This is a genomic window from Sorangium sp. So ce185 (assembly GCF_051526825.1).
Taxonomy (GTDB): Bacteria; Myxococcota_A; Polyangia; order Polyangiales; family Polyangiaceae; genus Sorangium; species Sorangium cellulosum_D.
Genome location: NZ_CP150316.1, coordinates 2819889 through 2875672, shown reverse-complemented (window position 1 = coordinate 2875672; position 55784 = coordinate 2819889). Strand labels below are relative to the sequence as shown.

50 protein-coding genes (2 of these 50 cut by a window edge) are annotated in these 55784 nt (G+C 73.4%); 16 read left to right on the top strand and 34 right to left on the bottom strand.

Annotated elements, in window-relative coordinates:
• Both WMF26_RS10700 and WMF26_RS10695 read left to right on the top strand, forming a co-directional pair.
• Positions 1 to 375, top strand: the 3' end of a protein-coding gene (locus WMF26_RS10700; RefSeq protein ID WP_438000232.1) for a Ppx/GppA phosphatase family protein. The gene continues 561 nt to the left of window position 1, outside the view; the window shows 375 of its 936 coding nt (coding positions 562–936); its start codon lies beyond the left edge, outside the window; the stop codon is at positions 373 to 375.
• Positions 376 to 995: 620 nt separating this feature from the next.
• Entirely contained in the window at positions 996 to 1502 is a 507-nt protein-coding gene (locus tag WMF26_RS10695) for a CarD family transcriptional regulator (RefSeq protein ID WP_012234339.1), read from the top strand.
• A gap of 140 nt (positions 1503 to 1642) precedes the next feature.
• On the opposite strand, the gene WMF26_RS10690 is transcribed toward WMF26_RS10695, so the two are convergent.
• The gene (locus tag WMF26_RS10690; RefSeq protein ID WP_438000231.1) at positions 1643 to 2158 is read right to left on the bottom strand and encodes a hypothetical protein; all 516 of its coding nucleotides are present in this window, start codon (positions 2156 to 2158) and stop codon (positions 1643 to 1645) included.
• A gap of 92 nt (positions 2159 to 2250) precedes the next feature.
• Complete coding sequence (locus WMF26_RS10685; protein WP_044987962.1) at positions 2251 to 2769, bottom strand: tRNA (cytidine(34)-2'-O)-methyltransferase; 519 nt, start codon at positions 2767 to 2769, stop codon at positions 2251 to 2253.
• Between the two features lie 297 nt (positions 2770 to 3066).
• On the opposite strand from WMF26_RS10685, the gene WMF26_RS10680 reads away from it, so the two are divergent.
• Complete coding sequence (locus WMF26_RS10680; protein WP_438000230.1) at positions 3067 to 4128, top strand: hypothetical protein; 1062 nt, start codon at positions 3067 to 3069, stop codon at positions 4126 to 4128.
• Positions 4129 to 4172: 44 nt separating this feature from the next.
• On the opposite strand, the gene WMF26_RS10675 is transcribed toward WMF26_RS10680, so the two are convergent.
• From WMF26_RS10675 to WMF26_RS10665, 3 genes are read right to left on the bottom strand one after another with little or no spacing between them, the layout of a single operon-like run.
• Positions 4173 to 4592 (bottom strand): hypothetical protein, encoded by a 420-nt coding sequence (locus tag WMF26_RS10675; RefSeq protein WP_438000229.1) that lies wholly within the window; start codon positions 4590 to 4592, stop codon positions 4173 to 4175.
• Entirely contained in the window at positions 4589 to 5413 is an 825-nt protein-coding gene (gene rnc / locus WMF26_RS10670; protein ID WP_044987960.1) for a ribonuclease III, read from the bottom strand. Before rnc ends, WMF26_RS10675 begins: the two co-directional genes overlap by 4 nt.
• Positions 5414 to 5439: 26 nt before the next feature.
• A complete protein-coding gene (locus WMF26_RS10665; protein WP_438000228.1) occupies positions 5440 to 5733 on the bottom strand; it encodes a 4a-hydroxytetrahydrobiopterin dehydratase in 294 nt (97 codons plus the stop codon).
• Between the two features lie 137 nt (positions 5734 to 5870).
• Between WMF26_RS10665 and WMF26_RS10660 the strand changes: the two genes are divergently transcribed.
• Both WMF26_RS10660 and WMF26_RS10655 read left to right on the top strand, forming a co-directional pair.
• Positions 5871 to 6500 carry a hypothetical protein gene (locus WMF26_RS10660; protein WP_437337035.1) on the top strand — a complete coding sequence of 210 codons (630 nt, stop codon included), beginning with the start codon at positions 5871 to 5873 and terminating at the stop codon, positions 6498 to 6500.
• Positions 6501 to 6813: 313 nt separating this feature from the next.
• A complete protein-coding gene (locus WMF26_RS10655; RefSeq protein ID WP_437945992.1) occupies positions 6814 to 7620 on the top strand; it encodes a hypothetical protein in 807 nt (268 codons plus the stop codon).
• Between the two features lie 68 nt (positions 7621 to 7688).
• Here WMF26_RS10655 and WMF26_RS10650 read toward each other — a convergent pair whose 3' ends face one another.
• The 4 genes from WMF26_RS10650 to WMF26_RS10635 all read right to left on the bottom strand — a co-directional run bounded on the left by WMF26_RS10650 (position 7689) and on the right by WMF26_RS10635 (position 12063).
• Positions 7689 to 8723: a peptidyl-prolyl cis-trans isomerase gene (locus tag WMF26_RS10650; protein ID WP_438000227.1), complete on the bottom strand. Its 1035-nt coding sequence runs from the start codon at positions 8721 to 8723 to the stop codon at positions 7689 to 7691.
• A gap of 33 nt (positions 8724 to 8756) precedes the next feature.
• Positions 8757 to 9287 carry a hypothetical protein gene (locus WMF26_RS10645; protein WP_438000226.1) on the bottom strand — a complete coding sequence of 177 codons (531 nt, stop codon included), beginning with the start codon at positions 9285 to 9287 and terminating at the stop codon, positions 8757 to 8759.
• A gap of 142 nt (positions 9288 to 9429) precedes the next feature.
• Positions 9430 to 10797 (bottom strand): metallopeptidase family protein, encoded by a 1368-nt coding sequence (locus WMF26_RS10640; RefSeq protein ID WP_437337031.1) that lies wholly within the window; start codon positions 10795 to 10797, stop codon positions 9430 to 9432.
• A 117-nt stretch (positions 10798 to 10914) separates the two neighbouring features.
• Positions 10915 to 12063, bottom strand: a complete 1149-nt coding sequence (locus WMF26_RS10635) for a hypothetical protein (RefSeq protein ID WP_438000225.1) — start codon at positions 12061 to 12063, stop codon at positions 10915 to 10917.
• Between the two features lie 294 nt (positions 12064 to 12357).
• Between WMF26_RS10635 and WMF26_RS10630 the strand changes: the two genes are divergently transcribed.
• From WMF26_RS10630 to WMF26_RS10615, 4 genes are all read left to right on the top strand, one after another.
• Positions 12358 to 13740 (top strand): sigma-54-dependent transcriptional regulator, encoded by a 1383-nt coding sequence (locus WMF26_RS10630; RefSeq protein ID WP_438000224.1) that lies wholly within the window; start codon positions 12358 to 12360, stop codon positions 13738 to 13740.
• 801 nt (positions 13741 to 14541) lie between these two features.
• On the top strand, positions 14542 to 15693 hold the full coding sequence (locus tag WMF26_RS10625) for a DUF262 domain-containing protein (RefSeq protein ID WP_438000223.1): 1152 nt from the start codon (positions 14542 to 14544) through the stop codon (positions 15691 to 15693).
• Entirely contained in the window at positions 15683 to 16981 is a 1299-nt protein-coding gene (locus tag WMF26_RS10620; RefSeq protein ID WP_438000222.1) for a DUF3696 domain-containing protein, read from the top strand. Before WMF26_RS10625 ends, WMF26_RS10620 begins: the two co-directional genes overlap by 11 nt.
• On the top strand, positions 16981 to 17949 hold the full coding sequence (locus tag WMF26_RS10615; RefSeq protein WP_438000221.1) for a hypothetical protein: 969 nt from the start codon (positions 16981 to 16983) through the stop codon (positions 17947 to 17949). The genes WMF26_RS10620 and WMF26_RS10615 overlap by 1 nt, the downstream gene beginning before the upstream one ends.
• Positions 17950 to 18348: 399 nt before the next feature.
• On the opposite strand, the gene WMF26_RS10610 is transcribed toward WMF26_RS10615, so the two are convergent.
• On the bottom strand, positions 18349 to 21162 hold the full coding sequence (locus WMF26_RS10610; protein WP_438000220.1) for a tetratricopeptide repeat protein: 2814 nt from the start codon (positions 21160 to 21162) through the stop codon (positions 18349 to 18351).
• 221 nt (positions 21163 to 21383) lie between these two features.
• Here WMF26_RS10610 and WMF26_RS10605 point away from each other — a divergent pair, with 221 nt between their 5' ends.
• Positions 21384 to 22199 carry an SDR family oxidoreductase gene (locus WMF26_RS10605; RefSeq protein WP_438000219.1) on the top strand — a complete coding sequence of 272 codons (816 nt, stop codon included), beginning with the start codon at positions 21384 to 21386 and terminating at the stop codon, positions 22197 to 22199.
• Positions 22200 to 22215: 16 nt separating this feature from the next.
• Here the strand turns inward: WMF26_RS10605 and hemH are convergent, their stop codons facing one another.
• Positions 22216 to 23118 (bottom strand): ferrochelatase, encoded by a 903-nt coding sequence (hemH, locus tag WMF26_RS10600; protein ID WP_438000218.1) that lies wholly within the window; start codon positions 23116 to 23118, stop codon positions 22216 to 22218.
• Positions 23119 to 23188: 70 nt separating this feature from the next.
• Positions 23189 to 23608 carry a hypothetical protein gene (locus WMF26_RS10595; RefSeq protein WP_437945981.1) on the bottom strand — a complete coding sequence of 140 codons (420 nt, stop codon included), beginning with the start codon at positions 23606 to 23608 and terminating at the stop codon, positions 23189 to 23191.
• 165 nt (positions 23609 to 23773) lie between these two features.
• On the opposite strand from WMF26_RS10595, the gene WMF26_RS10590 reads away from it, so the two are divergent.
• A complete protein-coding gene (locus tag WMF26_RS10590) occupies positions 23774 to 24946 on the top strand; it encodes a hypothetical protein (RefSeq protein WP_438000217.1) in 1173 nt (390 codons plus the stop codon).
• Positions 24947 to 24958: 12 nt separating this feature from the next.
• Here the strand turns inward: WMF26_RS10590 and recO are convergent, their stop codons facing one another.
• From recO to tsaB, 5 genes are all read right to left on the bottom strand, one after another.
• Complete coding sequence (gene recO / locus WMF26_RS10585; RefSeq protein ID WP_438000216.1) at positions 24959 to 25678, bottom strand: DNA repair protein RecO; 720 nt, start codon at positions 25676 to 25678, stop codon at positions 24959 to 24961.
• 69 nt (positions 25679 to 25747) lie between these two features.
• Positions 25748 to 26182, bottom strand: a complete 435-nt coding sequence (locus tag WMF26_RS10580) for a helix-turn-helix domain-containing protein (protein ID WP_061622925.1) — start codon at positions 26180 to 26182, stop codon at positions 25748 to 25750.
• 108 nt (positions 26183 to 26290) lie between these two features.
• The gene (locus WMF26_RS10575) at positions 26291 to 27133 is read right to left on the bottom strand and encodes a tetratricopeptide repeat protein (RefSeq protein WP_438000215.1); all 843 of its coding nucleotides are present in this window, start codon (positions 27131 to 27133) and stop codon (positions 26291 to 26293) included.
• A 234-nt stretch (positions 27134 to 27367) separates the two neighbouring features.
• Positions 27368 to 28210, bottom strand: coding sequence for a Crp/Fnr family transcriptional regulator (locus WMF26_RS10570; protein ID WP_437945976.1), 843 nt, complete (start codon positions 28208 to 28210; stop codon positions 27368 to 27370).
• Positions 28207 to 29028 carry a tRNA (adenosine(37)-N6)-threonylcarbamoyltransferase complex dimerization subunit type 1 TsaB gene (tsaB, locus tag WMF26_RS10565; RefSeq protein WP_438000214.1) on the bottom strand — a complete coding sequence of 274 codons (822 nt, stop codon included), beginning with the start codon at positions 29026 to 29028 and terminating at the stop codon, positions 28207 to 28209. The genes WMF26_RS10570 and tsaB overlap by 4 nt, the downstream gene beginning before the upstream one ends.
• A gap of 126 nt (positions 29029 to 29154) precedes the next feature.
• Between tsaB and WMF26_RS10560 the strand changes: the two genes are divergently transcribed.
• The 5 genes from WMF26_RS10560 to WMF26_RS10540 all read left to right on the top strand — a co-directional run bounded on the left by WMF26_RS10560 (position 29155) and on the right by WMF26_RS10540 (position 34064).
• Complete coding sequence (locus WMF26_RS10560; RefSeq protein WP_438000213.1) at positions 29155 to 30114, top strand: hypothetical protein; 960 nt, start codon at positions 29155 to 29157, stop codon at positions 30112 to 30114.
• Between the two features lie 120 nt (positions 30115 to 30234).
• Positions 30235 to 31665, top strand: a complete 1431-nt coding sequence (locus tag WMF26_RS10555; RefSeq protein ID WP_438000212.1) for a trypsin-like peptidase domain-containing protein — start codon at positions 30235 to 30237, stop codon at positions 31663 to 31665.
• Positions 31666 to 31761: 96 nt separating this feature from the next.
• Positions 31762 to 32001 carry a DNA gyrase inhibitor YacG gene (locus WMF26_RS10550; RefSeq protein WP_438000211.1) on the top strand — a complete coding sequence of 80 codons (240 nt, stop codon included), beginning with the start codon at positions 31762 to 31764 and terminating at the stop codon, positions 31999 to 32001.
• On the top strand, positions 31998 to 32858 hold the full coding sequence (locus WMF26_RS10545; RefSeq protein WP_061622223.1) for a hypothetical protein: 861 nt from the start codon (positions 31998 to 32000) through the stop codon (positions 32856 to 32858). The genes WMF26_RS10550 and WMF26_RS10545 overlap by 4 nt, the downstream gene beginning before the upstream one ends.
• A gap of 39 nt (positions 32859 to 32897) precedes the next feature.
• Positions 32898 to 34064, top strand: a complete 1167-nt coding sequence (locus tag WMF26_RS10540; protein ID WP_438000210.1) for a PrsW family intramembrane metalloprotease — start codon at positions 32898 to 32900, stop codon at positions 34062 to 34064.
• Between the two features lie 27 nt (positions 34065 to 34091).
• Here the strand turns inward: WMF26_RS10540 and dnaJ are convergent, their stop codons facing one another.
• The 17 genes from dnaJ to WMF26_RS10455 all read right to left on the bottom strand — a co-directional run.
• A complete protein-coding gene (gene dnaJ / locus WMF26_RS10535; protein WP_438000209.1) occupies positions 34092 to 35177 on the bottom strand; it encodes a molecular chaperone DnaJ in 1086 nt (361 codons plus the stop codon).
• A gap of 178 nt (positions 35178 to 35355) precedes the next feature.
• Complete coding sequence (ftsZ, locus tag WMF26_RS10530) at positions 35356 to 36618, bottom strand: cell division protein FtsZ (protein WP_437945969.1); 1263 nt, start codon at positions 36616 to 36618, stop codon at positions 35356 to 35358.
• Between the two features lie 245 nt (positions 36619 to 36863).
• Positions 36864 to 38186 carry a cell division protein FtsA gene (ftsA, locus tag WMF26_RS10525; RefSeq protein WP_061622219.1) on the bottom strand — a complete coding sequence of 441 codons (1323 nt, stop codon included), beginning with the start codon at positions 38184 to 38186 and terminating at the stop codon, positions 36864 to 36866.
• Between the two features lie 129 nt (positions 38187 to 38315).
• Positions 38316 to 39335 carry a cell division protein FtsQ/DivIB gene (locus WMF26_RS10520; RefSeq protein WP_438000208.1) on the bottom strand — a complete coding sequence of 340 codons (1020 nt, stop codon included), beginning with the start codon at positions 39333 to 39335 and terminating at the stop codon, positions 38316 to 38318.
• A complete protein-coding gene (gene murC, locus WMF26_RS10515; protein ID WP_437945966.1) occupies positions 39332 to 40738 on the bottom strand; it encodes a UDP-N-acetylmuramate--L-alanine ligase in 1407 nt (468 codons plus the stop codon). The genes WMF26_RS10520 and murC overlap by 4 nt, the downstream gene beginning before the upstream one ends.
• Positions 40738 to 41949, bottom strand: a complete 1212-nt coding sequence (gene murG / locus WMF26_RS10510) for an undecaprenyldiphospho-muramoylpentapeptide beta-N-acetylglucosaminyltransferase (protein WP_438000207.1) — start codon at positions 41947 to 41949, stop codon at positions 40738 to 40740. Before murG ends, murC begins: the two co-directional genes overlap by 1 nt.
• Positions 41943 to 43259: a putative lipid II flippase FtsW gene (ftsW, locus tag WMF26_RS10505; RefSeq protein WP_437945964.1), complete on the bottom strand. Its 1317-nt coding sequence runs from the start codon at positions 43257 to 43259 to the stop codon at positions 41943 to 41945. Before ftsW ends, murG begins: the two co-directional genes overlap by 7 nt.
• Positions 43259 to 44617, bottom strand: coding sequence for a UDP-N-acetylmuramoyl-L-alanine--D-glutamate ligase (gene murD / locus WMF26_RS10500; RefSeq protein ID WP_438000206.1), 1359 nt, complete (start codon positions 44615 to 44617; stop codon positions 43259 to 43261). The genes ftsW and murD overlap by 1 nt, the downstream gene beginning before the upstream one ends.
• Positions 44618 to 44621: 4 nt before the next feature.
• Positions 44622 to 45752 (bottom strand): phospho-N-acetylmuramoyl-pentapeptide-transferase, encoded by a 1131-nt coding sequence (mraY, locus tag WMF26_RS10495; protein ID WP_020734079.1) that lies wholly within the window; start codon positions 45750 to 45752, stop codon positions 44622 to 44624.
• Positions 45749 to 47347: a UDP-N-acetylmuramoyl-L-alanyl-D-glutamate--2,6-diaminopimelate ligase gene (locus WMF26_RS10490; RefSeq protein ID WP_438000205.1), complete on the bottom strand. Its 1599-nt coding sequence runs from the start codon at positions 47345 to 47347 to the stop codon at positions 45749 to 45751. Before WMF26_RS10490 ends, mraY begins: the two co-directional genes overlap by 4 nt.
• Entirely contained in the window at positions 47344 to 49431 is a 2088-nt protein-coding gene (locus WMF26_RS10485) for a penicillin-binding protein (protein ID WP_438000204.1), read from the bottom strand. Before WMF26_RS10485 ends, WMF26_RS10490 begins: the two co-directional genes overlap by 4 nt.
• Positions 49428 to 49781, bottom strand: a complete 354-nt coding sequence (locus tag WMF26_RS10480; protein ID WP_438000203.1) for a hypothetical protein — start codon at positions 49779 to 49781, stop codon at positions 49428 to 49430. Before WMF26_RS10480 ends, WMF26_RS10485 begins: the two co-directional genes overlap by 4 nt.
• Positions 49778 to 50701 carry a 16S rRNA (cytosine(1402)-N(4))-methyltransferase RsmH gene (gene rsmH, locus WMF26_RS10475; protein ID WP_438002395.1) on the bottom strand — a complete coding sequence of 308 codons (924 nt, stop codon included), beginning with the start codon at positions 50699 to 50701 and terminating at the stop codon, positions 49778 to 49780. The genes WMF26_RS10480 and rsmH overlap by 4 nt, the downstream gene beginning before the upstream one ends.
• Before the next feature lie 20 nt (positions 50702 to 50721).
• Positions 50722 to 51180: a division/cell wall cluster transcriptional repressor MraZ gene (gene mraZ, locus WMF26_RS10470; protein ID WP_020734074.1), complete on the bottom strand. Its 459-nt coding sequence runs from the start codon at positions 51178 to 51180 to the stop codon at positions 50722 to 50724.
• Between the two features lie 522 nt (positions 51181 to 51702).
• Positions 51703 to 52107, bottom strand: coding sequence for a cobalamin B12-binding domain-containing protein (locus tag WMF26_RS10465; RefSeq protein ID WP_044987939.1), 405 nt, complete (start codon positions 52105 to 52107; stop codon positions 51703 to 51705).
• Positions 52108 to 52186: 79 nt separating this feature from the next.
• Positions 52187 to 54373: a GYF domain-containing protein gene (locus tag WMF26_RS10460; protein ID WP_438000202.1), complete on the bottom strand. Its 2187-nt coding sequence runs from the start codon at positions 54371 to 54373 to the stop codon at positions 52187 to 52189.
• A 72-nt stretch (positions 54374 to 54445) separates the two neighbouring features.
• Positions 54446 to 55784 carry the 3' portion of a response regulator gene (locus WMF26_RS10455; protein ID WP_437337005.1) on the bottom strand. The gene runs 353 nt beyond the window's last position, so the window shows 1339 of its 1692 coding nt (coding positions 354–1692); its start codon lies beyond the right edge, outside the window; it ends in the stop codon at positions 54446 to 54448.

Sequence of the window (55784 nt, the reverse complement as noted above, 5' to 3'; positions counted from 1 at the left end):
CGGGCCGCCCTGGCGACGGTCCCGTCCGTGCGCTTCTCCTCGGCGCCCACCCTGGTCGGCGTCGCGGGGACGGTGACCACCCTCGCCGCGCTCGTCCGCGGCGTCGCGCCTTACGACGGCGCCCGCGTGCACGGCGCGCGGCTCTCCGGGGCGGAGATCGTGGCCACCACCTCCCGCCTCGCCGCCCTGACGCTCGCCGAGCGCAGGCAGCTGCCCGCCCTGGATCCGGCGCGCGCCGACGTCATCGTGGCGGGCAGCGTGCTCATCGAGGAGATCCTCGCGTGGGCCTCGCGGCTCGCCGGAGCGCCCGTGGATCTCGTCACCTCGGATCGCGGCGTCCGTTGGGGACTGGCCGAGCGGCTCTGCGCCGCCTGAGCCCCCCGGCGCGTTCGAGGTACGGACGGCCACAGCGGTAGGTACCGTTGTGGCTGCCAGATTTTTCGACCCATCCCACCCCGGTCAGGTCCGCCACCTCTCCCGCAGACGCCCGCTCTGCCCTAGACTAGGGGGCGTGAGCCAGCGTGCATCCACGCGGATGCCCCATCGGTGCACACTGTGACCCCGCCGGATCCCGAGAGAAAAACCAGAATGATCACGCCACGATGGGTCATCTTCGGGGATTTTCGTTGACGTATTTAGGCCGGCTCACTAGAGTGCGCGCGCCTGGCGCAAACTGGCCCTTGTTCGAGAGGGCCGTTCCCCCAACTTCAATCCCTTCCGCCCGGAACCGTCCGCTTCTACCGCCGCTCAAGATTCCACTGTGCACGCCGGAGCACCGACCTCTCGAAGGTCATGGCGGTGGTGCTCGCGCGTCTGCTTCTCGCACAGCGGTCTCGAGCGGCGGCTCACGGCTCTTTTCTAGGAATGCGCGACGGTGTCTGTCGGTTCTGCGGGTCCAGGTTCAACCGCATGTTCAACGGCCGCTTCCCGAAGAGGATTTCGGGAGGCAGACGAAAAAATAAAGAGACGGCGGGGTGGAAGGCAAAGGAGACGATATGCAGGCTCGTTCGGAGATCCAGTTCAAGGTGGGCGACAAAGCCGTCTACCCGGCCCAAGGCGTTGCCGAGGTTGTCAACATCGAGGAGAAGGACATCGCTGGGAATCGCCAGCGATTCTACGTTCTCCGCATCTTGGACACGGATCGCAAAATCATGGTCCCTGTCAGCAACGCGAGCGCGGTCGGCCTTCGCCAGGTCATCTCTGAACAGGAAATCCGGGAAATCTTCGACATCCTCCGCGAGCGCACGATCGCGTTCGACAATCAGACCTGGAACCGCCGCTACCGCGGTTTCATGGACAAGATCAAGACCGGGTCGATTTACGACGTCGCGGAGGTGCTCCGCGACCTCTACCGCCTGAAGACGGACAAGCAACTCTCGTTCGGTGAGCGCCGCATGCTCGACACCGCCCGGACGCTGATCGTCAAGGAGATCGCGATCGCCCGGGGTCAGACGGAAGAGCAGGTGAAGACCGAGATCGAGGCGATCTTTCTCGCCAACTGAGGCGAACCCTCATGGCTAGCGGCCATGTGGCCGCTGCCGATGGAGGCCGGCACTGCCGGCCTCCGGGCTTTTGTGGGCCGGAAATCTCGCGCTGGGGCAGCGCGCCGCGGCCGGCGCCGGCCCCGTCGGGTCGAGCGGGCTCAGAGATCGCTGCCCGGCCGCTTCTGGACGGGCGGGAGCGCGGGCAGCGCGAGATCGACGCGCCACCCTGCGTCCTCGTAGACGCAAGGGATCTGGGCGCGCTCGCCCGGGAGCAGGCCGGCGACGTCCACCAGGGCGTGGGCGCCGGCGATCTGGGCGACGTACCGCTGGGGCTCGAAGCGCAGGAGGAAGCGGGACGGCGTGATCATCGCCTCGGGCGCGATCGCCTTGCCGGTCGCCGCGCTGTAGCGCTGCGCGCGCGCGGCCAGGTTGTCCCGAGCGCGCCGGGACAGGAGCTCGAAGGCGGCCTTGGCGTCCGCCGGGTCGCCGTGGAGCTGCCGCAGGCGGACGACGAGCTCCCGGACGGCGCCGTCGGGCGTGCCGTTCGGGGGCCGCCTGCTGCACCCGGCCGAGGCGAGCGCCGCGACCGAGAGCGCGACGGCCACGCCGGCCCGAACGAGGCGCGCGGCCGCCCCTCCGCCGCCGTGCCGTGCGTGCTGCCGGTGCGCGATCATCGGCCCCGTCCCTTAGAACGATGCCCCGCCCGCGTCCACCGCGCGCGCCGCCGCGCGGGGGTGAAGCCGCGCGCTCGCTGCGCCCCGCGGCGTCACCCCGGCGCGGCGCCCGCGAGCGCGCCCACCTGGCGGAGCGCCTCGTAGAGGACGATGGACACCGCGTTGGCCAGGTTGAGCGAACGCACGGGGCCCAGCGTGGGAATGCCGAACACGTCGTCGGGCATGCGGGCGAGGAGATCGGGATCGAGGCCCACGCTCTCCTTGCCGAAGACGAGGGCGTCGCCCGGCCGGAAGTCCGCGTCGAGGTAGCTCCGCTGCGCCACGGCGCTGAACAGGCGCAGCCGCGCGTTCGGGTGCCGGTGGCGAAAGTGGGCGATGTCAAGGTGCTGCTCGAGCGTGACCAGGTGCCAGTAGTCGAGCCCCGCGCGGCGGACGCTCCGCTCGTCGATGCGGAACCCCAGCCTCCCGAGCAGGTGCAAGGGGCTCTGCGTCGCAGCCGCGAGCCGCGCGATGTTGCCTGTGTTCTGCGGGATCTCGGGCTCCACCAGCACGATCCGGAACGGCGGATCGAGCGGCGCCGCGCGGAGCCGGGGGCGACCGTCTTTGAGCACGCCCTCTCTTTCCGCGACGCGCCCGCGCGCCGCAAGCCCCGAGCGGAGGGATCGCGCGCGGCTAGGCTCACCCTCACCCTCACCGCCGCCGCCGCCGCCGCCTCGCCGGGTGCCGGCCCACGCGCCGCGCGCAAAACGCGATCGGAAGCGGCCGAGGCGCCTCTGTCCGCTTGACGGCTGTACGAGCGGACACGTAGCCTCCCGCCTCGGAGACACGGAATGCGCGCATCGTGCTGGATCGCATCGGCTATTGCCCTCGCGGGGGTGGCGTCGTCCTCGCTGGCGGCTGCAGACTCCATGGACCCGGCGCTCGCGCGGCTCGTGCGCGACCGGGCTTCGAGCGCCGGTGCCGCCGCGCCCTGCAGCGTCCGAGGGCCGGACGGCGGCGTCTATTACAACCCCGCGTCGGGCTACGAGCGCTGCCTGACCGACGACGCGGCGTTCGCGAAGCTCATCGCGCAGTACGGCTTCGCGGTGGCGCCCTCGGCGATGCACTCGGCGCGGACCACGGGCTACGGCGGGTTCGAGATCGGCATCGAGGCCGACTACACGAAGATTGACAGCGAGGCGGACTACTGGAAGCGCGGCACGCAGGGGCCGCCGGATCCGGCGAGCGGGCAGTCCTCGATCGAGAACCGGAGCCCGGACTCGTTCCTGCAGCACTACTCCCTCAAGGTGCGCAAGGGCTTTCCGTTCGGGTTCGAGCTGACCGGCGCCGTCGGGTTCCTCGCCAACACCAGCCTCGTGAGCGGCGGCGCCGACGTGCGCTGGGCGCTGTTCGAGGGGTTCCGCCGAGGGATCCCCGCGATCTTCCCGGAGTTCGCCGTCGGCGGCAGCGTCCGGACGGTCACCGGGACCGAGGAGTTCCAGCTGACGGTCGCCGGCTTCGACGCGCAGATCTCGAAGCCTCTGCCGATCGGCGGCACCGTGGTCGTCACCCCGTACGCCGGCTACCAGTGGATCCACATCTTCGGCGACTCGGGGCTGATCGATCTCACCCCGAACACCGACGCCGTGAGCTACTGCAACTTCCGCGGGCTGAACTCGCCCGCGAACCCCGTGACGGGCTCGAACGGCGAGACGCTCCCGCACGACGGCCAGCCGGTGTGCGACGGCGGCTCCCAGGCCGACTTCAACAACACCGTCGTGTTCGACGCCGTGCGCATGACGCGCCACCGGCTCCACTTCGGCGCGCAGCTGCGGTTCCAGATGGTCAAGTTCGGCGCGCACTTCGTCACCGACGTCGTCAGCCCCGAGGACGCGAACCAGGGCTCGAAGCACGAGATCAACGGCGAGAACAAGTTCGCCGGGCTCGGGTCGCAGTGGACCCTGGCGCTCGATCTCGGCGCCGTGTTCTGAAGCGCGCCGTGCCGCGCCGGGACGCCCGGCGCGGCCGCAGCCCCTCAGCGCTTCGAGCTCAGATCGGGCAGCGCGTAGCCGAGCTCGGCGAGAAGCGCCCGGAACGCGCGATCCTCGTTCCGCGCCACGGTCAGGTGCTCCATGAACTTCTTGAAGTTGCCCTGCGCGGCCGCGTCGGCGGCGCGCTCGCTGTTCTCGAGCACGAGCAGGAGGTGGGGGTGCGCCTTGGAGACGGAGGCAGGGCACTCCATCTTGCTCGCCACGCGGGCGCGCGCCTCGGCGAGCGCGTGCACCACCATGATGAGCTCCTTGTCATGGGTGCGCGGCAGCAGCATGTCGCCTTCCCTGCGCGCCTCCTCGAGGAGCAGGCTCGCCCGGTCCAGGTAGCTCCCGGCCCAGGCCGGCAGCGCGACGAAGAGCGAGCAGAGCGTGAAGGTGAAGGCAAGAAACAGGTGACGGATCATCGGCTGGGTCCTCGGTCGTTCACGGATTGCTCGGAGGAGCTCCCGCCGGCTGGCGGGGCCCCCGCGCCCTCGGGCGCGCCGCCCGCGGCCTCGGCGGGCGCTCGTTCATCGGATGCGGCCCTGGGCTCCGGCGCGGCGCACGCCACCAGCGCGGCGCGCGCGGCCGCCTGCTCCGCGAGCTTCTTCGACCGGCCCCGGCCGGTGCCGATGACCTGGCCATCGACCTCCACGGCGACGAGGAACGCGCGGTCGTGGTCCGGCCCCTCCGTGCCCATCAGCCGGTAGCGCGGCGACGCCGCGCCGCGCGCCTGCACGCGCTCCTGCAGCTCGCTCTTCGCGTCGCGCCCGAGCATGCTGCCGCTCGCGAGCTGGGCGAGCGGGCTCGCGACGATCTTCCGGCTCAGCGCGCGCGCGCTCTCGAAGCCGCGGTCGAGGTAGAGGGCCGCGACGAGCGCCTCGGCCGCGTCGGCGAGCACGTTCGTCTGGTCGCGCTCCCCGGCGACCTCCGCGCCGCGCCCGACCCGGAGCGCCGCGCCGAGCTCGATGCCCCGCGCCCACGCCGCGAGCGCGTCGGTGTTGACGAGCGCCGAGCGCATCATCGAGAGCTCCCCCTCGCGCGCCCCCGGGAACCGCTCCATCAGGAGCTCCGTCACGCAGAGCCCGAGCACGGCGTCCCCCAGGAACTCGAGGCGCTGGTTGTCCACGCGCCGGCCGCCCCGCTGCTCGTTCGAGAAGCTCGGGTGCGTCAGCGCCTCCTCGAGGTGCGGCAGCTCCCCCTCCAGCCCCAGATCCAGACGTCGCAGCAGCTCGCTCGGGAGCATCGCCAGCACCTTGCCCACGCGCGGGGTCAGCCCGTGCTCAGGCGGTCGGTCAGCTCGGCCAGCTCCAGGTCGAGCGCCGTCAGACCGCCAGCGTCATGCGTGGACCACGCGACCCGCACCTTGCCCCACGACAGCTCGATGTCGGGGTGATGGTCGCGCCGCTCGGCCAGGAGGGCGACCCGCATCACGAAGCCCACGCTGGCCCCGTAATCCGGGAACGAGTAGCTCCGCTCAAGCCGCTCGCCCGCCTGCACCCAGCCCGGGTGAGCCGCGACGAACCCGGCGATCTCCTCGCGCGAGAGCCGATCACGCTTGCCCATGGGGCGCAACTATGAGCTAAGCCCCGCCTCGGTGGAACCCCGAATGCGGACCTCGCCACCGCGCGCCGTCCGCCGCGCGGTGCGCCGTCCGCCGCTCGCCGCGCGCTCGGCCGCTGTGCGCTATACCTCCCGCCGCGATGACCGGGCTTTACGCCTGCCCCTTCTGCCGGGAGATGTTCGAGGCGAGCGAGGCGCCCACCTGCCCCGCCTGCGGCCTCCGGCTGGAGGCGCTCTCGAAGCTCCCCCCCTCGTACGAGGCGCTCCACGAGGACCCCGACGCGCCGCTCCCGCCGCACATGGAGCCGCTCCCGTGGACCTACGTCGGGCGCGGCAGGGGGGCCCTGCTCGCGCTCGCGGTCCTCGGCCTCGCGGCGTTCTTCGCGCCGTGGGTCCACGAGACCGCCCCGGAGCTCCGCGACCTCAGCGGCTTCGGGCTCGCGCGCAGGCTCGGGTGGATCTGGGCCCCCGCGGTCGCGTTCTTCGTGATGATCCCGCTCGTGCTGACGCGGCGCTCGATCCACAAGATGCGCGGCGCCCGCGTGGCCGTCGCGTTCCTCGCCGCGGTCGCCCTCACCACCGTCGCGATGCGCCTGCTGTTCACGCCGGCCAGCACGCTGCTCCGTCCAGTCCGCTTCGCGTGGGGGTACGGGCTCTACGCGACCGGGGCGATCGCGCTCCTCGCGCTGGCGACCGCAGCGTTCTTCGGGGGAAGGATCGACGACCTCCCCACGGGACAGCGGCGGCGGGGCGACGAGGTGCTGCACTGAGCCCGCCGCGCGTGGCGCGTGGCGCAGGACAGGAAACGATGGCCGATCTCCGGCATCGTGACGCTCTTCGCTCCGAGCGCAGCGCCGATCCCGCGCCGCGAGGGTGCCGGTGAGGCCGGTGAGCATCGCGCTGCGGGCGCGCATGCGGAGGCGCGCCCGGCACGCGGACGGGAAACGCGGACGGGAAGCGCGGGAGGGAAGCGCGGCGGAAGGACGACGACGAGCGCGCCCGGGGGCGTCTCGGGTCGACAGGCCAGCTCGTGCGACGTAACCTTGGTGGGAGTGGCCTCCGTCCGCTCCTCGAAGGTGCGCAATGGCCAAGAAATCTGCCAGCGTACGCCGTGAGCTCTCGCGGGACGACGAGGTGTTCGACGTCCCCGCGGCGGTGCTCTGCGCGTGCTGCGGCCAGCCCGATTGCGCCGGGTGCGCCGCGGCGACCGACGAGGGCTCCGGGGTCGTCGCGATCATCCCCTGGGAGCGCACGATCGACGGGGTCTGGTCGCGGCTCTGGGCCACCTCGAAGGCGACCACGCTGGGGGCCGAGACGTTCTTCGCGGCGATCCCCGACGGCGCGATCTCGGCGGCCATGCGGTTCGCCCTGCTGGCGGAGACGCTCGCGATCCTCTCGATGATCGTCGCGCTCCTGCCCGTCGCCGCGCTGGCGCTGCCGGGCCTGACGCTGGAGCTCGCCCGGAACCCGGCCGCGCGCGAGAGCGCCCTCCAGTGGCTCGCGCTCGGTGTCCCGGGGCTCACCGTGTGGATGGTCCTCGCGCACGCCTTGCACGGCGCCGCGCTCGACCTCGGCGCGCGCCGCCAGGGAGCGCGGCCCGAGCGACGGCGCGCGATCCGCTTCGGGCTCTACGCGTGCGGCTGGGACCTCATGGCCGGCCCGCTCGGCGCGCTCGTCATGCTCGTCACCGGCGGCGTCAAGGGCGCCGAGCAGCTCCTCTCGGCCTCGCTCCGGGTGCCGGGCAGGGCCGCCACGGCGCTGCTCCTCGGGGTCTACGCGCTCCACCCCGGCGCGGCCGAGCGCGCCCGACGCGCCGGCAGCCTCGCCGCGCTCGCGCTCACCATCGCCTCCGGCCTCGCCGCCATCGCGCTCGCCGTCGCCCTCAGCTGACGCTCGCCCCCGATCGATCGCGGCGGTCCGGAGGCGTAGGCGCCGCGCTCCTCGCCGGTCGCCGTGCGTCAGCGCATGTCGTTGCGCGGCACGGGCGATGGCGGGGGCGCGCCCGGGCGGCGGCTGCTCGCGAGGGTGCCCGGGCGCCTCAGCGGCTGCAGATCGCCCGTCGAGGTGACGTCGATGAGGTCGACGAGCTCGGGCGCATGGCCCGACACGTCCTGCGCCCGCAGGCGCTCGAGGAGCTGCTTCACCTGCGCCTCGGCCTTGCCGTGCGCGAGGATCTGGCGGATGGACGGCGCCTCCTGCTCCAGCGAGCGGCTCACGGGCCTCCGGCTCTGGCGCCGCCACAGCACGGCGAAGCGATCGCCCTCCGGCACCGGCTCGGGCACGAGCTCCGCGTCCTTCACCCGGGCGGCGGCCTGAAGGAGCCCCGGGGCGACCTTCAGCCCCGGCTCCGACGTGGCGCCGTCAGGCGCCACGAAGCCGAGATCGCCGCCGCGCATGCTGGTCGCCTTGTCGAGCGACCTCTCGCGCGCGATGTCCTTGAACCGCTGGGGCGACGGGTCCTTCTTGAGCTCCGCCAGGATCGCCTCGGCCTCCTCGCGCGTCGCGACCAGGATGCGCCAGAGCGCGACCATCGCCGGGGAGCTGAACTTGTCGCGGTGGGCCTCGTAGTAGGCGCGGACCTCCTCGTCCGTCACCGGGGAGCTCGCCGCCGCCTCCGCCTGGAGCCGCTGCAGCAGCGCGGCGCGCAGGACGCTGCGGACGCGATCCTGCACGTCGGCGCGCTCGGTGAGCTTCTGCGCGGCGGCCCCCTGGGCGAGCAGCTGCTCGCGCACGAGGACCTGGCTCACGAAGTTCTTCCGGATCTCCTCCGGCGTGCGCCCGAAGCTCTGGAGCTGGAACGGCGGGATCTGCGCGAGCCTGCGCTCGACCTCCGGCGCCGTGATCACCCGGTCGCCGACGCGCGCCACCACCGCGTCCGCCGCGCCGCCGGCCGGCGTCTGCGCCTCGGCGCGGAGCGACAGGCCGGTCGACGCCGCGCACACGGACGCCACGGCGGCCGCGGCGAGGGAGAGCTTCACCGTTCTCGCGCGCATCGGAGCGGGTTATCCCCGCGCGGGCGGGCAAGGTCAAGCCGCGCCGCGGCGCGCGGCCTCGGCGGACGCGCCTTGCTCTCCGCGCTCGCTGCCCCGCAGCACCCCCGCCTTCCGCAAGGCGTGCGCGTCGAGCCCGACGAACCGGTACACGTCCGCGGAGAAGCCGTAGGCGCGGTGGAGGTGCCGCAGGCCCTCGACGAGCTCGGCCGTCACCTCGACCGGGGGCGGCGGCGGGTACGCCTTGCGGATCGAGGCGAGCGGCTCGCCGAGCTCGAGGAGCTCCTCGACCCGCGACAGGACGTCGATCGGCTTGAGCGCGCGCTTGCCGCGCCGCGCGACGCCCTCGGCCAGCTCGGCGAGCAGGCGCCGACGCCGGCGCTCGGTGCGGCCGTCGCCGGCGCGGCCGCCGCCGCCCAGCAACAGCTCGTTGAACCGGCGCGCCGCCCGGCGCTTCTCGACCGCATCCGGGCTTCCCCGGCGGTTCTGCGCATCGCCGTTCCGCTTGGCAGGACGGGGCGCTTTGGTGGATCCGGCCCTGGCGGCCGGCGAGCTCTTCGTCTTCACGATCCTCGGCAGGAGCACAGCGGCGCTCGAGGAGCCGGTAGTCCCCGGCACATCTTGTTGCTGTCCCCGCAGTATAAACAGCTCATCCCCCGCTTCGAAGAAAGCGGCGAGCGCGGGGCGCGGCGCGCGCGGCATCGAAGCGTCAGCGTCCGCCCTCGCACCACGCGAGCGCCGTTCCGACCGCGGCGATCACCCAGGCCGGCCACGTCGCGCGCGCGAAGCCGGCGAGATCCGAGAGCGCGCCGCGCCGCGCCCGCCGCGCGGCCTCGGCGTGGCCGATCCGGCGCAGCTCCTCGCGCTCGATCTGCGCGTGCTCCTCGTCGTCGAGCGGATCGCTGCCGGCCAGGTGGTGCAGGTGGTGGGTCACCTCGTGGTCGATCGTCTCGGCGATCTCCGCGTCCACGTCGAACCCGGGGTCCGCGCGAGCTTCCGACCGAAACGTCCGGTAGAAGATCCGGATCTCCGGAGGGCGGGCGATCCCGAGCTCGTCCGCGGGCGTCCCGGGCGTGTAGCAGCCGAGCAGCGGCTCGCCGCCGTCGTCGCAGGCGGGCACCCCCGCGTCGATGAAGAGGTCGATGTTCCGCACGCCGCGGGCCGCGTAGATGCGCTCGGCCGCCGCGCGGACGCGCGCCTCGAAGGCGTCGAGATCCGGGAAGGCGCCCGGCCTCCCCGCCGGCGCGCCGGGCTCCTCGGGATCGTCCGCGCCCGCTTCGGGGGCGCGGAGCGGCGCGCGCGCGAGCTCGCGCTCGAGGGGCACGTCGAGATCGTTGCGGGCGCCGCAGCCCTGGCAGCGGTGGACCGCGACGAGCCGCGCGGGGTAGCGCGCCTCGTGGTAGAGGTCGACGATCGCCGCCCACGCCTCGTCCGGCGCCGCGGCGAGCGCGTCGGCGATCACCTTCGCGCGCCGCTCGCGGCCGAGCGCCGCGATCCCCATGGCCACGACCAGCGACGGCGTGATCCGGAGCGCGCCCTCGCCGGGCAGGCGGAGCAGCGGCATCGCCTCCTCCACGGTCCGCTCGGCGAACCGCACGCCGCGGCAGACGGCGCGCCCCACGCGCAGCGCCGGGATCGGGTGCAGCGCGCCGAAATCGAACGGGCGATCGAGCTCGGGATCGTCGAGCTCGCCGTCGGTGAACGGCCCGATCTCGAGCAGGCGCGACGGGGCGACCTCGAACGGGGCGCCGCAGTTCTCGCAGGTGTACGCGCCCGGCTCCTCGGGGACGACGCCGGCCGACGCGAGGAGCGCGCGCAGGACATGGGCGTCGGCGAGCGGGAGGCCGAGCGGATCCAGCGGCGCGCCGCGCGCGTCGGTCAGGACGGACGGGCCCGCGAGGACCTGGACGTCGCGCGCGCACCTGCCGACGGAGGAGCGCTCGTCGCCGCCGCGGCCCCCGGGGGCGCCGAAGAGGGTCGCGGCCTCGGCGCGCGCGGCGGCGTCCGACAGGCGCACCACGGTGCCGGAGGGGAGGTGGACCTGATCGGGCAGCGGGCGTTGCGCGGGGCTCGGCATCGCTCGGCGCCTATAAAGAAACGCGAGCGCGTCTTCCAGCGCGGCGCGGCCTCGTCGCGCGCCTTCCAGCGCGGCGTGACGTCGTCGGGCGTGGAGCGCCGCCGCGGCCCGTCGTCGTCAGGGGTCCTCGGTCGCCGGCGAGCCGCCGGGGCCGCCCTCGCCGGGCGGAGCCGAGGAGCCCCACCCCTCGCGGTCCCTGCCAGGGCCGGAGGGCTCGCGCGGCGGCCGGCCGCTGTCCATGCCGGCGGCGCTGGCGATCCCGGCGGCGCTGGCGAGCTCGGCTGCCACCGCGGCGGAGAGCGAGCCTCCGCTCAGCGGGGACGTCCCCGCGACGGTGGACACCGGCGACGGCTCCGAGGACATGCGATCGCGGCGGCGGCCTCGACCGAGCACCGGCGCGCGTTCGCCGTCGCCGGCCGGATCCGGCGCGGCGGCGCCGACGCGATGCACGGTGGGGCGGAGCTGCATGCGCCCGAGCGACAGGCTCGCCGCGCTGGCCGGAGGCACGCTCGACGAGGGCTCCGCGCCCACCGGGATGCCCTTCCCGAAATCGAGGTAACGGGTGATCGCCAGGGCGTAGATGAGCTTGCGCACCGTCGACTCCGGCGCGACCCCAGACCGGAGGAGCGCGGGGAGCGAGGGCGCGGAGCACTGGACCACGTCGAGCACGGCGAGCTCGCCCTCGCTGAAGCCGAAGCGACCGGGCTCGAGGGCGGGGTGCAGGCGGAGGGGCACCGACTCGATCCGCTCCAGGGTCCGGTGGAGCCGCGTCGAGCGCTCGCCGTGGTCGCGCAGCCCGGCCCAGAGGAGCCCGAGCGGATCGACCTTCGCGGGGTCGCCCCCCCAGTCGGCGAGCACGTCGAGGCCGTCGAAGTAGCGGTACTTCGTCTCCGGAGGCAGGTCGAAGAGGCGCACCATCCGCCGCACGAACTGGATCTGCGCGAGCCAGTCGATGGTCGGGGCGTCGAGGAGCCCCGTCAGCAGCAGCACGTCGCCGAGGAGGCCCCTGGTCGCGAGCGCGTCCGACAGGATGTCCGCGGAGATCACCCCCTCCTCGAGCAGGATCTCGCCGAGCCGGGCGTAGCCGTCGCTCGGGCGGATCTTGATCGGGGATCCGCGGACGATCCGCAGGGTGTGCTCGGCGCCGGTGGGCTCCACCAGGATGAGCGAGCCGGTCAGCCGGTGGTCGACGGCATAGACGAAGAGGTGAGCGAACGGCGTCCGCTCCAGATCTCCTTCCGCCGTCGCCGGACCGTCGGCAGACATCCTGCGCCAAGCTACCATAGCGCACGGGCGCCGGAGCCCCTTTCTCCATGTCGCGCGCGACGGAGTCGCGGCGGGGGTCGCGGCGTCACGGACCGCGGCGAAAGGGGCGCGGCGCTGCGCGCTTCCGGCGCGCGGGGGCGGCGCCTGCGGCGCAGCGGCGCCCGCGCGTCGGGCCGTTCGCCACGGGTTCTTGTCGCTGCCGACGCGCGCTCGACGCACGCTGCTGCGTGGCGGCGCGCGGCGGCGCGCGCCGTCGGGCGTCGGCCGCGGCGGTTCCGCGCTACGGTGGCAAGCATGCCGCGCGGACATGTGCTGGTGCTCGATGACGAGCGAGCGATCTTGACGACATTGCAGAAGGCCCTGTCGCTCGAGGGCTACACGGTCGACGTCGCTGGCGGCGTCGGCGTGGCCGAGGAGAAGCTGGCGAAGCGGAGCTATGACATCGCGCTCTTCGACGTCTCGCTGCCGGACGGCGACGGCGTCGAGCTGCTCCAGCGGATCCGCGCCGCGGGGTCGGAGATCCCGGTCGTGATGATGAGCGGCCACGCGACGGTCGACGCCGCCGTCCGCGCGACGCGGCTCGGCGCGATCGACTTCCTGGAGAAGCCGCTGTCGACCGATCGTCTGCTCTTGGTGCTCGAGAACACCCTGCGCCTGGTCCGCGCCGAGGCCGAGGCGAAGGCGCTCCGGACGCAGACCGGCCAGGTGGGCGAGCTCATCGGCGGGAGCCGGGCGATGCTGGAGCTGCGCGAGCAGATCGCGCGGGCGGCGAGGGCGACCGCGACGGTGTTCGTGACGGGCGAGCGCGGCACCGGCAAGGAGCTCGTCGCGCGCGCGATCCACGCGGCGTCGAAGCGGGCGCGCGGGCCTCTGGAGAAGATGAACTGCGCGGCGGTCCCGAGCGAGCTCATCGAGAGCGAGATGTTCGGGCACGAGGCGGGGGCGTTCACGGGCGCGACGAAGCAGCGGCGGGGGAAGTTCGAGCGCGCGAGCGGCGGGACGCTGTTCCTCGACGAGGTCGGGGACATGCCGCTCGCGATGCAGGCGAAGCTGCTCCGGGTGCTGCAGGAGCGGGAGATCGAGCGCGTGGGCGGGCACGAGACGATCAAGGTCGACGTGCGCGTGGTAGCGGCGACGAACCGCGACATCGAGGCCGCGTGCCGCGAGGGGCAGTTCCGGCCGGACCTTTACGATCGGCTGAACGTGCTACCGCTGTCGCTGCCGCCGCTCCGGGCGCGGCGCGAGGACGTGCCGCTCTTGGCGCGGCATTTCCTGGCGCTCGCGACGCAGGCGAACGATCGGCCCGGGATGGCGTTCACGGAGGGCGGGATGCGGATGCTCGTCGCCTACAGCTTCCCGGGGAACGTGCGGGAGCTGCGCAACATCATCGAGCGGCTGGTGATCCTGACGCCGGACGAGACGATCGACGAGGGTGACGTGAAGGTCTGCCTGGGCGGGCAGCAGGCCGCGATGAAGGGCGGGATCTTCCGGCCGGGGGTGCCGTTCCGGGTGCTCGCGGAGGAGGCGGAGCGGACCATCCTGGAGGAGGCGCTCGGCCACTACGGAGGGCAGATGGCGGCGACGGCGCGGGGGCTCGGGCTGGAGCGGAGCCACCTGTACAAGAAGTGCAAGGCGCTCGGGTTGCGCGGGGACAAGGGGGAGGCGGAGGACGAGTAGACGGCGACGGCGACGGAGAGGGGGCCCTGCCGGGAGGCCGCGCCGAGGGGAGGGTCTGCGCGGCGGCCGCGGGTGGGCGCTCGGCCATCCGCCAAGACGGGGACGGGGGAGCTTGCGCTGAGAACACCGCCCGGCATGTCTCCCTTCGGGCCTTGCCACCTGGGACGTTTCGTCGCGCGCCACACAAGGCGCGCCTGAGAGGCGGAGCCCGCTGAGACCTTATGGCACCTCGGTCGGTGCTCGCCGCGCCCACCCGCGGCCGCCGCGCAGACCCTCCCCTCGGCGCTACGGGTGTCCTTTCCAGACCGTTTCCGGTTCGCCGAAGGCTCCCAGCTGCCTCTTCGAGACCGTTTCCGGTTCCCCGGGGGCTCCCCAGCTGCCTCTTCGAGACCGTTTCCGGTTCCCCGGGGGCTCCCCAGCTGCGCCCTCCGGACCGTTTCCGGTTTCTCAAGGGCTCCCCAGCTACCTCCCCCGGACCGTTTCCGGTTCCTCAAGGGCTCCCCAGCTACCTCCCCCGGACCGTTTCCGGTTCCTCAAGGGCTCCCCAGCTACCTCCCCCGGACCGTTTCCGGTTCCCCGGGGGCTCCCCAGCTGCCTCCTTGGGACCGTTTCCGGTTCCTCGAGGGCTCCCCAGCTATCTCCCCTGACCGTTTCCGGTTCCCCGAGGGTTCCCAGCTGCCTCCCCCGGACCGCTGCCGGTCCGCCGAGGTCTCCCAGCTGTCCTCCTGCGCACGACACGCCACGACCGAGCGCCTCGGCCGGCGGCTTGCCTGCCTCCCGCATACAACGACAAGATGCGCCATGGCGACGGCGCGCGTGCTGGTCCGGGAGCTCGATGCTCCCTTCGCGGGTCAGGAGGACGATCTCCTCGAGAAGGAAGAGGAACCGTCGCCGGACGAGACGCAGCCTCGGCAATCAGCCAGCTGGCCCCTCCAAATTTCCAAGGCGGAGCGCTCCATCCTCGAGCTGCACCGGAGCTGGAAGAACGGGGTGCTCCGCCTCGATCCGGACTTCCAGCGGGAGTTCGTCTGGGATTACTGGCGCAAGGTCAAGCTCGTCGAGTCCGTGCTCATGCGACTCCCGTTGCCGGTGTTCTACCTCTCCGAGGAGAACGAGGAGGAGACCCTCGTCATCGACGGCCAGCAGCGTCTCACCACGCTATTCGAGTTTCTCGACGGAGGGTTCCGTCTGAGCGGGCTCAAGCTGCTCCCGGAGCTCAACAAGAAGCACTTCAAGGATCTCGACGGCAAGGTACAGCGCCGGTTCGAAACCACACCGCTCACCTGCTTCATCGTCCAGCCGGGCACGGACGAACAGGTGAAGTTCCAGATCTTCGAGCGCGTCAACGAAGGGGCCGTCGCGCTCAACGCCCAGGAGATCCGCAGCTGTCTCTACCGAGGGCCTGGCCTGGACTTCATCAAGCGCCTCGCCAACGACGCATCGCCCGGCTCGTTTCGTGACGTCGCGGGCCTGAACCGGGACTACAGACGCATGAGGGCGGAGGAGCTCGTGCTCCGTGCCATCGCCTTCCTCGATCTCGGGGTGGACCGCTACCCCGGCGAGCTGAAGAGCTTCCTGAACGACGAGCTCAAGCGGCTGAACGCCTCGACGGAAGAAGAACGCCACGCGCTGGAGCGCAGGCTGACGTACGCCCTCGCTCACACGAAGACCGTCTTCGAGGATCATGCTTTCTGCCGCTACAAGCCCTCGGACGGATCGTGGGCGCGGCAGCTCAACGGCCCCCTCGTCGAGGTCATCGTGGCCGGCTTCGATCGGTTCTTCCCCGCAGGGACGCCCTTGCCGCCCAGGAAAATCGAGGCCGTTCGGGATCGCTTCCAGGCGATCTCCGGCGACCAGGCGTTCCGCGATTCGATCACCTTCGCCACGCAGTCCGCGAACACCGTTCGAACGCGGTTCGACCTCTGGATGAAGGAGCTCGCCCATGTTGCGTAGCGTGACGCTCGAGGGCTTCCGCTCGTTCGAGCAAACGACGGGCGTGCGCTTCGCCCCGCTGACGATCCTCGCGGGGCCGAACAACGCAGGGAAGAGCTCCGTCATCCAGGCGTTGCTCGCGTTCGTTCAGTCGGAGCAGGCGTCGAGCGGCGACGCTCTGCTGCTGAGCGGCGCCTGGTGCGACCTCGGCCGGTTCGACGAGGTCGTCAACGCAAGCCGCCCCTTGGATCAACGCCGATTCGCGATCGGCATCAGCGGAGAAACATCGAGCGGACGTTCGACCGACACGCTGTGGGAGGCCGGACCGCCAGAGGATGCATCACTCGCGTCCGCGCTAATCCAGAAGGTTGAATACTGCCTCGACAAGGCGACCGGGCAACTCCTTCGGGAGTCGGATCGTTTCAGTTGGACGGAGGAGCTCCTCGACGTCGAGCAGCAACGCCACATCGAGCGTAGCGGGCGCGCATTCTTCACGCATCCCGGCCTCGTAGATTTGCTCGAGCAAGGCTCTCTGCGGACCCCTGATCAACCCTCGCTGCCGAGGTACCGCAGCAAAGCCACGATCCATTTCTCGCCGCTCGAGGCCTCGCGCACGCAGTATGTCGGGCCCTTCCGCTCGCCGCCGCAGCCGCTCTACACGCCACGCACGTCGCCGGCCGGCCCGCCGCTCGGCCGGTACGGAGAGCACACGGCGGAGCTCCTGTTCCGTCATCGCGCGCAGCGGACCGACATCACCGTCCCCGGACAGCCGCGCGAGGACGCGGGAGCGCCGATCATGTCGGCGGTCAACGCGTGGTGGTCTTACATCTTCGACGGCAGCTTCGCCCTCCAGATCGACGCGCCCGCCCGCCTCGGGTTCACGCTCTCGATCGACACGCCCTCGGCAGAGCGGCTCTGGCTCGGGCAGGTCGGGCTCGGGCTCTCCCAGGCGCTGCCGATCGTCACGGCGTGCCTCGTCTCCCGCCCCGGCGATCTGCTCGTCATCGAGACGCCCGAGGCGCACCTCCATCCCGGCGCGCAGCATCGCCTGACGAGCCTCTTCACCGAGCTCGCCCGCAAGGGACGCCAGGTCGTGATCGAGACCCACAGCGAGCACCTCGTCACGGCCGCGCAGATCGCCGTCAAGGAAGGGCTGCCGCCCGACGACGTCGCCATCAGCTTCTTCAGCCAGGAAGACGGCCGGACGGTGGTCCAGGAGATCGAGCTGAGCCCGCATGGACGCGCGCTGCGCTGGCCGCCCGGCTTCTTCGATCAGGCCGCCGTGGATCTCGCGGAGCTCCTCCGCTGATGCCGGTCGTGCTGCTGAACCACGACTTCGTCGAGGGGATGGCCTACCGCGCGGATCTCGGCCCGGTCGCCGTCGCCCTGCAGGACGTGCAGCGACGCCTCGGGGGCGATCCGATGCACGTGCACCCGGCGCTCGCGCATCAGGCCACCGGCGAGGGTCCGTTCATCGCGTGGGGCAACCAGCACCGCAACGACGTCGAAGCCGACCGCAACCGGTTCATCCCGCTGCTGCTCCGGCTGCTGAGCGGCCCGTTCGTGACCGATCTCCCGAGCGAGCGCGATGTCTCCCTTCTCTCGGACGACCCCGCGCTTCCTCCCGAGCCTCCGTGGCGGCGCGAGGCGATGCGGCACCTCGCCGCGCACGCGCTCTCAGCGCCCTCCACAGCGCCGTGGGTGCTGTCGTTCGATCCCCGCTCCGATCTCTCGCAGCCCAGGTACCGGTTCGCATGCGGCGACGCGATCGCCGAGGTCGACAACTTCAGGAGCAGCACCGCGGCGCTCCACCGGCTGAGCGAGCTGGCGACCCGCGGGCTCGTCGGCGCCCTCGCGACGCTCGAGGCCGCCGCGCAGCAGGAGAGCCGGCTCATCGTCCTCGATCGAGCTCGCGATGCCGCGCGAAGGTGGAACCTCGACTGCCCGGAAGCCACCCTGTTCCGCGCGCTGGTCGACCTCGCGATCTACGCCGCGGCGCTCGACGAAGGGCTATCCCGCGAGCTGGCCGCCGAGCGTTACCACAGGGCGAGCGGCATCCCGATGTCCCGGGAGAGCGGCGAGGTCGCCCGCAGCCCCACCTGCAAGAGGCAGCGTACGTTCGTGGTCCCCAGCCGGGGCGAACAGTACTTCGACATGCACGCGAAGCCCGGCGCCAGCACGCGCATCCACGTCTGGACGGACGTCGTGGAAGACCGGCACGTCGTGTACGTGGGTCATTGCGGCGAGCACCTGCTCTTGCCTGGCGGCAAGCGCTGATCGCGCGCAACAGCGAGCGCGCTCTGAGGCGACGATGCTCGCGTCGCGAGGATGGCGCCGTGCTCCCTAGGACCTACCGCGCGGCGGGCCCAACGTGAGCGCCGGAGGGGGTCTCCGCGCGGCAGGGCGCGGGTGGGCGCGGCGAGCACCGACCGAGGTGCCATAAGGTCCCCGCGGGCTCCGCCTCTCAGGCGCGCCTTGTGTGGCGCGCGACGAAACGTCCCAGGTGGCAAGGCCCGAAGGGAGACATGCCGGGCGGTGTTCTCAGCGCAAGCTCCCACGCCCCCGCCTCGGCGGATGGCCGAGCGCCCACCCGCGCCCTGCCGCGCGGAGACCCCCTCCGGCGCGTGCAGCCCGGATCTCCGCCCTCCCCTCCCCTCCGCCCCTCGGCATCTCCCCTCAATCCGGCATCGCCCGCGGCGCCGGCGGCGACGCCCTCCGCATCGCCTTCTGGTACTCCAGCGCCTGCTTCGCGTAGTCGTCCTGCTTCATCTTCGCGTACGCCTTGGCGAGCTCCCCGTAGATCTCCGCCGCGTCCCCGGCCCGCGCCCCGGCCAGGAGCGCGCTGTTCAGCTCGTAGATCGCCGACACGTGCCGCCCCGTGCGCGCCAGCGCCCGCGCGTACAGCCGGTGGATCTCCGGGTTCGCCACGTCGACGTAGATCGCGCTCTCGCCGACCTTGCGCGCCTCCTCCCACGCGCCGCGCTCCACGAGCAGCCGCAAGAGCCGCCGCCAGACCCGGCGATCGTGCTGGTCGAGCAGCGAGAGCCGCCGCAGCGCCGCGAGCTCGCCCGCCACGTCCTTCTGCCGGCGCGCGAGGTCGTAGAGCCCCTGCAGCGGCTCCGCTTGCGTGGGATCCAGCCGCGACGCCGCCTCGAGGTTCGCCTTCATCCTCGCCGCGTCCTTCTTCAGCTCGGCCAGATCCGCCAGCTTCATCCGCACGACATAGCCGTCGTGGCCGTCGGCCACCATCTTGCCCAAGAGCCTCGCCGCCTCGTCGAGCTTCTTCTCGCCGAACGCCGCGCGCACCTTGAGGTAGTTCGCGTCGGGCTGCTTCGGGTCCACCCGCAGCGCCTCGGCGAGCACCGCCTCGGACTCCTGGTGCTGCCCGTCCTTGTCCAGCGCGAGCGCGAGCTCGACAAGCCGCCGCGCGTCCTTCGGGGCGCGCGCCGCCGCCTTGCGCGCCTCGTCGAGCGGCGGCGCCTGGAGATCGGGGACGTACTGCTTCTCGTAGCGCTCGAGCCGCGGCTTCAGCCACGCGCGGAAGCGCCGATCCAGCTCCTCCGTGCCGACGCCGAGCGACTCCTTCACGACCTCCGGCGTGCGCTTGCCCGCCGCCCACCGCGGCAACATCGACACGACCTTCGAGAAGCCGAACTCCTCGACCATGAAGACCACGATCTGGCTCGCCGCGAAGTACGCCATCGTCACGTCCGAGATGTCGTCGACGTGCGTGAAGGCCCGGTTGAACCCCGCGACCGCCGGGATCCTCCCGCCCTTCAGCGCGGCGAACAGCGCCGGATCTTCCTCGCGGTGCCACTCCGGCCGCCGCACGATCGTCTCGTACTCGCTGAGCCCCTCGGTGAACCAGCGCGGGACGTGGTTCTTCGAGAGCTGGATCGCGAAGACGTGCCCGAGCTCGTGCCACAGCACGTTGCCCCAGTTGAACTCCGCCGCCGCCGGGCTCAGCGCGGCGAGCGTCTGGCCGAAGCAGACGCCCTGGATGCCCACGTTGGGCAGGCCGCTCGTCCTCACGCTGAAGTTCTCCGTCGACGCGTAGAGCTCGATCGAGACCGGCACCTTCGGCGTGAAGCCGTAACGCTTCACCATCGAGCCCCAGGCCTCCTCGAGCATCCGCGGCACGTACCGCTCGAGGATCGCCCGCTCCTCCTTGTGGTAGCGGACGCGGAACGTCTGCCCCTCGACGGTCACGTACTGGGTGGCGATGTCCTTCTCGTAGAGGTTCAGCGTGTTGAAGACCCGGACGTTGAAGCGATCCTTGTCCCACGCCTTCTGGAGCGCCTGGAGGCCGCTCTTCTCGTCGCCGGCGCGGATCAGGTTCAGCCCCAGCGTGGCGTGCGCCTTCGCGTCGCTCGGATCGACCTGCGTCGCCTCCCCCATCATCTTGACGATGTCGTCGTAGCGGTGCTCCCACTCCGCGAACTCGCCGACGATCTGGAAGAACCGCGAGAACTCCGGGTTCAGGCCGAGCACCTTCGCCTTGAGCGCCTCGAAGCCGGCCGCGTCGTCGGCGAGGAACCGGCCCGCCGCCTTGATCGAGAGCAGCTCCAGATCGCCCGGGTTCACCTGGAGGCCGCGGCCTGCCGCGGCGTCCGCGGCGTCGATGTCCATGTCGCGGAGCGCGAGCCCGGCGCGCACGAAGTAGGCCTCGGCGAGGTTCGGGTTCACCGAGAGCGCCTGCGCGATCTCGCTGTCGGCGCCGCCGAAGTCGAGCGCGCTGTCGAGCTTCACGCGCGCCATCGCGACGTGGACCATCGGGTCCTTCGGGGCGAGCTTGAGCGCCTCCTTCACCACCTGGCCGGCGTGGCCCGGGTCGTACTTGTCGAGGAACAGCTCGGCCCGCCAAAGCAACGTCTCGACCCGCTGCTTGCCGCCGACCTTCTCGGCCGCGTTGAACGCGTCGTTCGCGTCGCGCGCGCTCCGGAGCAGGTGCGCCGCGCGCCCGACCAGCGACAGGCCCTCCGCGTCGTTCGCGGTGATCTTGTCGTCGTTGTAGTCGTCGATGATCGTCATCAGCGGCGCGCGCGCCTCGCCCCGCTTGCCCGACTGGATGAGGAGCTCGCCGAGCACGAGCCGCGCACGGCGGGCCTCGTCCTCCCGCTCGACCTCGCGCGCCGCCGCGATCGCCTCGGCCACCTTCCCGCGGCGCGCGAGCGCCTCGGCCCTGAGCGGCGCGGCCGCGATCTTCGCCTCCCTGCCGAGCGCGGCGGCCGCCTTCGCCGTCTTCGCCGCGTCGTCGTAGCGGCCCGTCGCGAGCTCGATCCGCGCCTTCGTGAGCAGCGCGGCGGCGCGCTCCTTGCCGCCCTGGAGCGCGACGAGGACCTTCTCGGCGCCGGCGTAATCCCCCTGCGCGACGAGCGCCTCGGCGCGCGCGAGCGAAGGGGGCGGCTCCGCGGACGCGGGCGCCTGGGCCGCGCAGGCGGCGGCGACGAGGAGGGCGGCGAGAGAGCGGCGGATCGAGTGGCTTCGCATGAGACCCCGTGCGCAACCGTGCGCCATCGTTCGCAGTCGTACGTAGCCGCACGTGAGCCGTGCGGATCCGTGCGGAAACCATCGAAGGTTCCCGCTGGGAATGCGGCGCCCGGTCGGGCCGGGCAAGCCCATCCTAGCCGAGAGGAGGAAGGCCGAGCATGAGCGAGCGGCCGAGGGCGCGCCAGGATCGGCCGCCGCGCGATCGTGGTATGCGAGGGCCCATGGCGAGCAGGCTTGCAGGGCAGGTCGTCTTGATCACGGGCGCGTCGTCGGGCATCGGCGAGGCGCTCGCCCGGGAGGTCGCCCGGCGCGGCGGCCGCGTCGTCCTCGCGGCGCGGCGGACCGAGCGGCTCGAGGCGCTCGCCGGCGAGGTCCGGGCGTCCGGCGGCGAGGCGATCGCGGCCGCGTGCGACGTCACGCGCGACGGCGACGTGGAGCGCGCCGTCGCGCAGGCGATCGAGGCGTTCGGGCGGCTCGACGTCGCCATCGCGAACGCGGGGTTCGGCGTGATGGGCCGCGTCGAGGACCTCTCGCTCGACGACTTCCGCCGGCAGCTCGAGACGAACGTCTTCGGCGCGCTGCGCACCGTGAAGGCCGCGCTGCCGGAGCTCAAGCGCGCGCGCGGCGGCGTCGCGCTGATGGGCAGCGCGAGCGGCTACCTCGCGTTCCCCACGATGGGCGCGTACACCATGAGCAAGTTCGCGGTGCGCGCGCTCGCCGAGACGCTGCGCGCCGAGCTCCACGCCGACGGCGTCGCGGTCACGCACGTCGCCCCGGGGTTCGTGGACAGCGAGATCCGCCGGATCGACAACGCGGGCAAGCTCGTCGACGGCGCCCGGGAGCCGGTGCCGCGCTGGCTCATCATGCCGACGCCCACGGCGGCGCGGCAGATCATGGACGCCATCGCCGCGCGCCGCGCCGAGGCGATCGTCACCGGCCACGCGAAGCTCGGCGTGTCGCTCGCGCGGTACGCGCCGGGGCTGCTCAACGCGGCCGTCGCGCGGCTCCCGCGCAAGGGCCGGCGCGCAGGCGGCTGAGCCGGCGGCGGCCCGCCTACGGAGCGGCGGGCCCGAGCTCGCGGCGGACGAGCGCCTCGAGGGCGTCGATGAAGCGCGGCCGCGTGTTCACGGCCGGCGCCCGCTCGAGCCGGGCGAGGCCCGCCTCCCGGGCGATGACGTGCGCCTCGACGTCGAGGTCGTAGAGGGTCTCGACGTGATCCGCGACGAAGCCGATCGGCGCGACCAGCGCCTCGCGCGCGCCGCGCGCGGCGAGCGCCTCGAACGTCGACCGGAGATCCGGGCCGAGCCAGGCGTCGCCGGTCATGCCCTGGCTCTGGAACGCGACGAGCACCGGGTTGCCCCGGGGCGCGACGCGGCGCTCCACCTCGGCGGCCATCGCGCGGAACTGGCGCTCGTACGGATCGCCCGCGTCGATGATCCGCTGCGGCAGGCTGTGGGCCGAGAGGATCACCGCCACGCTGGCCCGGCGCTCCTCGGGGAAGCGCGCGAGCGCCTCGTCGATCACCTCGACGAAAGCGTCGATCAGCGCCGGCTCGAGCCCCCACGCGGGCACGCACCGGACCTCCATCCCGCCTTGCTTCGCGGCCGCGTCGCGGACCACGGCGTGGTAGACGTCGACGGACTGCGGCGCGAGCGGCAGCGAGACGACGCGGCGCACGCCGCTCGCGTGGAGCGACGCGAGCACCTCGCCGGGGTACGGATGAAAGAGGCGCCCCGCGATCGCGACCGGGAGGCCGATCCGCGCGGCGAGCGCGTCCGCCTGCGCCTGCGTGATGCGCATGAGCGGCGAGCCGCCGATCCTCTCGAAGCGGCGCCGCACCTCGTCGATCAGCTCCGGCGGGGCGGGCCGGCCGCGGCGGATGTTGGCGAGGAACGCCGGCAGATCGTCGAGCCGCTCGACGGTCCCATGGCAGCTGAGGAGGACGGCGGTGGTCACGGCGCCACTCTACATCGCCTCCGCGCGGGCAGCGCCGGCGTCGGCGGCGCCGCCGGCGCATCGCAGCGGATCACTCCGCGTCCCAGGCGACGACGACGCGGTCGTGGCCGATGAGGCCGTTCCTCTTGCGGGCGAGGTGCTGCGCGACGACCCGGTCGCCCGCGGCGTAGACCCGCACCTCCGTGAACGCCAGCCCGTCGTCGGTCTCGATGCCGTCCAGGATCTCCGCCGCGTCCAGCTGCCGCGCCCAGCCCGAGACCGGATCCCGGAAGAGGTCCTCCTGGAGCCGCTCCAGGATCGCCGGCCTCCCGGTGGTGACGTTGGGATGGGCCGGGGGATGCCGGCCGCTCACCTCCTCGATCACCGCGTCGTCGGCGTAGATCCGGGAGAGCGCCTCGATGTCCTTGCCCCTCAACGCGCGGGTGATCTCCGCGAGCAACCCGCCGCTCACCCGCTGGGCCGAAGGTCGCGTCCGCTCCGAGCCTTCCATACATGCTTGCATGGGACGCGTCGGCGCGGGCGTCGAGCCCAGGAGGGACGTGTCCGCGATGCCGATGTCGAGCGCTGAGCTCGCACGCCGCGACCTCCGTCCCGGCGAGATTGCGACGGGCGGCGAGTTGCAGCGTCCGGACGGACGTGATGAATAGAGAGGGTTATGACGCAGCGCCGCACGGTTGTCCTCGCCGATCTCCACCTGGTGCGCCAGACGCCCGGCGACGTCACCGCCGATCTCGCCCGGTTCGTGGCGGCCCACCCGGGAGCCCGCATCGTGGTCGCGGGCGATCTGTTCGATCTCTCGTCCGAGTCGCCCTGGATGCCCCGGCCGCGCGCGCTGCGCGAGGCGCTCTTCGCGCACCCGACCGCGCGGGCGGCGCTCGCCGAGCACCTCGATCGGGACGGCGAGCTCTGGCTCGCGGGGGGCAACCACGACGCCGAGGTCGGAGCGCCCGACTTCCCGCAGGCGCTGGCCGAGGCGCTCGAGCTGACCGGCGAGGCCCGATCGCGGATCCGGACGACGCCCTGGTTCTTCCGCGAGGGGGCGATCCACATCGAGCACGGGCACCTGTATGACCCGGACAACGCCCCTGCCCACCCGCTCGTGGTCGGCGAGCGCAGCCTCGGCGTCCACTTCGTCGAGGAGTTCATCGCGCCGACCGGCGCGCACCGCTATCTGCAGGCGAACGACCAGACGCCGCTCCGGCTGTTCCTGTCGGCGTTCACCTGGTACGGGCCCCGCGCGCCGTACGTCATCTACCGCTACTTCCACGCGGCGATCGGCGCGATGCTGAAGAGCGGGCCGCTGTACCGCGCGCGGGGCGAAGCGGAGGTGGGGGCCGAGGTCGTCGAGCGCTTCGCGCACGAGCTCGGGGTGCCGCGCGCGATGGCCGACGGGCTCCTCGGGCTCGCGGCCACGCCGACGCTCGAGAGCGCGGCGAGCACCTTCACGCGGCTGTACTTCGATCGCGTGATCGCGACGCTGTCGATGGGCGCGGGGTTCGCGGCGCTCGGCGTTGGCGCGCGGGAGACCGGCGCCGCGGCGCTGAGCCTCGGCGCGCTGCTGATGGGCGCGAGCTGGGCGAGCGGCCACAACCGCTACGCCGGCACGGTCGCGGAGCGGCTGGCCGAGAGCGCCGGCCGCGTGGCGACGACGACCGGCGCGAAGCTGGTCGTCTTCGGCCACACGCACAAGGAAGCGCTCGGCGACGGGTACGCGAACACCGGCAGCTTCTCGTTCCCGCGCACCGCGCCCGGCAGGCCGTACGTGGAGATCGAGGGGCCGCCGGACGCGCCGCGCGCGGTGAGCCGCTTCTGGAGAGCGGTCGCGTGAAGCGCTGACGACCTAGCTGCCGCTCGCGTGCGCGGTGAGCGCGCCCTCGACCAGGTCGAGCGCGATCGGGACGTCCTCCTCCGGGATCGGCGTCCCGCCGAGCATCGCGGCGAGCAGGCGCTCCCGCGGCTCGGGGCGCAGCAAGAGCGGGCCGCCGCCGCACGTGCGGCACACGAGGCCGCCGCGCGCCGGATCGGCGTGGGCCGACTGCGTCGCGTCGCAAGCGCGCCCGCACCGGACGCACTGCGTGAGCTCGAGACCCCAGCCGAAGGCGGCCAAGAGGCGCAGGCCGGTCTCCGCCAGGAGCGCCTGAGGCGGCGCCACGGACGCCTCGTCGAGCCGATCGAGGAGCTGGTTCAGCTCGCGCCACGCCGCCTGCTCGGCGGTGTGCGCGGGCGCGATCTCGCGCACCCACCGCAGCGCCCGCCCCGCGACCTCGAGGCGCCCGAGATCCCCCGCGAGCCGCAGGCGCGGGCGCTCGATCGCGGCCTCGGTGAGCTGGGCCAGCTCGGCGCCGGGGCGGACCTCCAGGGTCACACGCAAGAGGTGCATCGGCTCGAGCGCCGGGAAGCGCTTGGCCGAGCGGCGCGCGCCGCGCGCAGTGGCAGAGAAGAGCCCGGCCTGCTCGGTGAAGAGCCCGACCAGGAGATCGGCTTCACCGAAGGGGACACGCCGGACCAGGAGCGCCTCGGTGCGGAGCCGCTCCGTCCGCGGGCGAACGGATCGGGGCATGGCAGGAGATGGCAGGGAACGGCAGGTTGAACCGCGAGCCGCGGCGAGCGCGCGGCGAAAATTTGGCCCTCAGGCCGAGAGCGAGGTACGAGCCGCCGCGACGGTGCCCTCGGACAGCTCCGGCGGCATGTCGTGGCCGCGGGGCCGGAGCACGATGCTGAGCGCCAGCGTGAACAGGATGAGCAGCAGCACGAACGCGATCGCGACCCCGAACCGCCGGCTCTGGGTGCGGCGCGCGGGCGCCGCGATAGGCAGCGGCGTCACCAGCGCGATCCGGCGGCTCGCCGTGTATCGGGCCAGCACCTCCTCCATCGGGAGCGAGACGGCGCGGGCATACGCCTTCAGGAACCCGCGGACGAACACCTCGCCGGGCAGGTCATCGAAGTGATCTGCCTCGATCCGCTCGATGGAGATCACGGGGATGCGCGTGGCGCGGGCGACCTCCTCCACGCTCATGGCTCGGGCCTCACGCGTGCGTCTCAGGTAGCGTCCGATCGACTCCATCCCATTCCACCCATCGTCATTCGGTCGTCACTCTACTCACCCCGAGAACCGTTGCTCAACCCCTTAACGCTCCCCGAGCTCCTTCTCGGAGCGAGGCGCGCCGAGGACCTATTGCAACGTCTGTAACTGTGCAGCGCAGCGCTGCCCCACCGGCGTCGACGCGTCGATCTCGCGGCACCGCTCGAGATCGGCGCGCGCGTCGTCGACAAGCCCCCTCTTCTCGGCGACGCGGGCGCGCGCGTCGAACGCGTCCTGCAGCCGCCGGCACTCCGGCTGGTCGGTCTCGACCGCCCTGGTGAACGCCTCGCGCGCCAGCTCGAGCTCGCCCCGCTTCTCGTAGGCGAGGCCGAGCCGGTACTGCCCCACGCAGAAGAGGGGCTGCGCCGCGACGGCGCGGCGTAGCGCGTCGATCGCCGCGTCGTTGTCGCCCTTGAGCAGGTACGCCCAGCCCAGGTTGCCCCACGACTTCTCCGGCGAGGCGTAGAGGATGTCCCCGGCGAGCGGCTTGAGCACCGCGATCGCCTCGTCGTAGCGCCGCTGGTGCACGAGGATGACCCCCAGCGCGTTCTTCGCGTCCCGCATCTCGGGGTTCGCCTCGAGGGCGCGCCGGGCCATCTTCTCGGCGCTGTCGAACCGGCAGTCGCTCGAGTGGGCGTCGCCGGCGCAGAAGCCGAGCAGGATCAGCGCGCCCAGATAGGCCGCGTCCGCGTTGTCCTCGTCGAGCGCGAGCGCCTTCTCGACGTGCGCGAGCGCCTCGCGCAGGCGGCCGTGCTGGAACGCATCGCGCGCGAGATCGTACTCGGCGAGCGAGCGCGTCTCGTCCGCCTGCGCCGCGGGCTGCGCGCCGCCGCACGCCGCGAGCGGCGCAACCGGCGCGACCGCGAGCAGCGACCGGAGCGACAGGACGACAGCCGCGCCGCGGATGCACCCCGCGCGCGTCGCTGATGTCATGTGTCGCTGCGATGTCATGTGCGATCTTGATTCCGCTGCTGAGCAACGCCGCAGCGCGGCAGCACGTCAGGGCGAGAGGTGAGCTGCCCTGCGGGGACCCCTGAGTAAACCAGGCCGCTGGTCACGTCAACCCGCGAATCTGCCTTGTAGACGCGGCGCGTCCTCGCGATCGCGATTCCGCTTTCAGCAGATGTCAGGTCAGCCTAGGATGCTGGAGCGGGGGATTCCTGGACCTCACTGTTCGCCGCGGATCTCGTCCTTGAGGCCGAGCAGGCCGAACAACCTCCGCAGCGCCTCGATGTCGGGGATCTCGAGGCGCTCGTCGGCGACGCGCAGGTACTGGCCCTCGCGGAGCTGCTGCACCGCGCGCTTCACGGTGTCGACGTCGAGGCCGACGCGGGTCGACAGCTCCATCGGCGAGATCGCGAACGAGGCGCCGTTCGACGAGGCGCCGCTCGCGGCGCGCGACTGCTGCGCGAGCTTGAGGAGCGCGTTCACCACCTTCGACTGCGTGTCGTTGAGCATCATGATCTCGATCTGGTCCTCCGCGTCGCGGAGCCGACCCACGAGCTGCTTGATGATGCGCAGGGCGACGGCCGGGTTGCGCTCGACGAGGTTCTGCAGCGTGCCCTGATCGAGCGCGAGCGCGACGCCGCGGGACAGCGCGATCGCCGTCGACCAGCGCGCCGCACCGCCGAGGAGCGCGGACTCGCCGAACAGATCGCCGGGCTTCAGGACCATCAGGCTGCGCTCGGCGCCGCGGACCTTCTTGATGAGCCGGATCCTCCCCTCCTCCAGGAGATAAGCCTCGGTCCCGGGCTCGCCCTCGCGGAAGATGACGTCGCCCGCCTCGAAGGGGCGGCCGAACCGGGCGCGGAGCCGCTCGGGATCGGGCGCCGAATCGACCGGCTCCGCGCGGGCGGAGAGCTCGTCGGGCGCGTCGGGCGCCGCGGCGGGGGTGGAGCGAGGACGCGCAGGCGCCGCAGCGGGCAGCGGCGCGGGCTCCGCGTCGCTGGAGCTCGAGGCGTCGCGCTCCGCGTCGGGTGCGACGCCGTCCCCTTCAGACGAGCTGGTCATCGGGGCGGAGTGTATCCCAGCTCGGCTGGCTTCGCGTCCGGCGCGCGCACATAGAGCGGCTCGAGGAGCTCCGGGTCGTGCCCGCGGGCCGCGCTCCCGCGCTCGCCGCCCAGCGCGGCGGCCCGGAGCCGGCCCGCCGCGAGGCGCGCGATCCACGCGGCGTCGGGGAAATCCAGCGCCTCGCCGCGGACGGCGAGGGGCCGGAGCGCCTCGATCTCCTCGGCGACCGCGCCGACGACGACGATCCGGCGGCCCGCGGCGAGCGCGGCCACCGCGTCGAACGCCGCGTCGCGCGGCAGGTGCCGCGGCGGCATCGAAGGCGGCGCGGCGGGCCGGTCGAAGGCGGCGAGGAAGACCTCCCCCTTCTTGGCGTCGATCAGCGGGACGAGCAGATCGCCAGGGGCCGCCGCGCCTCCGGCGAAGGCGGCGGCGGCCATCGCCTCGAGCGACGTGACGCCGGCGATCGGGGCGTCGAGCGCGAGCGCGACGCCCTTGGCCGCCGCGACCGCCACGCGCACCCCGGTGAACGAGCCGGGCCCCACGTCGCAGCCGAGCGCCTCGACCGCCGCGGGCGGCACGCCCGCCGCGGCGAGCACCTCGTCGATGGCGCCGAAGATGCGCTCCGCGTGGCCGTGGAGGTCGGCGTACGCCGTCGCGGCGAGCAGGCGCGCGCCCGCGCCCAGCGCCGCCGCGCGATCGGCGTCGGGGGCGGCGCCGCCCGGAGGCGCGGCCGCCTCGGCGGAACCGTCCAGGTTCGCTGCATCGAAGAGCGCGACGCTGCCGCGCGGGGTCGAGGTCGAGAGGGCGAGGAGCTTCAAGGCGCGCTCGGGAACGTTGCAGACGCGGTGCTGTCTGGCAGAACCACGGGCCACGGGCAACGGGCTTCAGCGAGGTGCTGGGCGCCGCGGCCCCTTCGACCGGGCCCGGGCGCGGAGTGCGAGCGGATGCGCGATCAACGAGCGATGCTGCCGGCGCTCCTCGTCTCGACGCTCGTACACCTCGGCGCGTGGGGGTCCGCGCGGCTGACCCCGGAGGCGCCCGCGAGCGCTCCCGCCGCGCCCACGGCGGAGCGCGAGCCCATCGATCTCTGGACCGGCACCACCGCGGCGCTGCCGGGCAGCGGCGGTGCCACGCCCCCGGCCGACGCGCGCGCCGGACCGGATCGCGCCCCGGCGGCGCCCGCTCCGGCCGACGCCGCCCGGCCCGAGGCGCCCGCGGCGCGCCATGACGAGGCCGGCGGCCCGCCGGCGCCGCCCGCGACGGCGCCGCGCGTCCAGGCGGCGCCTCGGCCCAGGGCGACGCCGCGGCCCAGGGCGGCGCCGCGGCCCGCGGACGGGCGCCGGGCGCCGGCGGCGGACGAGACCGCCGGCGACGCGGCGCGCCCCGCCGCGGCGCGGACGGGCGCCGGCGAGGGCGGAGAGGGCGACTTCGGGGCGGCCGGCCCGAGCGCGGTGCGCAGCCTCGGGCGCGCGTTCACGAGGGCGATCCCGCCGGCGTGCCAGGCGGACCCGATCTGGGCGACGCTGCCGCTGGGGAGCGCCGGGAAGGCGCGCTTCGTGATCGACATCGACGAGGCCGGGCACATCGCGTCGTGGCGTCCGGAGGGGGAAGAGCCGCCCGCGCGGCACCTCGGCAACCTGGCGAAGCGGACGATCGCGCTGCTCGGCCGAGGGACGTTCGCCGTGGCGCGCGGCGCGGTGACGGCCGGGAAACAGACGCTCGAGATCAGCGCCGTGATCCGCGCCGGCGCCGAGGACGGCGAGACGGGCGCGCCGGCCGATCTGGCGTGGCGCTTCGAGGGCGGTCGCGGCAAGGCGTCGTTCGCCCAGCCCGGCGGCCGCCTTGTCGAGGTCGTCGTCCAGGTGGTGCGCACGGAGGCCGCGCGGGGCGCGCCCCCCGGCTGAGCGCGTCGCGCGACCTCGTGCAGGCCATGGCGGCGCGTCGCCCGACTGCGCGCGGGGCGCGCTCTCCAGCGCGGTCCCGGCGCTGCTTGCGGTCTCCCCTCGAAGCCCTACGTCCGGCGCGTGGAACGGCTCCGCGCTGCCGCATGGGCGTGTGTCGGGCTCCTCGGCGCCGCGCCGCTCGCTGCCTGCGACGACCGGGCGGCCGCGCTCTCCCGCCCGGCGGCGCCCCGCGAGGCGGCCGGCGCGCCGTGCTCGATCCCGCGCGAGGAGCTGCCGCCGGCGGCCGGCGGCGCGTGGCCCCTGCCGGCGCTGCCCCTGCCCACGCTGATCGAGCAGGTGCGGCCCGTGGTGGTGACCGTCGCCACCCTGCGCGCGACCTCGCTGCCGGACGGGCGCGCGACCCCGACATCCCCCTTCGGCCGCAGCGCGCCGCGGGTGGAGCGGGCGATCGGCTCGGGGTTCGTGATCGCCGCGGAGGGGCTCGTGCTGACGAGCGAGCACGTGGTCGGCGACGCGTTCGCCGTCGAGGTGCAGCTCTCGGACGAGCGGGCCTTCGAGGCGACCGTGGTCGGGCGCGACCCCGCGCTCGACGTGGCGCTGCTGAAGCTGCGGGGGGCGGGGTCGCTGCGCGCCGCGTCCCTCGGATCGAGCGCTCCGATCCGGCCAGGGGACGACGTCCTCGTGATCGGCAACCCGTTCGGGCTCGGGCCGACGGTGACCCGCGGCATCATCAGCGCGACGTCGAGGCCGATGGGCGCGGGGAGCCTCGACGGGTACCTCCAGACCGACGCCGCCATCAACCCGGGCAACAGCGGCGGGCCGCTCTTCAACGCGGCGGGACAGGTGATCGGCATCGCGACGGCGATCCACGAGGGCGGCCGCGGCATCAGCTTCGCCCTGCCGATCGACGAGGTGCTGGAGATCCTCCCCGAGCTGCGGGAGACCGGCCGCGTGGACCGCGGGCGCCTCGGGATCAGCTTCCAGGAGGTGACGTCGCAGCTCGCGCGCGCGCTCCGGCTCCCCGGCCGGATGGGCGCGCTGATCACCGAGGTCGAGCCGGAGAGCCCCGGGTCGCGCCTGGGCTTCAGGCCCGGCGACGTGATCACGTCGGTCGAGGGGCGCCGCGTCGATCACGCGCGCGAGCTCGCGCGCGAGCTCCGGCGATCCAAGCCCGGGGACGAGGTGAAGATCACCTACAAGCGCGGCGGCGCGGACCGGCGCGCCACGGTGAAGCTCGAGCGATCGGCCCTGCGCGATCCGCCGCCGGGTCGGCGCGCGCCGGACGGCCGCGCCCCCAGGGACGCCGAGGAGCCGCCGTTCGGCGTGCTGGCGAGCGACGCGCTCGAGGGCGCGCTCGTCGAGTCGATCTCGCCGCAGAGCCCGGCGGCCGGCCACCTCGAGGTGGGCGACGTGGTCCTCGACCTGAACGGCGCGCCGGTGCGCGGCGGCGCCGATCTGACGGCGCGCCTGCTCGCGGCCGGGCGCCAGGATCTGCTGCTCCGGGTGCGACGCAACGGCGCGACCCGGTACCTCGCCGTCCCGGCGCGCTGAGCGGGCGCCGCGCCGGCGAGCTCGGTCACGCGCGCGGGAGGGCAGAGCAGGCTGGCGGGCTACATGCCCGCGATGGAGGCTGCTACGTTACGCCGCATGGGAGCTTCGGCAGGCGCGAGTTGCCCGATTTGCCGCAAGTCGGCGGGGCCCAGGCCCGAGAACCCGGTCTTTCCGTTCTGCTCGCCCCAGTGCAAGCTGGTGGATCTCGGCCGCTGGCTCGACGGCAGCTACCGGGTGCCTGGCCCACCCGTCTCCTCGACGAACGACGACGAGGCCCTGGAGTCGAGGGGACGGACGAATGGGTTCGGCGGCAACCTTCAGGAAGAGGACGAATGATCGCTCGCCGCGCGCTTTGCCTGCTCACCGTTCTCGCGTCAGCCGCCGCGGCGTCCACCGCCGCGGCGCAGCCGGGCCAGCCGGCCCTGGGGGCGTCGCCGGGCGACGGCGCGGCCGCGGCCGCGCCGACGAACCCGTACGATCCTTCGATGCAGGCCGGCGGCCTCGCGCCGCCACCTCCGATGACCACGCCCGAGCCGGAGCCCGTGTCGCCCGACGACACGGAGAGGCGCCTCGACGACGCGAAGAAGGAGGACTCGGGCCGCGGGCTCGAGCTCATCTGGCTGAACGTCGAGGGGGGCTACGAGAACGTCGGCCTCCAGACGTTCAACATCGACGAGGAGGAGCTCACGGCCGGGTTCATCTCCAGCTCGGCGAACGGCGGCGTCCTCGGCGCCGGGGCGGGGGTCCGGCTCCTCTACTTCACGCTGGGGGCGCGCGGGCGGGTCGGGTTCTTCGACGACTGGCAGCTCTTCACCCTCGGCGGCGAGGTCGGCCTGCACCTCCCGCTCGGCCGGCTCGACCCGCACGTCGATCTGGGCTTCGGCTACGCCGGGCTCGGGAGCTTCAAGAGCGCGGTGAGGGGCGCGGCCGACGCCATCGCGATCCGCGGCGTCTACGGGAGGATCTCCGGCGGGCTCGACCTCTATCTCTCGCCGGTCTTCTCGATCGGCGCGAACGCGAGCTGGGAGCTCCTGGCGCTGACCAGGCCCGGGCTCTCCACGGCGCAGATCGACCGGATCAAGGGCGAGGCCGCCGCCACGCCGCAGCAGGCCAAGGCCGATCTGCTCGCGGCCGAGGGCTCCAGCGTGGGCTCGGCGCTCGCCTTGACCGCGGTCGCCGGGCTCCACTTCTAGCCGCCGCGCCGCCGGCCCCACCGCCCTGCCGCTCGCGCCATGAACGCCGCCTCCGTGCTCCTCTGGCTCGCCACCGTCGCCGCGCCGGTCGGGGGGCTCACCGCGCTCCTCCTCGCGTCGCAGCGCCTCTACGGCAGGCGCCGGTTCGTGGTGGCGACCGCGGTGCTCGGCGCGCTCGCGTTCGTGCCGGCGCTGCTGCTCGAGAGCTTCCTCCAGCGCTGGCAAGGCCTCGACAAGAACGCCGGCGCGCTCGACGCGGTGACGCTCGTCTACCTGTTCGCCGTCGCGGCGCCGCTGGAGCAGGGACTCAAGGTCGCGGCGGTCACGCCGATCGCCCGGCTGCGCACGGTGGACGAGCCGTTCGACGGGCTCGTCTACGCGGCCGCCGCGGCGCTCGGGTTCGTGTCGGCCCACAACGCCGTGTACCTGTGGGGCCGGCCGCTTTCGTCGATCGACATCGCGCGGGCGCTGCTCGCCGTGCCGGCGCACCTCTCCTTCGCCTCGCTGTGGGGCTACGCGCTGGGCCGCGAGCGCAAGCGGCCGCTGGGCGGGCGCCGCTTCAACGCCGCGTGGCTCGTGGCGATGCTGCTCAACGGCGCCTACGACTACATCGTCTTCGCGTGCCGCCCGGTCGCGCTCTTCCTCGCGGCCCCGGTGCTGCTCGGCCTCGGCGTCGTGGTCTTCCTGGCCGCGCGCGATCTGCTCCGCCGGAGCGCGTCGCCCCGCAGCTCGCAGCGCAAGGAGCGCCGCTTCCTGCCCCACATCGCGCCGCCGTCGCTCGGCACGGTGCGCGAGGCGCTGAGGCGCACGGAGCGGCCGGTGATGCTCACCTGGATCGCCTTCGGCGCGCTCGTGACGGTCGGGGTGATGACGACCACGCTCGCCCTCGCGGTCGCGCTCGGCCACCGCTTCGGCGTCGACTTCGCGGCGGTGGATCGCGGCGACGCGTCGACCGCCGCGGCGGCGCCGCTCCTGCTCCTGGTCGCCGGGGCGATCGCGGCGTTCCCGTTCGCCGGCTACCTGGTCGCCCGGGCCTCGTCGACCGGCAGCCTCCTCGAGCCGGCCGCCTCCGCGGCGCTCGCCATCGTCGGCACGCTTGTGCTGCTCGGCCTCGCGGCGCCCGTCGCGGTCGTGTTCGCGACCGCGCTCGCCCCCATCGCCTTCAGCCTCGCGTGCGCGGGCGCCTGGATCGGCACGACGCGCTGAGGGCGCGGCGCGCCCTCGCGACGGGCGCTACGCGGTCGCCGCCTTCGCCGCCGGCTGGTGCTTCGCCACCTCGTCCTGGAACCTGCGGAGCAGCTCCTGCGCCGCGGGCGAGAGGTTGCGCGGCACCTCGACCTGGACGATCACCTGGAGCGAGCCGCGGCCGCGGCCGTCGATCCGCGGCGCGCCCTTGCCCTTGACCGAGATCACCTCGCCGGGCTGGACGCCCGCCGGGACCTCGACGTCGACCGCCGTGTCGTCCGGCAGGTCGATCTTGACCGTGCTGCCGAGCGCCGCGGCGACGAAGGAGATGGGCACGCGCGTGATGAGGTCGAGGCCGTCGCGCTCGAAGCGCTCGTCGGCGGCGAGATCGACGTCGACGTAGAGATCGCCCGGCGGCGCGCCCTGGGCGCCCGGCATGCCCTGTCCCGGCACCCGCAGCCGCTGGCCGCCGTCGATGCCGGCCGGGAAGTTGACCACGACCTTCCGCGTCTTCTCGACCGCCCCGAACCCCTTGCAGACGGCGCACGGCGTCTTGATGACCGACCCCTCGCCCGAGCACTCGGGGCAGGTCTGGGTGAACATCACGAAGCCGCGCGAGGTCGAGACCTGACCGGCGCCGCCGCACGTGCCGCACGGCTTGCGCTTGGTCCCCGGCTTCGCGCCCGAGCCGGAGCACTCGTCGCACGCGACCGGCGTCCGCAGGACGACCTCGCGCTTGCAGCCGAGCAGGGCGTCGCGCAGCGAGAGCCGCTGCTGAACCCGGATGTCCTGGCCGCGCGCCGGCCCGCGCCGCCGCCGCTGCCCGCCGCCGAAGCCGCCGAAGAACTCGGAGAAGATGTCCTGGAAGTGCGAGAAGATGTCGCTGTCGGCCGCGCCGCCCATCCCCTCGAGGCCGGCGTGGCCGAACTGGTCGTACCGCCTGCGCTTCTCCTCGTCGGAGAGGACCTGGTACGCCTCGGTGGCCTCTTTGAAGCGAGCCTCCGCCGACGCATCGCCGGGGTTCCGGTCCGGGTGGTACTTCAACGCAGCCTGACGATAGGTCTTGCGAATGTCGTCAGGCGTCGCGTCTCGCGCGAGGCCAAGAACTTCGTAGAAGTCGCGCTTTTCACTCATGAATGGTGGACCGCCGCGTCGATCCTGCCCGACAGGGGGCATAGGCGCCGGCAGACCATAAGTCGTCGCCCGCGCCTGTCAACGCGTAATACAGCGTGAACGCCCAGGTGACCCGGGCGTCGCGAGATCTTCCGTGCGGGCCGCGGGGCTGCTACTGGCCGCGCGGGCCGCGGCGCAGCTACTGGCCGCGGCGCTGGAACGCGGGCGTGTCCCAGTCGGAGTCGAGCGGCGGGACGAAGCTCGCGCGGTCGCGCGGGCCGCCGCCCGCCGACTGCACCTGCGGCGCCGGACGGCGGGTGGCCGGGTACGCGACCTCCTCGTGACGGTGCGGCTGGCGCTGCGTCATGGGAGGAACGCTCGGGGCAGAGCGGGCCGACATCGGCCCGGCCGCGGCGGAGAGCGACGCGCCGATGGAGTGCGCGGTCGCGCGGGGCTGCGCGGCGCTCGCGAGCTGCTGGGGCACCTCGGCGACGAGGTGATCGAAGCCGGTGGCGATGACCGTGACCTTGATCATCTCGCCCATGTTCTCGTCGATCGTCGCGCCGAAGATGATGTTCGCGTCCTCGTGCGCCTGCTCCTGCACGAGCGTCGCGGCCTCCTCGATCTCGCGCATCCGCATGTCGGGGCCGCCGACGATGTTGATGAGCACGCCCGTCGCGCCCTCGACGGAGATGTCGTCGAGCAGCGGCGAGCTGACGGCCATCTCGGCGGCGAGGCGAGCGCGGCCCTGCCCCTTCGCGCAGCCGGTGCCCATGAGCGCGCGGCCCATGTTCGACATCACCGTCTTCACGTCCGCGAAGTCGACGTTCACGATCCCGTTCTGCGTGATGAGATCGCTGATGCCCTTGATCGCCTGGTAGAGGACCTCGTCCGCCTTGCGGAACGCCTCGACGAACGAGAGGTCCTCGTCGCCGAGCGTGAGGAGCTTCTGGTTCGGGATCGTGATCAGCGTGTCGACGTGCTCGGCGAGCATGGCGAGGCCGAGCTCGGCGCGGCGCGAGCGCTGCTTGCCCTCGAAGAAGAACGGCTTCGTCACGACGCCGACGGTCAGGCACCCCTCCTCGCGCGCGAGCTGCGCGATGACCGGCGCGGCGCCGGTGCCGGTGCCGCCGCCCATCCCCGCGGTGACGAACACCATGTCCGCGCCCTGGATGCACTCCTTCACCCGGGTCACGTCCTCGAGCGCCGCCTTGCGGCCCTTCTCGGGATCGGCGCCCGCGCCGAGACCGCGCGTGACGCTCGCCCCGATGTGGAGCTTGGTCGGCGCGAGGCTCGCTCCGAGCGCCTGGGCGTCGGTGTTGACGACGATGAACTCCACGCCCTCGAGGCCGAAGTTGATCATCGTGTTGACTGCATTGCCGCCAGAACCGCCACAACCGATGACCTTGATCCGGGCGTCGTACCCGGTGTGCTCGTCGGCAAACTCGATGGAGAAACTCATGAACTCCTCCCGGGGATGTACAGCTAGCCGCTCGGCCCGGCGCCGACCCTCGCGGAGGTCGAGCGGCACGGAACCCTAAGTGCGCGAGGACGTCCTCGCTCCGGACGGCGTTCAGAGGGGCGCCTCTTCCCCTTCGAACACCGCTTTTCAGACCCTCTTGACTTTGCGTTCAAGAGGGCTCGCCAGCGCGTTCTCCGGCCCTCTCAAACCCAATTGTCTAACAACTTTCTCTTGCTACGTCATGCCTAGAATGCTGCTCGCAGCCAGTTCCAGAACCTCCCGCTCGACCTCTTTTCAATCTGCATTTCTTCGATGACCTCCCGGCGCGGCTCGCGCTCTCGGAGCTTCTCGCGGCGGCCCTCCGCGCGGCCGGCGTGAGCGGCCTCGTGCGTCACCGGCGTGAGCGCGCGCGCCTGCGCGAGAGCGTTGGCGCCGTACTGAACGAGGCCCACCCCGGTCGCGTACTGCGGGCCAGCCACGAGCTGCGTGATGCCTCGCACGCCGACCGGCACGCCGAGGCGCACCGGCATACCGAGGATCTCCTCGGCGAACTCGGTCATCCCCTCCATCAGGACGCCCCCGCCGGTGACCACCGCGCCGGCCGAGAGCTGCTCCAGCATGCCGGTGTCCTCGATCCGCTTGCGGATGACCGCGAAGATCTCCTCGACGCGCGGCTCGATGATGTCCGACAGGACGCGGCGCGCCGCCTTGCGCGGCAGGTGCCCGCCCACGCCGGGGACCTCGATCTCCTCCTCGTCGCCGACCATGCGGCCGAGGGCGCAGCCGGCGTTGCGCTTCAGGCGCTCGGCCTCGCCCATCGGCGTGCGCAGCCCGGCCGCGATGTCCGCGGTCACGTTGTTTCCGCCCGCCGGGATCACGCTGGCGTGCGCGATGCCGCCGTCCACGTAGAGGAGCAGATCGGTCGTGCCGCCGCCGATGTCGATGATGGCGACGCCGATCTCCTTCTCGTCCTCGGAGAGCACCGCCTCGGCGCTGGCGAGCGGCTCCAGCACGACGTCGGCCACGGTGAGGCCGCAGCGCTCGGCGCAGCGGACGACGTTCTGGACGCACGAGGTCGCGGCGGTGATGAGGTTCACCTTCACCCCGAGCCGGACGCCGCTCATGCCGACCGGGTCGCGGATGCCGTCCTGGTTGTCGACCGTGAACTCGCGCGGCAGGACGTGCAGGATCTGGCGATCGGCGTCGACCGGGATGGCCCGCGCGCCCTCGAGGACGCGCTCGACGTCGAGCCGGGTGACCTCGCCGCCCGAGACCGCGGCGACGCCGTCGGACTGCTGGCAGCGGATGTGGCTGCCCGCGACGCCGGCGTAGACGGTGCGGATCTCGACGCCCGCCATCGTCTGCGCGGCCTCGATCGCCTCGGCGATCGAGCGCACCGTCCAGTCGATGTTGCTCACCACGCCCTTCCTCAGGCCGCGGCACGGGACGTTGCCCACCCCGAGGATGGTGATCCCATCAGCGTCGATCTCGCCAACGACCGCCGAGACCTTGGTCGTCCCGATGTCGAGGCCGACGACGATCTCAGTAGTCTCCATCCGGCTCTTCATTGCGTGCACCACCTCATGCGGGGACGAGCCCCATGCGCGTGTCAGGCGGGCACGACGCTGCCACGAGCCGAGAGAGCCGGCCAAGTTTTGCTCGGCGATCGCCGGCGCGGAGAGCGGGCGCGACGGCGGTCATCTCATCCTCACCACGACGCGCTCGGGGTGCGCGTCGTTGTCCAGGAAGATCACCGACGCGCTCGCCTTCCGCTGGGCGAGCTCGGTGAGCACCCGCGCCGCCTGGCCGACCTTGTCGCGGTAGGGCGGCTGCCCGAGGTGGAGCGCGATCCCCTCCTTGCCGATGGTGATGACGACCGACCCGTCCCGCTCGACGTGGAGCTCCTGGATCGGATAGCGGCGGGCGACGCCGGCGCGCTCCATGTCCTCGACGACGTCGAGCAGGCGCCGGACCGCGATGATGACGCCGGCGCGATCGCGCGCCACCTGCTCGCCCGTGATCCCCGTGACGATCGGGAGATCGAACGGGTCGTCCTCGGCGAGCTCCTTGAAGAGCTCGCCGTCGCGCGTCGCGAGGTAGAGATCGCCGCCGATCGCGACGAGGGCCTGCGCCTCCCGCTCGACGACGCTGACGTGGACCGTCGAGGGGAGCTTTCGGGTGACCGTCGCCTTCTCGATCCAGGGATCGGTGGAGATCGAGGCGCTGGCGAGCTCGAGGTCGAGCGTGAAGATGTTCTTGCCGACCTCGATGCCGCCGGAGCTCGCGACCTGCTCGGCGGAGCGGCGCACAGCGCCGTCGACGAGCACCGTGCGCACGGCGAAGCGGGGGCTCGACACGATGTAGCGGCGCGCGCCCCACGCGACCGCGGTCGACGCGATGAGCACGACGGCGGCGCCCGCGAGCAGCTGGAGCGCGCGGAGGTGGCGCGAGATCGGCCGCGCCGGGCGCGCCTCCGCGGGCGAGCCGCTGTTCGACGGCGGGCGCGGCGGGCGCACGGAGACGCTCGTCGCGGGCGGGGGCGGCGACTCGTGCGACGACGGGGTCGCCGGCCGGACGCGCTCGTTCTTCGGCGCCGGCGCGGCGGCCACGGGCTCCGGCTTCGAGCCGCGCGCGGGCGCCGCCCGGCCAGGCGGCGCGGGGGGCGCCGTCGACGCGCGACGGCGGTTCGGCGGCGGGGCGCTCGGGCGCTCGGTCATGGGCTGCCCTCCTGCGGCGCCCTCGCCTCAAGGCGCGCCTTGAGCTCCCGCACGCAGGCGTTCACGTCGCCGGCGCCGAGCGCGATGACCACGTCGCCCGGCCGGACGATCTGCTCGAGCGCCTCCGCGAGGTCGGCCTTGTCCGCGACGTAGCGCGCGTCGTGGTGGCCGTGCTCCCGGATCGACTGGACGAGGCGCTCGGCGGTGACGCCGGGGATCGGCGCCTCGCCCGCGGGGTAGATGTCCGTGACGAGCAGCACGTCGGCCTGGTTGAAGGCGCGCGTGAACTCGTCGAAGAGGTCGCGCGTGCGGGTGTGCCGGTGCGGCTGGAAGGCCACGACGACGCGGTGGTCCTCGCCGGGGAACGCGCGCCGTGCCGCGTCGACGGTGGCGCGGATCTCGGCCGGGTGGTGGCCGTAGTCGTCGATCAGCGTGACGCCGCCGATCGACCCGACGACGGTGAAGCGGCGCGCGACGCCGCCGAACGTGGCGAGCGCCTGCTTGGTGACGTCGAGCGGCACCTCGAGCTCGTCCGCGACCGCGATCGTGGCGAGGCAGTTCAGGACGTTGTGCGCGCCGGGCATCTTCACCGTGAACCCGCCGAGCGGCTCGCCCCGGCGGTACGCGTTGAAGCTCGTCTCCAGGCCGCGGAACTGGATGCCGCGCGCCGAGTAGTCCGACTGCGGGGAGACGCCGTACGTGACGTGGCGGCGCGGGATGCGCGGGAGCAGATCCTGGACGTGCGGGTGGTCGAGGCAGAGCACGGCCAGCCCGTAGAACGGCACGCGCGCGGCGAACTCGACGAAGGCGTCCTTGATGCGCTCGTGCGTGCCGTAGTGATCGAGGTGCTCGGGGTCGATGTTGGTGACGACCGCGATCGTCGGGGTGAGCCGCAGGAACGAGCCGTCGCTCTCGTCGGCCTCGGCGACGAGCAGGTCGCCGGCGCCGAGCCGCGCGTTCGTGCCGAGCGCCGCCATCTTGCCGCCGACGACGACGGTGGGATCGAGGCCGGCGGCGCGCAGGACCGTGGCGACGAGGGAGGTCGTGGTGGTCTTGCCGTGCGAGCCCGCGATGGCGACGCCGTACTTCACGCGCATCAGCTCGGCGAGCATCTCCGCGCGGCCGATCGCCGGGATCCCGAGCGCGCGCGCCTCGGTGAGCTCGGGGTTTTCGGGCCGGATGGCGCTCGAGTACACGACGACGTCGACGCCGCGGACGTTCTCGGCGCGGTGGCCGATGTCGATCCGGACGCCGAGCGACGTGAGCCGCCGCGTGGTCGAGCTCTCCTTGAGGTCCGAGCCGGAGACCTCGAACTCGAGCGAGCGCAGGATCTCGGCGAGGCCGCTCATCCCGACGCCCCCGATGCCGACGAAGTGAACGTGGCGAACCCGACCGCGGAACATCAGCCTGCCTCCTCCCGACCGAGGGCAGCACCGAGCGGCGCGGCCTCTTCCATCACAGCGCCGCGCTGCGCCTCCCCGCCGCGCGCCGCGCGGCCGAAGAGGGCCGGGAGGCGCAGCGCGCGGTGGCGCGGAGCTCGCGCGAGCTCGAGCAGATCGGCGGCGACGCGCGCCGCAGCGTCCGGCGTGGCGAAGGCCGCCGCGGCGTCCGCCATGCGGGCGCGCAGCGCGGGCGCGGCCGCGAGCCGGGCGATCTCGCCGGCGAGGCGCGCCTCGGTGGCGTCGGCCTGGGCGATCGCCACCGCGGCGGAGGCTCGCTCGAGGGACTGCGCGTTCTTCAGCTGGTGATCGTCGGCCGCGAACGGGTACGGGATCAGGATCGACGGGCGCCCGACGGCGCAGAGCTCGGCCAGCGTCGAGGCGCCGGCGCGGGCGATCACGACGTCGGCCGCGGCGAGCGCCTCGGCCACGTCGTCGATGAACGGGACGACGCGCGCGCGCTCCGCGAGGCCGAGCTCGGCGTAGAGCGACCGGACCGCGGCCTCGCGGTCCCTGCCCGTCTGGTGCACGACCTCGAGATCGACGCCGCGCTCGCGGCCCTGCGCGATCGCGCGCGGGACGACGTCGTTCAGGGCGAGCGCGCCCTGGCTGCCGCCGAGCACGAGCAGGCGGAGCTTGCCCTCGCGCGGCGCGTACGGCGCGCGGGCGAAGGCGCGCCGGAGCGGGACGCCGAAGAGGCGCACGGTGCTCGGGCGCAGCGCGCGCGCCGCCTCAGGGAAGGCGACGTACGCGCGATCGACGATGGGCGAGAGGAGCCGGTTCGAGAGCCCGAGGACGCTGTTCGGCTCCAGGATCGCGACCGGCACGCCGAGCGAGCGCGCCGCGAGGGAGACCGGGCCGCCGGCGTACCCGCCGAGCGAGAGGACGACGCGGGCGTCGAGCCGCTCGACGAGGCGCCTCGCCTCCGGGAGGACGCGGCCCGCGCGGGCGGCGCCGCGCACGAAGCCGGAGAGCCCGCTCCCGCGGAGCGGCAGGACGTGGAGCAGCTCGAGGGTGTCGCCGCGCTCGCCCATGACGCGCACCTCGATGCCGCGCGCGGTGCCGACGTAGACGACGCGCGCGTCGCGCGCCGCGGCGCGGACCGCGTCGCCGACGGCGACCATCGGGAAGACGTGGCCGCCGGTGCCGCCTCCGGCGATCAGGACGGTCACCACGCGCCGCCCCCTTCGGCCGAGGTGGCGATCACGGCGGACGCGCTCGGCGCGTTCGGGACGGGCGAAGCGCCCGCCGCGCCGCCCCGAGCGGTGGCCACCGGGGTCCGCGCGCGGCTGATGCTGAGCAGGATGCCCGCGGCCGCGGCGTTCACGAGCAGCGACGATCCGCCGTAGCTGAGGAACGGCAGCGTGAGCCCCTTCGTCGGGAGGATCGCCATCGCGACGGCGAGGTTCGTCATCGCCTGCACGCCGAAGAGCGTCGCGATGCCGAACGCCATGAAGCTGCCGTAGTCGTCGTCGGCCTCGAGGGCGATCTTCACGCCCCGCGAGACGATGACGAGGTACGCCGCGCACAGGCCGACGATGCCGACGAAGCCGAGCTCCTCGCCCACGATCGCGGACACGAAATCGGTGTGCGCCTCCGGCAGGTAGAGCACCTGCAGCCCCCGCCCGAGCCCGAGGCCGAAGACCCCGCCGGAGCCGAAGCTCATGACCGACTGGAACGGCTGGTACGCCAGGTCGGCGCGGTTGTTGTCCATGTCGATCCACGCGAGGTAGCGCGCGTAGCGGTAGCCGCTGAAGCGCACGAGCGCGGCGGCGGCGAGCGCCATCAGCATGGAGAACGCGGCGATGTACGGGACGCGCGCGCCCGCGACGAACAGCAGCGTGAAGGTCAGGAAGAGCAGCACGACCGCGCTGCCGAAGTCGGGCTGCTTGAGGCAGAGGAGCATCAGGAGCCCGACCACGATGAGGTGCGGGAGGAAGCCGACGGAGAACGATTTGATGCGGTCGGCCTTCTTGGAGAGCGAGTAGGCGAGCCAGACGACGATCCCGAGCTTCGCCACCTCGGCCGGCTGCACGTTGATCGGGCCGAGCGCGAGCCACCGGTACGCGTTGCCCGCCTTGTGGCCGAGCCCCGCCACGCAGGCGACGAGCATCGCGGTCACGGCGATGAGCACCGGGTACGTGAGGACCTTGATCCGGCGGTAATCGATGCGGCTCGTGATCCACATCGTGGCGATCGCGAGGACCGCGTAGACGGCCTGGCGCTTGAGGAAGAACTGCGCGTCCTTGTAGCGCACGGTCGCCTCGACGGCGCTCGCGCTGTAGACCATCACCACGCCGAACCCGATGAGCGCGGTGACGACGGCCGCGAGCAGGGCGTCGACCGGCCCCGAGGGGCTCGACCCCTTCCAGAAGGCCTCGGCGGCCGCGAGGGCCGCGCCGGGCGCCGCCTTGTCCTGCTCCGAGGGACCGATGTGCCGGTTCTTGGGCGCGCCTTCGCCCGCGCCGAGCTTGCCGCTCCACATCACGACGCCACCTCCCCGGCGGCTCGCTCCAGCGCGCGGACCGCGCGGACGAAGGCGTCGCCGCGGTCCTTGTAGTCGCGGAACATGTCGAAGCTGGAGCACGCGGGGCTGAGCAGCACCGCGTCGCCCGGCCGGGCGAGCGAGCGCGCGGCGCGGACCGCCTCGTCCATCGAGCCCGCCCGCGCGATCGGCAGGGCGCCCTCCGCCGCGGCGGCGATGCGGTCGGCGGCCTCGCCGAGGACGACGAGGGCGCGCCCCCGGTCGCGCAGCGCGGCCACGAGCGGCGCGTAATCGCCGAGCTTGTCGCGCCCGCCCGCGATCAGCACCGCCTTCGCCTCGCGCAGGCCGGAGAGCGCGGCGACCGAGGCACCGACGTTGGTCCCCTTCGAGTCGTCGTAGTAGCGGACCCCGTCGACGTCGGCGACGAGCACGGTCCGGTGCGGGAGCCCCTCGAAGCGCGCGAGCGCGTCGGCGATCGCCGCCGGAGGGGCGCCGAGCGCGGCGGCCAGCGCGACGGAGGCGCAGGCGTTCGCGAGGTTGTGCGCGCCCGTGAGGCGGACGCGCTCCAGCGGGTAGCTCGCGCCGGCGACGCGATCGACGATCGCGCCGCCCGAGGCGCTCACGTCGGCGCGGGCTTCGCGCGCGCTGAACGTCACCGCGCGGGCGCGCCCGCGCGCCGCCTGGCGGGCGACGAGGTCGTCGCCGAAGGGCACGACCGCGACGTCCTCCGGCGTCATCCGCTCGAACGGGTTGCCCTTCGCGTCCGCGTACGCCGCGAAGCTCGGGTACCGATCGAGGTGATCGTCCGTGATGTTCAGCAGGGCGTGCGCGCGGGCGTGCAGGGTCGGGACGCGCTCCGCCTGGAAGCTCGAGATCTCGAGGACGAGGGCGTCCCACGCCTCCCCGACGGCCTCGGCGAGCGGGGTCCCGAAGTTGCCGCCGACGAAGGTGCGGAGGCCGGCGCTCTCGAGCATCGCACCCGTGAGCGCCGTCGTCGTGCTCTTGCCGTTGGTCCCGCCGACGAGCACGATCGGCGCCGACACGAAGCGCGACGCGAGCTCGAGCTCGCCGATGACCTCGCGCCCGGAGCGCTCGACGGCGTCGAGCGCGGGGAACGACGGCACGCCCGGCGAGACGACCACGAGGTCGGCGCCGTCGAACAGCGCCGGATCGTGCCCGCCCGGCGCGAGGACGGCGCCCTCCGCCTCGAGGGACGCGGCCGCGGCGGAGAGCCGCTCGCGCGGCGCCCCGTCGTTCGCGATCACGCGCGCGCCGCGCGTGAGGAGGAGGCGCGCGGCCGCGACGCCGCTCCGCCCGAGCCCGACGACGATCACTGTTCGCCCGCGGACGTCCATCATGCCCTCACCGCAGCTTCATCGACGCCAGGGAGACCAGCGCCAGGAGGATGGAGATGATCCAGAAGCGCACGATGATCTTGGGCTCCGCCCACCCCTTCTTCTCGTAGTGGTGGTGGATCGGCGCCATCAAGAAGACGCGCTTGCCGGTGAGCTTGAACGAGAGGACCTGCGTGATGACGCTGACCGTCTCGATGAAGAAGATCCCCCCGAGGATGATCGAGAGGAGCTCGTTCTTGGTGAAGACGGCGAGCATCCCGAGCCCGCCCCCGAGGGCGAGCGACCCGACGTCTCCCATGAAGACCTGCGCGGGGTACGTGTTGTACCAGAGGAAGCCGATCCCCGCGCCGATGACCGAGCCGCAGTACACCGACAGCTCGCCGGCCGACGCGATCGCCGGGATGTCGAGGTAGGCCGCGAGCGAGAAGTTCGCGATGGAGGCGCCGACGATGTACGCGAGGATGAGGTACGTCCCCGCGTTGATGATCACCGGGCCGATCGCGAGCCCGTCGAGGCCGTCGGTGAGGTTCACGGCGTTCGACGTCGCGACCACGACGAAGACGGCGAACGGGACGTAGGCGTAGAGCGGCAGCTCGATGTGGTACTTCGAGAACGCGAGGAACGGGATCGCGAGGCGCGTCCTGATCTCCGCCCAGTCCGGCGGGAGCTTGGACGCGAGCAGGAACGTGTAGGCCACGGCCGCGCCGCCGATGAGCACCTGGCCGATGAGCTTGTAGCGGCCCGGCAGGCCGCCGCTGTTCCGCCGCTTGATCTTGAGGAAGTCGTCCAGGTAGCCGATGACGCCGTAGCCCGCGGTCACCGCCGTCGTCGCGAGGACGAACGGGTTCCGGAGGTCGGCCCACAGCACGGTGGGGAGCAGCAGCGACAGCAGGATGAGCGCGCCGCCCATCGTCGGCGTGCCCGCCTTGATCTTGTGCGTCTCCGGCCCCTCGGCGCGGACCACCTGCCCGATCTGCTTGCGCCGCAGCTCGCGGATGAACCACGGCGCGAGCAGGAACGTCAGCACCATGGCGGTGATCGTCGCCATGATCGTGCGGAACGGGATGTAGCGGAGGACGTTGAGCCAGCTCAGCCAGCTGTAGTGGAACTTGAGCGGGTAGAAGAGCTCGTAGATCATCCCGCACCTCCGCGCGGCTGCCGCTCGGCCCGGGCGCGGCGGGCGGCGAGCGCGCGGCGCGCCTCGTCGCGATCGTCGAACGGCAGCGTGACGCCGCCGATGATCTGGTACGGCTCGTGGCCCTTGCCCGCGATGAGGACCAGGTCCCCGGGCTCGGCGTCTCGCACCGCGCGCTCGATGGCGCGCGCGCGATCGAGCTCCACGACGACGCGCGCGCGGCCGGCGGCGAGGCCCGGCAGGATGGCGTCGGCGATCGCGCGCGGATCCTCGCTCCGCGGGTTGTCGTTGGTCACGATGGCGACGTCGGCGCCGAGGCCGACCGCCTCGCCCATCCGCGGCCGCTTCAGCGGATCGCGGTCGCCGCCGCACCCGAACACGCAGTGGACGCGCCCGCCGCCGAGGGCGCGGACGCTCGCGAGCACGCGGGCGAGCGCGTCCGGCGTGTGGGCGTAGTCGACGAGCACGATCACGTCGTCGACGCCCGGGGTGTCGCAGCGCTCCAGGCGGCCGGCGACCTGGATCGGCGACGAGAGCGCCGCCGCGGCGTCGCCGACGTCGAACCCGAGCAGGTACGCCACGGCGAGGGCGGCCAGCAGGTTCGACGCGTTGTGCGCGCCGAGCAGGTGCGACCGGATGGTGACCTCGCCGGCGGGCGTGCGGGCGCGGAGGAAGATGCCGCGCGCCTCGTGGACGAGCTCGACGGGCGCGATCTCCGCCGCGTCCGGGCCGGCGCCCACCTCGGTCGAGTAGCGCGCGAGCGTCGACGCGACCGGGCGCGAGAGCCCGCCCGGGGCGATCCGCTGGACGAGCTCTCGCCCGAAGGGATCGTCGACGTTGATCGCCGCGGCGCCGGGGCCGAGATCCACGAACAGGCGCGCCTTCGCCTCCGCGTACGCCTCCATCGTGCCGTGGTAATCGAGGTGATCCTGGGTGAGGTTCGTGAAGACGGCGGTCCGGAAGCGGACCGCGTCGACGCGCTTCGCGGCGAGCGCGATCGACGAGACCTCCATCACGAGGTGCGTCGCGCCGCGGCCGACCATCGCCGCGGCGACGCGCGCGAGCTCGTCCGCCTCGGGGCTCGTGTGCGAGGCGTGGACGTCGAGATCGCCGAAGCGGTAGCCGAGCGTCCCCACGATCCCGGCCCGGCCACCGCACCGATCGATGCAGGCCTGCACGAGGTGGGCCGTCGTCGTCTTGCCGTTCGTGCCGGTGATGCCGACGACGTCGAGCGTGAAGGTCGGGTGCCGGTAGACCGCCGCGGCGGCCAGGGCGAGCGCGAGCGGCACGTCGGGCACCTCGACGCGAGCGGCGCCGAGCGTGTCGGCGGCGCTCCCGCGCGCGAGGATGACCGCCCGCGCGCCGCGCGCGACGGCCTCGGGGATGAAGCGCTCGCCGTGCGCCCGCGCGCCCGCGCGCGCGACGAAGATGTCCCCCGGCTCCACCTTGCGCGAGTCGAGGTGCACGCCGGTCACGAGCAGCTCCGCGGCGTCCGCGGGGGACAGCGCGGCGCCCGGGATCTCGCGCAGCACGTCGCCGAGGCGGAGCGCGAGCTCGACCTCGGCCACGCCGGTCTCCTTGTGGTCGCGCGCCGTCATGTGGGGGGCTCGAAGATCAGCTTCAGCGGCGATCCCTTGGGCAGCACGGTCCCGGCCGGGGGCTCCTGGCGCGTGAGCTTCCCCGTGCCCTCGACGCTCGGATCGAGCCCGAGCGCCGCGGCGCTCCTCACCGCCTCGCGCTGCGGCAGGCCCGAGAGATCGGGCACGCGCAGCTCCCCCGTCTTGAGCGGCGCGGACGGCGTGACCACCCCCGTCGCGATCGGCGCCGCCGCGGCGCGCGCCTCGTTCAGGACCTGGTAGGTGTTCGCCGCGATGTCCTCGCCCGACTGCTCGGCGACCTCCGACAGCTTCATCGGCACGCTCCCGCGCGGGGTAACGCCCAGGTAGCGCAGCGCCATCTCGCCGACGCGCCGGAAGACGGGCGCCGCGACCGAGCCGCCGCCGTACGTGCCGCCCAGCGGCTCATCGAGCACCACGGCGATGGCGAGCCGCGGCCGCTCGGCCGGGACGAACCCGACGAACGACGCCACGTAGTGGGTGTCGGTGTACCTGCCCGTCGCCGGATCGATCTTCTGCGCCGTGCCCGTCTTCCCCGCGACGCGGAAGCCCGGGATGCTCGCCTCGACGCCGGTCCCGTCGCCCTCCGTCACCGCGACGAGCATCTCCGACATCATCCGCGCGATCGACGCGGGCACCGCGTCGCGGCGCACGCGCGGCGACGTCTCGGACAGCGTGACGCCGGTGCCGTCGGTGATCCGCTTGATCAGGATGGGCTCGAGCAGCCGCCCGCGGTTGGCGACCGACGCCATGGCCATGGCGAGCTGGAGCGTCGTCACGCTGATCCCCTGCCCGAACGAGGCCGACGCCGTCTCGACCTGGACCCAGGGGCGGCCGCGCGGCCGCAGCACGCCCACGGACTCGCCCGGCAGCGGCACGCCGGTGAGGTCGCCGAAGCCGAACCTGCGGAGGCCCTCGTAGAGCCGCTGCTCGCCGAGCCCGAGCGCGATCTTCGCCGTGCCGATGTTCGACGACTGGCCGAGGATCTGCGGCAGCGTCAGCCACTTGTGCACGTGCGTGTCGTGGATCACGACGTTGTCGATCGCCATGTTCCCCTCCTCGCAGTAGATGGTCGCGCTGGGGGAGACGCTCTTCGCCGCGAGCGCGCTCGCGATGGCGAACACCTTCATCGTGGAGCCGGGCTCGAAGCGATCGACCACGCAACGGTTGCGCCGGGATCCCGGATCGCTCTGCGAGTAGTCGTTCGGGTTGAACCCCGGGGCGCTCGCCATCGCGAGGATCTCGCCGTTCTCGGGGTCGACGACCACGATCGCGCCGCCGATCGCCTCGTAGGTCTTCATCGCCGCCTCGAGCTCGCGCTCGGCGGTGAACTGGATGCCCTTGTCGATCGTGAGGTGGACGTTGTGCCCGGCGAGCGCCTGCTCGTCCGCGATCCCCTCCGAGAAGATGAGCCGGCCCGATCGATCGCGGAGCCCGCGCACCTCCGCCGCGTTGCCGCGGAGCTCGTGCTCCATGCTGAGCTCGAGCCCCTCCTTGCCCTCGCCGTCGGTGGCGACGAAGCCGAGCAGCGGGCCGGCGAGCTCGCGGTTCGGGTAGAAGCGGCGCCCCTCGCCCTCGATCACGAGCCCGCGCACCGGGTAGCGCTGCGTCCGGTCGCCGAGCGCGCGGACGTTCTCGACCTCCTGCTCGGAGATGCGGCGCTTGAGCCAGGCGAAGCGGCGCCGCCGGCTGAGCTTCTCCACGACGTCCTCGACCGGCAGCGAGAGCGCCTGCGCGATGCGCTCGGCGTACTGCTGGATCCGCATCGGGATGTACTGCTCGTCGACGCCGCGGAGCATCTCGACCGCGTCCACGGAGACGCTGGGCACCTCCACGCTCTCCGCGAGCGGCGCGCCGTTCCGGTCGTAGATGGTGCCGCGCTTCGGCGTGATGTGGAGCCGCCGCTGGCGCTGCCGCTCGGCGAGGTCGTACCAGGCGTCGCCGTCCTCGACCTCGATCCGGTAGGCGCCGGACACGACGCCGCCCAGGCCGAGCGCCATCAGGCCGCAGAGCAGCCCCATGCGGATGCGGATCCACCGCGCGCGCCGCGGATCGAGGTTCTTCATTCCGGCCGACCCCCGCTCGGCGGCGCGCTGCCGGTCTCGCCGCTCGCCGGATCGCGCTCCGGCGGCGCGGTGTACCCCCGCACCGGGATGACCCGCTCGGGCGGCGGGGGCGCCATGCCGAGCAGCGAGCGGGCGACCATCTCCACGCGCTGCGGCGTCTCGTAGCTGGCCGCCTCGAGCGACAGCACCCGCTTGACCTCGCGCAGCCGCGCCTGCTCGGCGCGCGCCCGGCCGAGCCGGTAGCCGAGGTCGACCGTGCGCCCGCGCAGGGCGAGGTGCACGACGAACGCGGCCACGGTCGCGGCCACCGCCAGCGTCCAGAGCACGAGGAACGGGCGCTGCTGCGTCACGCGAGCGCCTCCGGGCCGGAGACGCGCCGCGCGGCGCGGAGCTTCGCGCTGCGGGCCCGCGGGTTGCTTTCGATCTCCTCGTCGCCCGCGGTCACCGGCTTCTTGGTGAGCGGCTGCCAGACCTCGGGCTCGCGCAGCGCGCGCTTGACGATGCGGTCCTCGAGCGAGTGGAACGAGATCACCGCGAGCACGCCGGCGGGCGCGACGATCCTGGGCGCCGCCTCGAGCAGCGCCTCGAGCTCGTCGAGCTCTCCGTTCACGGCGATGCGCAGCGCCTGGAACGTGCGCGTCGCCGGATCGACGCCGCCGATGCGCGCCGGCCCGACCGCGCGCACCACGGCGCGCCTGAGGTCGAGCGTCGTCGCGAGCTCGCCGCCCTCGGCCGCCTGCTTGATACAGCGGGCGACCCGCCGGCTGCGGCGCTCTTCGCCGTAGCGGTAGATGACGTCCGCGAGCTCCTCGTCGCTGAGCCGCTCGATGAGCTCGAGCGCCGTCTCGCCGCGGCTCCGGTCCATCCGCATGTCGAGCGGCCCCTCGGCGCGGAAGCTCATGCCGCGGCCCGGGTCGTCGAGCTGCATGGAGCTCACGCCGATGTCGGCCACGAGCCCGTCCACCTGCGGGACGCCGAGGGCGGCGAGGTGCCGCTCGATCTCGGAGAACTCGCCGTGAACGTAGGTCACCCGGTCTCCCATCCGGGCGAGCCGGGCGCGCGCGATGGAGAGGGCGCGCTCGTCGCGATCGATCCCGATGACGCGGGTGCCGGGCGTCTCGAGGATCGCCTCGGTGTGGCCGCCGGCGCCGAGCGTCGCGTCGACGTAGACGCCCTGGCTGACGGGCGCGAGGGCGGCGAGCACCTCGCGGCCGAGGACGGAGACGTGCTGCTCGCCGCGCGGCCGCGGTGGCGGAGGGGGCAGGTGCATGGGGACTACATTGACGACGTTCATAGGCGGAACTGCTCCGCGATTGCTGTCTTGAAGCTCTGAAGCTCGACCTCGCTCATCTGCTGGGCGGCCTTCCACCGCTCCTTCGCCCAGAGCTCGATCGTCTGGCCCATCCCCGCCCAGAGGACGTCCTTCGTGAGGCTCGCGTGCTCGCGGAGCGACGGCGGGATGAGGATCCGGCCCTGCTTGTCGAGGTCGCACTCGACGGCCGCGGACAGGTAGCGGCGCCGGAACGCGACCACGTTGGAATCGAATTGCGGCAGCGCTGCAATTTTAGCCTCCAGCTCCTCCCAGGCCTTCATCGGGTACGCGTGCAGGCAGGGGTCGAAGAGGGCGGGGGTGATGACCATGCGCAGGTCGTTCGCGGCCGCGAGCACGTCCCGAAAGCGCGAAGGGAGGCTCGTGCGCCCCTTCGCGTCGATCGCGTGCTCGAAGTGACCGCGAAACATCGTGCTCATCGACCCCAGCTCCGGCTCGCCTGTCCTGCCGAGGGCTTGGCGACGCGTTGCTCCAACGAGCGCTCACCGCGTCGTGACATTCTCTGCCACTTCTTCCCACGAAGCTCCGCCACGCTACGGAGGGAGGTGCCGAGTGTCAACAGTTTGGGAGATTTCTGGACCTCAACCGGCACCTATGTAGGACACTTATCCACAAGGTGTCCTTTCACAAAACAGCGCGTTTTCTCGCGATCGGGCGGCAGATCCAGGCCCGTGGGAGGAAGTGGGGGGGCCGCTCGAAGGTGAGCGCGACCGCTTCTGACGGACGCTGGCAAGGCGGAAAGGAAGCGAGGCGGATCGCCGCCCTGGACGCCCGCTCTCGCGGGCCGGCGGGCGGGACCATGGGCGGCGACGGACGGGCTCAGCGAGCCGGGTGCCGGTGCCGGTGGGGAGGCGTTCGGTGGAGGAGCGTGGGGGCGCGCGGTGGGGGAGAGTGGGGACCCGCGCGGTGGGGGAGAGTGGGGAGCCGCGCCGCCGGGGCGGTCAGCTGTGGGGGGTCACGTGGGTCTGGACCCACTCCACGATGCTCTTCAGGGTGGTCCCGGGGGTGAAGACGCCCTTCACCCCGGCGTCCTGGAGGCGCGCGATGTCCTCGTCCGGGATGATGCCCCCGCCGAACACCACGATGTCCTCGGCGCCGTGCTTGCGGAGGGCCTCGATGACGGCGGGGAAGAGGGTGTTGTGCGCTCCGGACATGATCGACAGCCCCACGGCGTCGACGTCCTCCTGCACGGCGGCGGACGCGATCATGTCGGGGGTCTGGTGCAGGCCCGTGTAGACCACCTCGAAGCCCGCGTCGCGGAGTGCCCGGGCGACCACCTTCGCGCCGCGGTCGTGGCCGTCCAGGCCGGGCTTGGCCACGAGGATTCGGACTTTGCGCTCTGCCATGATCGCGTCGATTACCGCCTGCCCGGGCATGCGTAAAGCGCTGCGCCCCGGCGGAGCGGCCTCCCCTCCCCGCGTGCGCTCACTGGGCCGCGAAGACGAACGGGATGGTCACGGGCGTGGAGCCCGAGGAGGGCGGAAAGCGCCAGGACTTGATCCGCGAGGCGATGCAGCTCGCCAGGCCGGGGTAGTCCTTCTCCGAGCCGCCGGCCGAGACGGACTGGACGGCGCCCGAGGCGCCGATGACCACGGAGGCCGAGACGCGGGCGGTGGTGGACGCGTTGCGGTCGCGCGCGTCGAGGGCAGGCTGCCAGCAGTGGCGCCGGACGCTCGGCCGGTTCGCCTCGACGACGCCGGAGATCTCCCCCTGGGAGAGCGGGGTCAGGCTGGAGCCGGCGCCCTGGCTGCCCGGCCCCGACGTCGGGCCGGGAACCCCGGCGCCGAACCCGGACCGGTCGAGCTGCGCCCCGGTCGCGGAGGCGACCGGCTTCTCCGGCGCAGGTCGCTGGCTCGCCACGGCCCCCGGCTTGCCGGGCGAGGCGGGCTCCGGCCTGGCAGAGGGCACCTCGGCGGGGGGCGGCGCCTCCGGCTCGACGCTGGGCGGCGGCGGCGGGGCGGCCGTGGGGAGATCGACCGGGTTGCTCGGCGGCGCGGTCACGACCTGCACGGTGGTCTGCGGCTTGGGCGACAGCAGGACGTAGGCGGAGACGCCGCCGAACGCCGCCGCCATGGCGATGAAGGCGTAGGCGAGCGGGCTCATGCCCGAGCGCCGCCGCGGCGCGACCGTCTCCACCAGGCTGGCGGGCGTGGCCACGAGGGGCGCGGGCTCCGCGGAGGAGAGCGCGCCGGCCGGCGCCGCCGTCGGGCGCGGCGAGCCGCCCACGGCCACGCCGCCCGCCGCCACCGTCGCGGACGGCGAACCGCCCAGGGCCAGGCCGCCCGCGGCGCGAGCGACGTCGGCCGAGGCGGGCGGCGCCAGGTCGGACCTCGGCGCGGCGGCGGCCGCCGGGCCGGCGGCCGCCGGCCCGGCCGCGAACGGATCGGCCAGCACCTCGACCGGCGCGGGGCCCGCGGCGTGGGCGCGCGCGGCGCCGCCCGAGACGTCGGGCCACGCGGCCGGCGCGCTCGCGGCGGACGTCGCCGGCGCGCTCGCGGCCGGCGTCCCCGCCGCGGTGAAGGCGGCGACCGCGCCGGCGACCGCGGGGGACCTCTCGCTCAGGCCGGGGGCCTCCGGCTCGAGCGCCGCCGAGCGCGCGGGCGCGGCCGCAGCGAGCGGGGGGACCCTCGACGACGAGGGTGCCTTCGCCGAGGGAGGGACCTGCGGCTGAACGGCGGCGAAGCCCGTGCTGCTGGTGCGGCGTGCGGGCGCGGACACGCGGGTCGTCTGGGCCTGCGTGACGATCTCGAGCAGCTCCGGGAAGTTCTTGAGGGGCAGCCACTCGTCGAAGCCCTCGCGCCAGACGAGGGAGTCGCCGTCCACCGCGCCGGCGAGCGCCTTCTCGCGGATGACGGCGAGCCGCACCGGGCCGAGCGGGACCCCGCCGACCCCGACGTACCAGTCCTCGCTCGCCGTGGCGCGCACGGCCGGCGCCTTCCCGAGCGGCCGGTCGTTGGACATCGATCGCGTGAACGCGCTGGCGGCCGCTGCGGCCGGCGCAGGCTCCGCCCGCGCGGCGGGCGCGGCCGGACCGGCAGGCGCGGCGGGCGCGGGCTGGGCGGCCCGCGGCGCGGCGGGTGCGGGCTGGGCGGCCCGCGGCGCGGCGGGCGCGGGCTGGGCGGCCCGCGGCGCGGCGGGCGCGGGCTGGGCGGCTCGCGGCACGGCGGGCGCGGGCGTCCCGGGCGTCGGCGCCCCGGGCGCAGGGAGCGGACCCGACACCGGCCCGGGCGCGGCGCGCGGCGCCGCCGGAGGTCGAGGCGCGCCCCCAGGGCGCGGGAGGGCCTGCGACGCCGGCCGGGGCGGCGCCGGCGCAGCGCCCTGGCCCCGCGACGACGCGGGCGGCGGCCTCGGCGCGCTCGCGGCACCGGCGTCGGCCACCGTCGCGCCGAGCCCGGCGGCCGGAGCCTCGTCGCTCGGGGGGGCGAGCTGCGCGTCGTCGGTCGCGCGCGGCGGCTCGACCGGGAGAGCCCGCGCCACGGAGCTCTCGGTGACGCTCGCGCTCACCTGAATGAGGTGCCCGCATCGCCGGCACTGCATCCGCACCATCTTGCCGGCGACCTTCTCGTCGCCGATCTGGTACTTGGCCTTGCAGTTATCGCAGATGAATTTCATCCAGGGACGCGCCTGCCGGTGGAATCGGCGCAGTCTACGACAGCTTGGCCGTGGGCGACATGGGCTAGACGGTCAGAGCAATCCGAGCAGGTGCTCCTTGATGGATTGCCGCGTCGGGTCATCGGGCGCGACGCCCAGCGCGCGCTCCCACGTCTCGATGGCTTTGTTGCGGAACCCGGCCTTCTGGTAGAGCACCGCGAGGTTCTTCAGGGCCGGGAAGTGCTTGCCGTTGATGTGCAGCGCCGTCTCCAGCTCCTGGATGGCGTCGTAGAGCTGTCCCTGCTTGCCGTAGAGCAGGCCGAGGTGGAAGTGCAGCCGGTACGCGAGCGGATCGATGGCCGTGCCCTCGCGCAGGTGCCGCACGGCCTTGTCGAAATCGCCCGCGCGGTACGCCGCGATCCCCGCGGCGAGGAGGCGCTCTGCCTCGGCCGAAATCCGGTCCTGATCGCCGCGGATCGAGCGCGCCTGGAGCGCGTTCTCCACGGCGGCGACGACGTCGGCCACGCGGAAGGGCTTCTCGATGTACGCCTCCACGCCGTAGCTCGACTTCAGGTCCTCCGCGAACCGCCACCCGCGGTAGACGGCCGAGATCATGATGATCGGGATGTGGCCGTAGCGCTGGGTGCCCTTCATGCGGCGGGCGATGTCGAAGCCGTGCACCTCGGGCAGCATGGCGTCGAGGATCATCACGTCGGGCGGATTCTCCTTGACCATGCGCAGCGCGAGGAGCCCGCGGTCGGCCTCCTCGACGCGGTACCCGCGCTCCTCGAAGATGCGGCGGAGCAGCTTCCGGATCTCCGGCTCGTCGTCGACCACGAGGATCGTGGTCTGATCGCCCTGCGGCGCCTTGCCTGCGCCCGGGAGCGACTCGACCACGGACAGATCGCGATCGGCGGTGCCGAAATCGGTGTCCGTCAGCTCGTCGGCGGCCGCCGCCCTCCGCATGGCGTCGTCGACGACGAGCGGGGGCCCCGCCGAGGAGATGCGGGCCGGCGACGGGGCAGCGGGCGGGCTCGGTTCGTCGGTCAGATCGGCGAACGAGATCTCGGCGTCGTCGCGCGGGCGCTCCGGCGCGGGCTTCGCCGGCGGGGCGGCGCTGGGCGCGGGCGCGGGCGCAGGAGCGGCAGGGGCCTGGGCGACCGTCGACGGCGGCACGGCGGACGCAGGCCGGCGCGGCGGCGGCGGCGGCTGCGCAGGAGAGGGCGCGGGCGCGGGCGCGGGCGGCGCCTCCGGCGCGGACGACGCCGACGTGGCGCCGAGCCCGGCCCGCTTCAGCACCTCGGGCGGGCACTTGGCGCCGACGAAGAACGGCTCGCCCTGCTCCTTCATGTCGTAAGCGGCCGCGATGGTCCGCACGAGGGGGCCTGCGAGCGCGATGTACGGGAAGACGCGCTTGCCCGTCACGAACTCG

Excerpts from the sequence above, each read along its gene's own strand:
- WMF26_RS10575 (WP_438000215.1), bottom strand. The coding sequence starts at position 27,133 with ATGACATCAGCGACGCGCGCGGGGTGCATCCGCGGCGCGGCTGTCGTC.
- WMF26_RS10590 (WP_438000217.1), top strand. The coding sequence starts at position 23,774 with ATGACGCAGCGCCGCACGGTTGTCCTCGCCGATCTCCACCTGGTGCGC.
- WMF26_RS10490 (WP_438000205.1), bottom strand. The coding sequence starts at position 47,347 with ATGACGGCGCGCGACCACAAGGAGACCGGCGTGGCCGAGGTCGAGCTC.
- WMF26_RS10580 (WP_061622925.1), bottom strand. The coding sequence starts at position 26,182 with ATGGAGTCGATCGGACGCTACCTGAGACGCACGCGTGAGGCCCGAGCC.
- WMF26_RS10695 (WP_012234339.1), top strand. The coding sequence starts at position 996 with ATGCAGGCTCGTTCGGAGATCCAGTTCAAGGTGGGCGACAAAGCCGTC.
- WMF26_RS10610 (WP_438000220.1), bottom strand. The coding sequence starts at position 21,162 with ATGCGAAGCCACTCGATCCGCCGCTCTCTCGCCGCCCTCCTCGTCGCC.
- WMF26_RS10625 (WP_438000223.1), top strand. The coding sequence starts at position 14,542 with ATGGCGACGGCGCGCGTGCTGGTCCGGGAGCTCGATGCTCCCTTCGCG.
- WMF26_RS10545 (WP_061622223.1), top strand. The coding sequence starts at position 31,998 with ATGATCGCTCGCCGCGCGCTTTGCCTGCTCACCGTTCTCGCGTCAGCC.
- WMF26_RS10595 (WP_437945981.1), bottom strand. The coding sequence starts at position 23,608 with ATGGAAGGCTCGGAGCGGACGCGACCTTCGGCCCAGCGGGTGAGCGGC.
- ftsW (WP_437945964.1), bottom strand. The coding sequence starts at position 43,259 with ATGTGGAGCGGCAAGCTCGGCGCGGGCGAAGGCGCGCCCAAGAACCGG.
- recO (WP_438000216.1), bottom strand. The coding sequence starts at position 25,678 with ATGCCCCGATCCGTTCGCCCGCGGACGGAGCGGCTCCGCACCGAGGCG.
- WMF26_RS10540 (WP_438000210.1), top strand. The coding sequence starts at position 32,898 with ATGAACGCCGCCTCCGTGCTCCTCTGGCTCGCCACCGTCGCCGCGCCG.
- WMF26_RS10640 (WP_437337031.1), bottom strand. The coding sequence starts at position 10,797 with ATGCCGAGCCCCGCGCAACGCCCGCTGCCCGATCAGGTCCACCTCCCC.
- WMF26_RS10620 (WP_438000222.1), top strand. The coding sequence starts at position 15,683 with ATGTTGCGTAGCGTGACGCTCGAGGGCTTCCGCTCGTTCGAGCAAACG.
- murD (WP_438000206.1), bottom strand. The coding sequence starts at position 44,617 with ATGATGGACGTCCGCGGGCGAACAGTGATCGTCGTCGGGCTCGGGCGG.
- WMF26_RS10560 (WP_438000213.1), top strand. The coding sequence starts at position 29,155 with ATGCGCGATCAACGAGCGATGCTGCCGGCGCTCCTCGTCTCGACGCTC.
- WMF26_RS10690 (WP_438000231.1), bottom strand. The coding sequence starts at position 2,158 with ATGATCGCGCACCGGCAGCACGCACGGCACGGCGGCGGAGGGGCGGCC.
- WMF26_RS10570 (WP_437945976.1), bottom strand. The coding sequence starts at position 28,210 with ATGACCAGCTCGTCTGAAGGGGACGGCGTCGCACCCGACGCGGAGCGC.
- WMF26_RS10465 (WP_044987939.1), bottom strand. The coding sequence starts at position 52,107 with ATGGCAGAGCGCAAAGTCCGAATCCTCGTGGCCAAGCCCGGCCTGGAC.
- WMF26_RS10650 (WP_438000227.1), bottom strand. The coding sequence starts at position 8,723 with ATGCGCGCGAGAACGGTGAAGCTCTCCCTCGCCGCGGCCGCCGTGGCG.
- WMF26_RS10655 (WP_437945992.1), top strand. The coding sequence starts at position 6,814 with ATGGCCAAGAAATCTGCCAGCGTACGCCGTGAGCTCTCGCGGGACGAC.
- WMF26_RS10485 (WP_438000204.1), bottom strand. The coding sequence starts at position 49,431 with ATGAAGAACCTCGATCCGCGGCGCGCGCGGTGGATCCGCATCCGCATG.
- WMF26_RS10460 (WP_438000202.1), bottom strand. The coding sequence starts at position 54,373 with ATGAAATTCATCTGCGATAACTGCAAGGCCAAGTACCAGATCGGCGAC.
- WMF26_RS10660 (WP_437337035.1), top strand. The coding sequence starts at position 5,871 with ATGACCGGGCTTTACGCCTGCCCCTTCTGCCGGGAGATGTTCGAGGCG.
- WMF26_RS10605 (WP_438000219.1), top strand. The coding sequence starts at position 21,384 with ATGGCGAGCAGGCTTGCAGGGCAGGTCGTCTTGATCACGGGCGCGTCG.
- rsmH (WP_438002395.1), bottom strand. The coding sequence starts at position 50,701 with ATGCACCTGCCCCCTCCGCCACCGCGGCCGCGCGGCGAGCAGCACGTC.
- ftsZ (WP_437945969.1), bottom strand. The coding sequence starts at position 36,618 with ATGAGTTTCTCCATCGAGTTTGCCGACGAGCACACCGGGTACGACGCC.
- WMF26_RS10635 (WP_438000225.1), bottom strand. The coding sequence starts at position 12,063 with ATGTCTGCCGACGGTCCGGCGACGGCGGAAGGAGATCTGGAGCGGACG.
- WMF26_RS10675 (WP_438000229.1), bottom strand. The coding sequence starts at position 4,592 with ATGATCCGTCACCTGTTTCTTGCCTTCACCTTCACGCTCTGCTCGCTC.
- murC (WP_437945966.1), bottom strand. The coding sequence starts at position 40,738 with ATGTTCCGCGGTCGGGTTCGCCACGTTCACTTCGTCGGCATCGGGGGC.
- dnaJ (WP_438000209.1), bottom strand. The coding sequence starts at position 35,177 with ATGAGTGAAAAGCGCGACTTCTACGAAGTTCTTGGCCTCGCGCGAGAC.
- WMF26_RS10680 (WP_438000230.1), top strand. The coding sequence starts at position 3,067 with ATGGACCCGGCGCTCGCGCGGCTCGTGCGCGACCGGGCTTCGAGCGCC.
- WMF26_RS10550 (WP_438000211.1), top strand. The coding sequence starts at position 31,762 with ATGGGAGCTTCGGCAGGCGCGAGTTGCCCGATTTGCCGCAAGTCGGCG.
- WMF26_RS10630 (WP_438000224.1), top strand. The coding sequence starts at position 12,358 with ATGCCGCGCGGACATGTGCTGGTGCTCGATGACGAGCGAGCGATCTTG.
- WMF26_RS10615 (WP_438000221.1), top strand. The coding sequence starts at position 16,981 with ATGCCGGTCGTGCTGCTGAACCACGACTTCGTCGAGGGGATGGCCTAC.
- rnc (WP_044987960.1), bottom strand. The coding sequence starts at position 5,413 with ATGCTCCCGAGCGAGCTGCTGCGACGTCTGGATCTGGGGCTGGAGGGG.
- ftsA (WP_061622219.1), bottom strand. The coding sequence starts at position 38,186 with ATGAAGAGCCGGATGGAGACTACTGAGATCGTCGTCGGCCTCGACATC.
- WMF26_RS10665 (WP_438000228.1), bottom strand. The coding sequence starts at position 5,733 with ATGGGCAAGCGTGATCGGCTCTCGCGCGAGGAGATCGCCGGGTTCGTC.
- mraY (WP_020734079.1), bottom strand. The coding sequence starts at position 45,752 with ATGATCTACGAGCTCTTCTACCCGCTCAAGTTCCACTACAGCTGGCTG.
- WMF26_RS10520 (WP_438000208.1), bottom strand. The coding sequence starts at position 39,335 with ATGACCGAGCGCCCGAGCGCCCCGCCGCCGAACCGCCGTCGCGCGTCG.
- mraZ (WP_020734074.1), bottom strand. The coding sequence starts at position 51,180 with ATGAGCACGATGTTTCGCGGTCACTTCGAGCACGCGATCGACGCGAAG.